Source organism: Streptomyces sp. NPDC096013 (assembly GCF_044763565.1).
GTDB lineage: Bacteria > Actinomycetota > Actinomycetes > Streptomycetales > Streptomycetaceae > Streptomyces.
Genome location: NZ_JBIWGK010000019.1, coordinates 115,343 through 157,006, shown reverse-complemented (window position 1 = coordinate 157,006; position 41,664 = coordinate 115,343). Strand labels below are relative to the sequence as shown.

At 70.5% G+C, this 41,664-nt stretch carries 40 protein-coding genes and 1 riboswitch (1 of these 41 running past the window's edge); of the genes, 35 read left to right on the top strand and 5 right to left on the bottom strand.

Features of this window, described 5'->3' with window-relative positions; all coding sequences use genetic code 11:
- A partial coding sequence (locus ACIRB1_RS40565) for an MFS transporter (RefSeq protein WP_403469030.1) occupies nt 1-402 on the top strand: 402 nt, incomplete at its 5' end.
- A 94-nt stretch (nt 403-496) separates the two neighbouring features.
- On the opposite strand, the gene ACIRB1_RS40560 is transcribed toward ACIRB1_RS40565, so the two are convergent.
- Nucleotides 497-856, bottom strand: a complete 360-nt coding sequence (locus ACIRB1_RS40560) for a hypothetical protein (RefSeq protein WP_403469029.1) — start codon at nt 854-856, stop codon at nt 497-499.
- 70 nt (nt 857-926) lie between these two features.
- Nucleotides 927-1,898 carry an LLM class flavin-dependent oxidoreductase gene (locus ACIRB1_RS40555; protein WP_403469028.1) on the bottom strand — a complete coding sequence of 324 codons (972 nt, stop codon included), beginning with the start codon at nt 1,896-1,898 and terminating at the stop codon, nt 927-929.
- Nucleotides 1,899-2,075: 177 nt separating this feature from the next.
- Between ACIRB1_RS40555 and ftsY the strand changes: the two genes are divergently transcribed.
- A complete protein-coding gene (ftsY, locus tag ACIRB1_RS40550; RefSeq protein WP_403469027.1) occupies nt 2,076-3,278 on the top strand; it encodes a signal recognition particle-docking protein FtsY in 1,203 nt (400 codons plus the stop codon).
- A gap of 162 nt (nt 3,279-3,440) precedes the next feature.
- On the opposite strand, the gene ACIRB1_RS40545 is transcribed toward ftsY, so the two are convergent.
- The gene (locus ACIRB1_RS40545; protein WP_403469026.1) at nt 3,441-4,106 is read right to left on the bottom strand and encodes a bifunctional DNA primase/polymerase; all 666 of its coding nucleotides are present in this window, start codon (nt 4,104-4,106) and stop codon (nt 3,441-3,443) included.
- Nucleotides 4,107-4,552: 446 nt separating this feature from the next.
- Here ACIRB1_RS40545 and ACIRB1_RS40540 point away from each other — a divergent pair, with 446 nt between their 5' ends.
- The 6 genes from ACIRB1_RS40540 to ftsH all read left to right on the top strand — a co-directional run bounded on the left by ACIRB1_RS40540 (nt 4,553) and on the right by ftsH (nt 14,443).
- Nucleotides 4,553-6,037: a hypothetical protein gene (locus ACIRB1_RS40540; RefSeq protein ID WP_352182271.1), complete on the top strand. Its 1,485-nt coding sequence runs from the start codon at nt 4,553-4,555 to the stop codon at nt 6,035-6,037.
- A gap of 528 nt (nt 6,038-6,565) precedes the next feature.
- Nucleotides 6,566-7,900, top strand: coding sequence for an ammonium transporter (locus ACIRB1_RS40535; RefSeq protein ID WP_403469025.1), 1,335 nt, complete (start codon nt 6,566-6,568; stop codon nt 7,898-7,900).
- Nucleotides 7,897-8,235, top strand: a complete 339-nt coding sequence (locus ACIRB1_RS40530) for a P-II family nitrogen regulator (protein ID WP_003997576.1) — start codon at nt 7,897-7,899, stop codon at nt 8,233-8,235. Before ACIRB1_RS40535 ends, ACIRB1_RS40530 begins: the two co-directional genes overlap by 4 nt.
- A 25-nt stretch (nt 8,236-8,260) precedes the next feature.
- A complete protein-coding gene (locus ACIRB1_RS40525; protein ID WP_403469024.1) occupies nt 8,261-10,711 on the top strand; it encodes a [protein-PII] uridylyltransferase in 2,451 nt (816 codons plus the stop codon).
- A gap of 105 nt (nt 10,712-10,816) precedes the next feature.
- Complete coding sequence (gene ffh, locus ACIRB1_RS40520; RefSeq protein WP_403469023.1) at nt 10,817-12,370, top strand: signal recognition particle protein; 1,554 nt, start codon at nt 10,817-10,819, stop codon at nt 12,368-12,370.
- A 135-nt stretch (nt 12,371-12,505) separates the two neighbouring features.
- Nucleotides 12,506-14,443 carry an ATP-dependent zinc metalloprotease FtsH gene (ftsH, locus tag ACIRB1_RS40515; RefSeq protein WP_403469022.1) on the top strand — a complete coding sequence of 646 codons (1,938 nt, stop codon included), beginning with the start codon at nt 12,506-12,508 and terminating at the stop codon, nt 14,441-14,443.
- Between the two features lie 33 nt (nt 14,444-14,476).
- On the opposite strand, the gene ACIRB1_RS40510 is transcribed toward ftsH, so the two are convergent.
- Complete coding sequence (locus ACIRB1_RS40510; RefSeq protein WP_403469021.1) at nt 14,477-15,334, bottom strand: class I SAM-dependent methyltransferase; 858 nt, start codon at nt 15,332-15,334, stop codon at nt 14,477-14,479.
- A 198-nt stretch (nt 15,335-15,532) separates the two neighbouring features.
- On the opposite strand from ACIRB1_RS40510, the gene proS reads away from it, so the two are divergent.
- The 18 genes from proS (at nt 15,533) to ACIRB1_RS40420 (ending at nt 30,771) form a co-directional block, all read left to right on the top strand.
- A complete protein-coding gene (gene proS / locus ACIRB1_RS40505) occupies nt 15,533-16,978 on the top strand; it encodes a proline--tRNA ligase (protein WP_352182265.1) in 1,446 nt (481 codons plus the stop codon).
- Between the two features lie 260 nt (nt 16,979-17,238).
- The gene (locus ACIRB1_RS40500; RefSeq protein ID WP_033282654.1) at nt 17,239-17,832 is read left to right on the top strand and encodes a hypothetical protein; all 594 of its coding nucleotides are present in this window, start codon (nt 17,239-17,241) and stop codon (nt 17,830-17,832) included.
- Between the two features lie 286 nt (nt 17,833-18,118).
- Nucleotides 18,119-18,538: a 30S ribosomal protein S16 gene (rpsP, locus tag ACIRB1_RS40495; protein ID WP_352182264.1), complete on the top strand. Its 420-nt coding sequence runs from the start codon at nt 18,119-18,121 to the stop codon at nt 18,536-18,538.
- 2 nt (nt 18,539-18,540) lie between these two features.
- Nucleotides 18,541-18,780 (top strand): RNA-binding protein, encoded by a 240-nt coding sequence (locus tag ACIRB1_RS40490; RefSeq protein WP_005479813.1) that lies wholly within the window; start codon nt 18,541-18,543, stop codon nt 18,778-18,780.
- A gap of 82 nt (nt 18,781-18,862) precedes the next feature.
- On the top strand, nt 18,863-19,408 hold the full coding sequence (rimM, locus tag ACIRB1_RS40485; protein WP_352182263.1) for a ribosome maturation factor RimM: 546 nt from the start codon (nt 18,863-18,865) through the stop codon (nt 19,406-19,408).
- Complete coding sequence (gene trmD, locus ACIRB1_RS40480; protein WP_403469020.1) at nt 19,405-20,238, top strand: tRNA (guanosine(37)-N1)-methyltransferase TrmD; 834 nt, start codon at nt 19,405-19,407, stop codon at nt 20,236-20,238. Before rimM ends, trmD begins: the two co-directional genes overlap by 4 nt.
- A 132-nt stretch (nt 20,239-20,370) precedes the next feature.
- Complete coding sequence (rplS, locus tag ACIRB1_RS40475; protein ID WP_352182438.1) at nt 20,371-20,721, top strand: 50S ribosomal protein L19; 351 nt, start codon at nt 20,371-20,373, stop codon at nt 20,719-20,721.
- Between the two features lie 45 nt (nt 20,722-20,766).
- Nucleotides 20,767-21,483 (top strand): signal peptidase I, encoded by a 717-nt coding sequence (lepB, locus tag ACIRB1_RS40470; RefSeq protein WP_403469019.1) that lies wholly within the window; start codon nt 20,767-20,769, stop codon nt 21,481-21,483.
- A complete protein-coding gene (lepB, locus tag ACIRB1_RS40465) occupies nt 21,476-22,594 on the top strand; it encodes a signal peptidase I (protein ID WP_352182260.1) in 1,119 nt (372 codons plus the stop codon). Before lepB (ACIRB1_RS40470) ends, lepB (ACIRB1_RS40465) begins: the two co-directional genes overlap by 8 nt.
- Complete coding sequence (gene lepB / locus ACIRB1_RS40460) at nt 22,482-23,456, top strand: signal peptidase I (RefSeq protein ID WP_352182259.1); 975 nt, start codon at nt 22,482-22,484, stop codon at nt 23,454-23,456. Before lepB (ACIRB1_RS40465) ends, lepB (ACIRB1_RS40460) begins: the two co-directional genes overlap by 113 nt.
- Nucleotides 23,457-23,534: 78 nt before the next feature.
- Nucleotides 23,535-24,314: a signal peptidase I gene (lepB, locus tag ACIRB1_RS40455; protein ID WP_403469018.1), complete on the top strand. Its 780-nt coding sequence runs from the start codon at nt 23,535-23,537 to the stop codon at nt 24,312-24,314.
- Complete coding sequence (locus ACIRB1_RS40450; protein ID WP_352182257.1) at nt 24,304-24,843, top strand: NUDIX hydrolase; 540 nt, start codon at nt 24,304-24,306, stop codon at nt 24,841-24,843. The genes lepB (ACIRB1_RS40455) and ACIRB1_RS40450 overlap by 11 nt, the downstream gene beginning before the upstream one ends.
- Nucleotides 24,844-24,899: 56 nt before the next feature.
- Nucleotides 24,900-25,208 carry a DUF2469 domain-containing protein gene (locus ACIRB1_RS40445; RefSeq protein WP_003965949.1) on the top strand — a complete coding sequence of 103 codons (309 nt, stop codon included), beginning with the start codon at nt 24,900-24,902 and terminating at the stop codon, nt 25,206-25,208.
- A gap of 128 nt (nt 25,209-25,336) precedes the next feature.
- Nucleotides 25,337-25,699, top strand: a complete 363-nt coding sequence (locus ACIRB1_RS40440; protein WP_352182256.1) for a YraN family protein — start codon at nt 25,337-25,339, stop codon at nt 25,697-25,699.
- A gap of 1 nt (nt 25,700) precedes the next feature.
- A complete protein-coding gene (locus tag ACIRB1_RS40435) occupies nt 25,701-27,326 on the top strand; it encodes a YifB family Mg chelatase-like AAA ATPase (protein WP_352182255.1) in 1,626 nt (541 codons plus the stop codon).
- Between the two features lie 493 nt (nt 27,327-27,819).
- On the top strand, nt 27,820-28,980 hold the full coding sequence (gene dprA / locus ACIRB1_RS40430) for a DNA-processing protein DprA (protein WP_403469017.1): 1,161 nt from the start codon (nt 27,820-27,822) through the stop codon (nt 28,978-28,980).
- A 272-nt stretch (nt 28,981-29,252) separates the two neighbouring features.
- Nucleotides 29,253-30,095: an RNA polymerase sigma factor WhiG gene (gene whiG, locus ACIRB1_RS40425; protein WP_043680536.1), complete on the top strand. Its 843-nt coding sequence runs from the start codon at nt 29,253-29,255 to the stop codon at nt 30,093-30,095.
- A 118-nt stretch (nt 30,096-30,213) separates the two neighbouring features.
- A complete protein-coding gene (locus ACIRB1_RS40420; RefSeq protein WP_403469032.1) occupies nt 30,214-30,771 on the top strand; it encodes a TetR/AcrR family transcriptional regulator in 558 nt (185 codons plus the stop codon).
- A gap of 49 nt (nt 30,772-30,820) precedes the next feature.
- Here the strand turns inward: ACIRB1_RS40420 and ACIRB1_RS40415 are convergent, their stop codons facing one another.
- Nucleotides 30,821-31,402 carry a murein hydrolase activator EnvC family protein gene (locus tag ACIRB1_RS40415; protein ID WP_403469016.1) on the bottom strand — a complete coding sequence of 194 codons (582 nt, stop codon included), beginning with the start codon at nt 31,400-31,402 and terminating at the stop codon, nt 30,821-30,823.
- Between the two features lie 280 nt (nt 31,403-31,682).
- Between ACIRB1_RS40415 and rpsB the strand changes: the two genes are divergently transcribed.
- The 9 genes from rpsB to ACIRB1_RS40370 form a co-directional block, all read left to right on the top strand.
- Nucleotides 31,683-32,630, top strand: coding sequence for a 30S ribosomal protein S2 (rpsB, locus tag ACIRB1_RS40410; RefSeq protein ID WP_352182252.1), 948 nt, complete (start codon nt 31,683-31,685; stop codon nt 32,628-32,630).
- Nucleotides 32,631-32,804: 174 nt separating this feature from the next.
- Complete coding sequence (gene tsf, locus ACIRB1_RS40405; RefSeq protein ID WP_352182251.1) at nt 32,805-33,641, top strand: translation elongation factor Ts; 837 nt, start codon at nt 32,805-32,807, stop codon at nt 33,639-33,641.
- 195 nt (nt 33,642-33,836) lie between these two features.
- Entirely contained in the window at nt 33,837-34,595 is a 759-nt protein-coding gene (pyrH, locus tag ACIRB1_RS40400; protein WP_266772967.1) for a UMP kinase, read from the top strand.
- Between the two features lie 124 nt (nt 34,596-34,719).
- Nucleotides 34,720-35,277, top strand: coding sequence for a ribosome recycling factor (gene frr / locus ACIRB1_RS40395; protein ID WP_266772968.1), 558 nt, complete (start codon nt 34,720-34,722; stop codon nt 35,275-35,277).
- Entirely contained in the window at nt 35,277-36,467 is a 1,191-nt protein-coding gene (locus tag ACIRB1_RS40390; protein ID WP_403469015.1) for a phosphatidate cytidylyltransferase, read from the top strand. Before frr ends, ACIRB1_RS40390 begins: the two co-directional genes overlap by 1 nt.
- 92 nt (nt 36,468-36,559) lie before the next feature.
- Nucleotides 36,560-37,666, top strand: coding sequence for a 23S rRNA (adenine(2503)-C(2))-methyltransferase RlmN (rlmN, locus tag ACIRB1_RS40385; RefSeq protein ID WP_352182249.1), 1,107 nt, complete (start codon nt 36,560-36,562; stop codon nt 37,664-37,666).
- Nucleotides 37,667-37,690: 24 nt separating this feature from the next.
- Nucleotides 37,691-37,796, top strand: a riboswitch (TPP riboswitch).
- 68 nt (nt 37,797-37,864) lie between these two features.
- The gene (locus ACIRB1_RS40380) at nt 37,865-38,941 is read left to right on the top strand and encodes a thiamine ABC transporter substrate binding subunit (RefSeq protein WP_403469014.1); all 1,077 of its coding nucleotides are present in this window, start codon (nt 37,865-37,867) and stop codon (nt 38,939-38,941) included.
- A gap of 53 nt (nt 38,942-38,994) precedes the next feature.
- A complete protein-coding gene (locus ACIRB1_RS40375; RefSeq protein WP_403469013.1) occupies nt 38,995-40,596 on the top strand; it encodes an ABC transporter permease in 1,602 nt (533 codons plus the stop codon).
- Nucleotides 40,597-41,664: the 5' portion of an ABC transporter ATP-binding protein gene (locus ACIRB1_RS40370; protein WP_403469012.1), read on the top strand. It continues 15 nt past the right edge of the window; only the first 1,068 of its 1,083 coding nucleotides appear in the window; it begins with the start codon at nt 40,597-40,599; its stop codon lies beyond the right edge, outside the window.

Genomic DNA, 41,664 nt, shown 5'->3' with positions numbered 1-41,664 from the left:
CTGGCCCTGATCGGCTCGGTCGGCATGGTCGTGGGTCTCGCGCTGGAGGCCTGGGCCTTCTCGTATCACCTGGTCGACGGGAAGCTGCCCTCCGCGCAGGGCTGGACCGCGCTGGTCGCCGCCCATGTGTTCGTCCTGTTCTTCGCCCTGTCCTGGGGTGTCGTGGTGTGGGTGTTCCTCGGCGAGATGTTCCCCAACCGGATCCGTGCCGCCGCCCTGGGGGTCGCCGCCTCCGCGCAGTGGATCGCCAACTGGGCCATCACCGCGAGCTTCCCCTCACTGGCCGACTGGAACCTCTCCGCGACCTACGTGATCTACACCGTCTTCGCCGCGCTCTCCATCCCCTTCGTCCTCAAGTTCGTCAAGGAGACCAAGGGCAAGAAACTCGAGGACATGGGCTGACGAAGCCCCAGGTACCGGGTCCCGTGCACCGGGGCCCATGAGCTCGGGGAGACGGGCTCCATCCCCCGCCGCCCGTCTCCCCGAAACCCCTCCCTCACCAGATGAGGACGCCGCCGCCGATCTCCCGGGCCCGGAGAGCGGCGGCCTCGATGTTGTCCAGCCGGCTCCCGATGACATCGGACTGCTTCCCGACCGCCGTGGCGACGGCTTCCAGATGCTCCCGGAGCAGCGCGGCCTCGCGCAGGAACTCCGGTACGTCCGACGCCTCGACGTACAGGTCGCCGGAGGCCAGCGCGGGGAGGTACGTGGCGCCCAGCGCACGTACGGGCGCCGAACCCCACACGGTCTCGCGCCAGTTCTCGAACCCGGCCGAGTCGTTGCACCCCTCCGGAACGTCGAGCACGTTCCACTGGCCGTCCGCGTCACGCAGGAACACATCCACAGCCAAGGTCATGACCGCAGTGGACCACCGGCGGCCCGGCCGGTCCACCGGTTCCGGGTAAAGGTCACTCTCCGGGTCGTCCTCACTCCCCGAGCCGCGGCAGCACCCCCTCCGCGAACAGCCGCAGGCTGCGCCACCCCTCGTCCACCGGCATCCCGCCCGCCAGCGGATGCAGCACGAGGTTGTCGAGCCCCAGCGCCACGCACTCGTCCGGCGTGAGGACGCGGTACACGCCCTCCGCGCGCAGCTCCGCCACCGTGGTCGCCCCCGACTTCACCGCCGAGCGGATCTCCCCGGACTGCCAGGAGGCGTACGTCCGTGCCTCGTGCAGGAAGTGCGCGCCGTACTCCGCCCAGGCCCGGTCCGGGTCCTCGGCGATGTGCAGCAACGGCGTCTCCGCCCCCGGCATCATCGTCCAGCCCTCGGTGCCGTACTCGACGAGCCGGTCCTTGTAGTACGCCTCCAGCTCGGGCAGGTGCGCGCTGGGGAAGAACGGCAGGCCCAGGCGGGCGGCCCGGCGGGCGGCGGCTTTCGAGGAACCGCCGACCAGCAGCAGGGGGTGCGGGTCGGAGAAGGGGCGCGGGGTGACCCGTACGGTACGGCCGCGGTACTCGAACTCCTCGCCGGACCACGCCTTCACCAGCGTCTCCAGCAGCTCGTCCTGGAGCCTGCCCCGGCGCTTCCAGTCCACGTCGAACTGGGCGTACTCCTCGGGCCGGTAGCCGATCCCGGCCACGGTCACCAGCCGGCCGCCGCTGAGCAGATCGAGTACGGCGATGTCCTCGGCCAGCCGCAGCGGGTCGTGCAGCGGGCCGATGACCGCCGACACGGTCACCGCGATCTGCCGGGTCGCGCCGAACACCGCGCCCGCGAAGGCGAAGGGCGAGGGCAGCCAGTTGTTGGCGACGCCGTGGTGCTCCTCCGTCTGCACGGTGGTGATCCCGTGCTCGTCGGCGTACGCGGCCATCTCCAGGGCGGCCCGGTAGCGGGCGCTCAGCGAGGCGGGGGTGGCACCGGGTTCGACGAGGTTGAAGCGTACGACCGAGACGGGCATGGGAGGTCCCCCTTCGAGTGCGGCGGGGTCGTGTGTGCGGGGGACGGTAGCTGACGGTGCGTCAGATGGCCATGGCCATGACTACGGCTTCCGGGTCCCGGGCTTCTCGGCGCGTGCCAGGTCCGGACGCGCCCGCGCTGGGCCCCGGCCAGGCCCATGGCTGATACTGGGTGGGTTATGGAAACCGTCATCCTTGCTGTAGTCATCGCCGTGGTCGTGCTCGGTGCGCTCGGCGGGCTCGTCGTCGGCAGCCGGCGCAAGAAGCCGCTGCCCCCGCCGCCCACCTCCGTGCCCGACATCACCGCCCCGCCGGCCGAGCCGCACGTCGGCGACGAGGCCGAGACCCCGCGCGACGAAGCGCGCCGGACCATAGAGGAGGTGGATCTCCCGGACGGTTCGGCCCCGGTCGCCGTCGAGGAACCCCCCGTACTGGATGTCCCCGTACTGGACGTCCCGGAGCCGACCGCCGGACGGCTCGTCCGGCTCCGCTCGCGGCTGTCCCGCTCGCAGAACGCGCTCGGCAAGGGGCTGCTCACGCTCCTGTCCCGCGAGCACCTCGACGAGGACACCTGGGAGGAGATCGAGGACACCCTCCTCACCGCCGACGTCGGCGTCGCCCCCACCCAGGAACTGGTCGACGGGCTGCGCGCCCGCGTGAAGGTGCTCGGCACCCGCACCCCGCAGGAACTGCGCACACTGCTCCGCGAGGAGCTGCTCAAGCTGGTCGGCACCGACATCGACCGGACCGTGAAGACCGAGCCCGAGGACCGCAAGCCCGGCATCGTGATGGTCGTCGGGGTCAACGGCACCGGCAAGACCACCACCACCGGCAAGCTCGCCCGCGTCCTGGTGGCCGACGGGCGGACCGTCGTGCTCGGCGCGGCCGACACCTTCCGGGCCGCCGCGGCCGATCAGCTCCAGACCTGGGGCGAGCGGGTCGGCGCCCACACCGTGCGCGGGCCCGAGGCCGGTGACCCCGCCTCCGTCGCGTTCGACGCGGTGAAGGAGGGCAAGGAGATGGGGGTCGACGTCGTCCTCATCGACACGGCGGGGCGGTTGCACACGAAGACCGGGCTCATGGACGAGCTGGGGAAGGTCAAGCGGGTCGTGGAGAAGCACGCGCCGCTCGACGAGGTGCTGCTGGTGCTCGACGCGACGACCGGGCAGAACGGGTTGGTCCAGGCCCGCGTCTTCGCCGAGGTCGTCGACATCACCGGGATCGTGCTGACGAAGCTCGACGGCACGGCCAAGGGGGGCATCGTGATCGCCGTCCAGCGGGAGCTGGGGGTGCCGGTGAAGCTGATCGGGCTCGGTGAAGGGGCGGATGACCTGGCGCCGTTCGAGCCGGAGGCGTTTGTCGACGCCCTTATCGGCGAATGACGCTCCGCGCTCCGCTGGCCGGGCCGGTTCTCGGCTGCCGGTCGGTGGGGGCTGCGCGCGCAGTTCCCCGCGCCCCTGCGGGGCGCGTTGCGGTCGGCCCCTGCCGACACCAGTGCCCGTCCTCAACTCGCCGTTGGGGACGGGCACTTCGTCGCCCTACGGCTATGCGCGCGACCTGTGTGCCACGTACGCCAGGGTGCCCAGGAGCAGGCGGGCCGCCGGTGGGCTCGTCGCCGAGTCGAGGGCGGGGGAGCGGAGCCAGGTGACCTGGCCCAGGCCGGACCGGTCCGAGGGCGGGGCGGTGATGTGGGTACCGGGGCCGAGGCCCCTGAGGTCGAGCGAGGTGGGGTCGTCCCAGCCCATGCGGTAGAGGAGGGTGGGGAGTTCGGCGGCCGCGCCCGGGGCGACGAAGAACTGGGCGCGATGGTCGGGGGTCGCCGTGACCGGGCCGAGCGGGAGGCCCATGCGCTCCAGGCGGGCCAGCGCGCGGCGTCCCGCGGGCTCGGCGACCTCGATCACGTCGAACGCGCGGCCCACCGGCAGCATCACCGCGGCGCCGGGCAACTCGGCCCAGGCGTCGGTCACTTCGTCGAGGGTGGCACCGGCACGTACCTCCGGCGCGAAGGTCAGCGGATGCGCGCCCGGAGCACGGCAGGTCGTGTCGCCGCAAGAGCACGCTCCGCCGGCGGCCCGCGCTCCCGCGACCACGTCCCAGCCCCAGAGGCCGGTGAACTCGGCCACGGCCGTGCACTCCGACGTGCGGCCGCGGCGGCGCGTGCCGGAGCGGATGTCGCGGATGGCCCGGCTGCTGCCGATCGTGAAGCCCATGCCCCCTCCAACGGGTCCAACGCACCGGTGGTTACGAGACGGATGCGTAACGTCACTCTGTGTTCACGCCTGCCCCGCACCGCGTGGTCCAGGCGGCGCCCAGGAGCACCCCGGGTGGTGCACTCGACGCCACGCGCCCCTGCGCGCACCGCTCCGCCCACTTCTGGTCGTCCTATGTCAAGTGAATCGTGCGCGGGCAACCGTAGGTTCATTCGAAGGGGTGGCGAATGGTGGCGTTTCCGCGATCGCCGTGGCTGGACGCGTGATCGTAGGATTACTTTGAGTACACAAGCCCTCGGGGCACATGCGCTCGTGGGTATGCCGGAGGCAACTCGTCATCTCGTTCGAAGGGTGACAAGTGCGGGACGGGAAGCGGTATTTACCGGCATTCTGATAGGGCTTGGCGCACAGCGGCGACAAGTGGTTCCAGGGATGGGGGCGTTCCAGTGGGCGGCAACGGCGGAAGCGGGACAACCGCGACCAGTACGGAGAAGCGCCCCAATGAGCTGCTCGGCTCGTGGTTCGTGCGCAGCGGCTGGTCCAAGGGCGAGCTCGCGCGGCAAGTGAACCGCCGGGCACGGCAGTTGGGGGCCAACCACATCTCCACGGACACCTCGCGGGTGCGCCGCTGGCTGGACGGCGAGAACCCCCGCGAGCCGATCCCGAGAATCCTCTCCGAGCTGTTCTCCGAGCGCTTCGGCTGTGTCGTCTCGGTCGAGGACCTCGGCCTGCGCGCGGCCCGCCAGGCACCCTCCGTGTCCGGTGTCGACCTGCCGTGGACGGCCCCGCAGACGGTGGCCCTGCTCGGCGAGTTCTCCCGCAGCGACCTCATGCTGGCCCGGCGCGGCTTCCTCGGCGCCTCGCTCGCCCTGTCGGCCGGGCCGTCCCTCATCGAGCCCATGCAGCGCTGGCTCGTCCCCGGCTCCTCGACCCAGCAGCCGGAACCCGAGCCCGCGAGCGCCTTCCGGCACCAAGGGCGGCTCTCCCGGCCCGAGTTGGAGCTGCTGGAGTCCACCACCGCGATGTTCCGCAAGTGGGACGCCCAGTGCGGCGGCGGCCTGCGCCGCAAGGCGGTCGTAGGACAGCTGCATGAGGTGACCGACCTGTTGCAGGAGCCCCAACCCGAGGCCACCACGCGGACGTTGTTCAAGGTCGCCGCCGAACTCGCCGAGCTGGCCGGGTGGATGTCGTACGACGTCGGGCTCCAGCCCACCGCGCAGAAGTACTTCGTGCTCGCGCTGCACGCCGCCAAGGAGGCGGGGGACAAGCCGCTCGGGTCGTACGTCCTGTCCAGCATGAGCCGGCAGATGATCCACCTCGGGCGGCCCGACGACGCGCTGGAGCTGATCCACCTCGCGCAGTACGGCAGCCGGGACTGCGCGAGCCCCCGGACCCAGGCGATGCTGTATGCGATGGAGGCCCGCGCCTACGCCAACATGGGCCAGCCGGGCAAGTGCAAGCGGGCCGTCCGGATGGCCGAGGACACCTTCGCGGACGTACACGACTGGGACGACCCGGACCCGGACTGGATCCGTTTCTTCTCCGAGGCCGAGCTGTACGGGGAGAACTCGCACTCCTATCGCGACCTCGCCTACGTCGCCGGCCGCAGCCCCGCCTACGCCTCGCTGGCCGAGCCCGTCATGCAGCGGGCGGTGGACCTCTTCGCCAAGGACGACGAGCACCAGCGGTCGTACGCGCTCAACCTCATCGGCATGGCCACCGTGCACCTGTTGCAGCGTGAACCCGAGCAGAGCGCGGTGCTGGCGACGGAGGCGATGACCGTCGCCAAGAAGGTGCGCTCCGAGCGCGTCAACACGCGTATCCGCAAGACCGTCGACACCGCGGTCCGTGACTTCGGCGAGCTGGCCGAGGTCGTCGACCTCACCGAACGGCTCGCCATCGAGCTGCCGGAGACCGCCGAAGCGGTCTGACACCCCCGAACCCCGGCCGCGGCCGGCCCTCCCGAACCGCCCGACTCGGCTCCCCCATGCCAGGTCATCGGAAGGCCGACCGCGGCCGGTCCTGTTCCGCCGCCGAACGGCCTCGGCGCGTCCCCACTCGTATTCGAAAGACCCGCCGCGCCATGGTCTGAGGCGGCGGTCGCCCGGCCGGAATCGCCGTACGCGCCGGGCGGCTCCCGGCCCCGCCCCGGCAGCGCGCCGAAGGGGCCCGGCCCCATGCCCCGGCGCCCCTGCGCCGAGCAGCCGGGAGGCGGACCGCGGCCGGTTTCCCGCCACGGGAAAAGGTTGCGCCACGATAACGATCGCGCGGCCGGAGATCCGGCGGTTCATCGACGCGTAACACGTACGGCGCCTTCGTCACCCCGGTGAAACATCGAGGGGCTTCGACCGAAACCGCGCTGCGCCAATCTCATGGCGCATAACCGGACCCCCCCGCCTTGACCGGACCGCATCCAGGCTTCGCCCGCACGGGGCCGTACAACCGACGAGGAGACGCCGATGGCATCAGCCGCCATCACGCTTGCCGCTGAGGCACCCAAACTGTCCTCCGCGAACACAGGCTTCATGCTGATCTGTTCTGCCCTGGTGCTGCTCATGACACCGGGACTCGCCTTCTTCTACGGAGGCATGGTCCGCGTCAAGAGCACCCTGAACATGCTGATGATGAGCTTCATCAGCATCGGGATCGTCACCATCCTGTGGGTGCTCTACGGCTTCTCCCTCGCCTTCGGTTCGAGTAACGGCTTCATCGGCTACAACTCCGACTGGCTGGGGATGAGCAACGTCGGACTGACGGAGCTCTGGGACGGCTACACCATCCCGATCTTCGTGTTCATGGTCTTCCAGATGATGTTCGCCGTCATCACCCCGGCCCTGATAAGCGGTGCCATCGCCGACCGCGTGAAGTTCTCGGCCTGGGCGCTCTTCGTCGCCCTGTGGCTGACGATCGTCTACGTCCCGGTCGCCCACTGGGTGTGGGGCGCCGACGGCTGGGCCTTCAAGCTCGGCGTGATCGACTTCGCCGGTGGTACGGCGGTCCACATCAACGCCGGTGCCGGCGCCCTCGGCGTCATCCTGGTCATCGGCAGGCGCGTCGGCTTCAAGCGTGACCCCATGCGCCCGCACAGCCTTCCGCTGGTCATGCTCGGTGCCGGTCTCCTGTGGTTCGGCTGGTTCGGCTTCAACGCCGGTTCCTGGCTCGGCAACGACGACGGCGTCGGCGCGCTGATGTTCGTCAACACCCAGGTCGCCACCGCCGCCGCCATGCTCGCCTGGCTCGCCTACGAGAAGATCCGGCACGGCGCGTTCACCACGCTGGGCGCGGCCTCGGGTGCCGTCGCCGGTCTGGTCGCGATCACCCCGTCCGGTGGCGCGGTCTCCCCGCTGGGCGCGATCGCCGTCGGTGCCATCGCCGGTGTCGGCTGCGCCGCGGCCGTCGGCCTGAAGTACAAGTTCAACATCGACGACTCCCTCGACGTCGTCGGCGTCCACATGGTCGGCGGTATCCTCGGCTCCCTGCTCATCGGCTTCTTCGCCACCGGCAAGGGCCAGTCCACCGCGACCGGCGTCTTCTACGGCGACCACTCCTTCACCCAGCTGTGGAAGCAGTTCGCCGGTGTCGGCGCGGTCCTGGGCTACTCCCTGGTCGCCTCCGCGGTCCTCGCTTTCCTCATCGACAAGACCATCGGCATGCGGGTCACCGAGGACGAAGAGGTCGCGGGCATCGACCAGGCGGAGCACGCCGAGACCGCGTACGACTTCAGCGGAGCCGGCGGCGGCCTCGGCAGCAGCTCCCTCGCCACGGCCACGGAGACGAAGAAGGTGGACGCATGAAGCTCATCACCGCCGTCGTGAAGCCCCACCGGCTCGACGAGATCAAGGAAGCCCTCCAGGCCTTCGGGGTCCACGGTCTGACGGTCACCGAGGCGAGCGGCTACGGTCGTCAGCGGGGACACACCGAGGTCTACCGGGGCGCCGAGTACACGGTCGACCTGGTCCCCAAGATCCGCATCGAGGTGCTGGCCGAGGACGACGACGCCGAGCAGCTGATCGACGTCATCGTGAAGGCCGCCCGTACGGGCAAGATCGGTGACGGCAAGGTCTGGTCCCTCCCGGTCGAGACGGCCGTCCGGGTCAGGACCGGCGAGCGCGGACCGGACGCGCTCTAAAAAGAAACAGAACAGGAGTCGCTGGGTGACGAGTACGGACGTGCGCAAGGATGCAGAGGACTCCGGACCCAGCGGCTACGCGGCGGCCCGGCTGCGCCTCCTCACTGAGGGGGCGCGGTCCGGGCCGCCGCGCCGTGCGGCCCTCGCCGAACTGACCGACGACTGGCTGACCGGCCTCTTCGCCGCCGGCAACGAAGCGGTCAAGGGCGTCTCCCTGGTCGCCGTCGGCGGCTACGGCCGCGGCGAACTCTCCCCGCGCAGCGACCTCGACCTGCTCCTCCTGCACGACGGCGGCGACTCCGGCGCGGTCGCCGCGCTGGCCGACCGCATCTGGTACCCGGTCTGGGACCTCGGCCTCGCCCTCGACCACTCCGTGCGCACCCCCGCCGAGGCCCGCAGGACCGCGGGCGAGGACCTCAAGGTCCAGCTCGGCCTCCTCGACGCCCGCCACATCGCCGGCGACCTCGGCCTGACCGCCTCCCTGCGTACCGCCGTCCTCGCCGACTGGCGCAACCAGGCGCCCAAGCGCCTCCCCGAACTCCAGGAACTCTGCGCCGAACGCGCCGAGCGCCAGGGCGAGTTGCAGTACCTCCTCGAACCCGACCTCAAGGAGGCCCGCGGCGGCCTGCGCGACGCCACCGCACTGCGCGCCGTAGCCGCTTCCTGGCTCGCCGACGCCCCGCGCGAGGGGCTCGCCGACGCCCGCCGCCGCCTCCTCGACGTGCGGGACGCCCTGCACCTCACCACCGGGCGCGCGACCGACCGGCTCGCGCTCCAGGAGCAGGACCAGGTCGCCGCCGAGCTGGGCCTCCTGGACGCGGACACCCTGCTGCGGCAGGTCTACGAAGCGGCGCGTGTCGTGTCGTACGCCAGTGATGTCACCTGGCGTGAGGTGGGGCGTGTGCTGCGCTCCCGGGCCGTGCGGCCGAGGCTGCGCGCCATGCTCGGCGGGGGCGCGAAACCCGCCACCGAGCGCTCCCCGCTGGCCGAAGGCGTGGTCGAGCAGGACGGCGAGGTGGTGCTCGCCCGCGCCGCGCGTCCCGAGCGCGACCCGGTCCTTCCGCTGCGCGCCGCCGCTGCCGCCGCCCAGGCCGGACTCCCGCTCTCGTTGCACGCCGTACGGCGCATGGCGGCCGGTGTGCGCCCCCTGCCCACGCCGTGGCCCGCCGAGGCACGCGAGCAGCTGGTGACGCTGCTCGGTTCCGGGCAGCCCACGGTGGACGTGTGGGAGGCGCTGGAGGCCGAGGGCCTGATCACCCGGCTGCTGCCGGACTGGGAGCGGGTGCGGTGCCGCCCGCAGCGCAACGCCGTGCACATCTGGACCGTAGACCGGCACCTCATCGAAACCGCCGTCCGAGCCTCGGAGTTCGCCCGCCGCGTCAGCCGCCCCGACCTTCTCCTGGTCGCCGCGCTGCTGCACGACATCGGCAAGGGCTGGCCCGGCGACCACTCCGTCGCCGGCGAGATCATCGCCAAGGACGTGGCCGCCCGCATCGGCTTCGACCGCGCCGAAGTCGCCGTCCTCGCGACGCTCGTACGTCATCACCTGCTGCTCATCGAGACCGCCACCCGGCGCGACCTGGAGGACCCGGCGACGGTCCGTTCGGTCGCCGAGGCGGTCGGTACGACCAGCACCCTGGAACTGCTGCACGCGCTGACCGAGGCGGACGCGCTGGCCACCGGACCGGCCGCCTGGTCGTCCTGGCGGGCCGGTCTCGTCACCGACCTGGTGAAGCGGGTCGCCGCCGTCCTCTCCGGGGACGCCCCCGAGGAGCCCGAGGCGGGCGCGGCCACCGCCGAACAGGAACGCCTCGCGATCGAGGCCGTCGCGACCGGCAAACCGGTACTGGCCCTGCGCGCCCAGACCGAACCCCCCTCCGAGGACGAGCCCGGAGGCGACCCCGAACCCCTCGGCGTGGAACTGCTGATCGCGGTACCGGACCAGCCAGGCGTCCTCCCGGCCGTGGCCGGCGTCCTGGCGATGCACCGCCTGACGGTCCGTACGGCGGAGCTGCGCGCGCTGGACCTGCCCGACGGCGTCGAGGGTTCGGTGCTCCTGCTCAACTGGCGGGTCGCCGCCGAGTACGGCTCCCTGCCCCAGGCCGCCCGGCTGCGCGCCGACCTCGTACGCGCCCTGGACGGCTCCCTGGACATCGCGGGCCGCCTCGCCGAACGCGACGCCGCGTACCCGCGCCGCCGGGGTGTCGTCGCCCCGCCGGCCCGCGTGACGGTCGCACCGGCCGCCTCCCGGCACGCCACGGTCATCGAGGTGCGCGCGCACGACGCCCCCGGCCTGCTGCACCGGATCGGCCGCGCCCTGGACGACGTGGGCGTACGGGTCCGCAGCATGCACGTCTCGACACTGGGCGCCAACGCGGTCGACGCCTTCTACGTGACGACCGCCGAGGGCGTCCCGCTGGTGGGCGACGAGGCGGCGTCGGTGGCGCGGAAGCTGGAGGAGACCTTGCGGGCCTGAGCCCGTCCCGGCTTTCCGACCCCGCGGGCGGGGACGATTCGCTTGCGCGGCCGGATACCCTGGAAGACGCTCACACTGCCCCCGACTCCGAGGACCGACGCCGCCGTGTTCGATACTCTCTCCGACCGCCTCTCAGCGACCTTCAAGAATCTGCGTGGCAAGGGGCGTCTGAGCGAGGCGGACATCGACGCCACCGCGCGCGAGATCCGTATCGCCCTCCTCGAAGCGGACGTGGCGCTGCCGGTCGTACGGACGTTCATCAAGAACGTCAAGGACCGCGCCCTCGGCGCCGACGTCAACAAGGCGCTGAACCCGGCCCAGCAGGTCCTGAAGATCGTCAACGACGAGCTCGTCACGATCCTCGGCGGCGAGACCCGGCGCCTGCGCTTCGCCAAGAACCCGCCGACCGTGATCATGCTCGCGGGTCTGCAGGGTGCAGGCAAGACCACTCTCGCGGGCAAGCTCGGCAAGTGGCTCAAGGACCAGGGACACTCGCCGCTGCTCGTCGCCGCCGACCTCCAGCGCCCGAACGCGGTGAACCAGCTGAGCGTCGTCGCCGAGCGCGCCGGCGTCGCGGTCTACGCCCCCGAGCCGGGCAACGGGGTGGGCAACCCGGTCAAGGTCGCCAAGGACTCCATCGAGTTCGCGAAGTCCAAGGTCCACGACATCGTGATCGTGGACACCGCGGGCCGCCTCGGCATCGACCAGGAGCTGATGCAGCAGGCCGCGGACATCCGTGACGCGGTCTCGCCGGACGAGATCCTCTTCGTCGTCGACGCGATGATCGGTCAGGACGCGGTCAACACCGCCGAGTCCTTCCGTGACGGCGTCGGCTTCGACGGCGTGGTGCTCTCCAAGCTCGACGGCGACGCCCGCGGTGGCGCGGCCCTGTCGATCGCCTCGGTCACCGGCAAGCCGATCATGTTCGCGTCGAACGGCGAGAAGCTCGACGACTTCGACGCCTTCCACCCGGACCGGATGGCCTCTCGCATCCTCGACATGGGTGACCTGCTCACCCTGATCGAGCAGGCGGAGAAGACGTTCAGCCAAGAAGAGGCCGAGAAGATGGCCTCCAAGCTGGCGTCCAAGAAGGGCCAGGACTTCACCCTCGACGACTTCCTGTCCCAGATGGAACAGGTCAGGAAGATGGGCAGCATCAGCAAGCTGCTCGGCATGCTCCCCGGCATGGGCCAGATCAAGGACCAGATCAACAACCTGGACGAGCGGGACGTCGACCGTACGGCCGCCATCATCAAGTCGATGACCCCGGCCGAGCGCGCCGAGCCGACCATCATCAACGGCTCGCGCCGCGCCCGTATCGCCAAGGGCTCCGGCGTCGAGGTCAGCGCCGTGAAGGGCCTGGTCGAGCGGTTCTTCGAGGCCCGCAAGATGATGTCCCGCATGGCCCAGGGCGGCGGGATGCCCGGCATGCCGGGGATGCCGGGCATGGGCGGCGGCCCCGGCCGCAGCAAGAAGCAGCCCAAGAAGGCCAAGGGCAAGCAGCGTTCCGGCAACCCGATGAAGCGCAAGCAGCAGGAGCTGGAGGAGGCGCAGCGCCGCGAGGCCGGCGCCGCCCCGGGCGGCAACGCGTTCGGACTGCCCGAGCAGGGCGGCCAGGACTTCGAGCTGCCGGACGAGTTCAAGAAGTTCATGGGCTGACGGTCCGCGGGCCGAGCTTCAGGAAGGTCCCGGGCCGACCGCCCGTATACGTCGCCGAGGGCGCCCCTCTTTGGAGGGGCGCCCTCGGCGCATGCTGGGCGTGCCGACGCCTGGCCCGTGTCGTAACTTGCCGATATGACCAACCCCGCGCCGCCGCGCAAGTCGCCCGACCAGCCCTGGCGCACCGAGGGCACCCCGGACGAGCCCCCGAAGCCGTCGCCGGGCGGGAAGAAGATGCGCGGCGGCTGGTGGAGCCTGATCCTCACCGCGCTGGTCGTGTACCTGATCGCGAACCTGATCCTGTCCTTCTTCAACGAGGGCGGCGAACCGACGATCTCGTACACGGAGTTCAGCAAGCAGGTCGACGCGGGCAACGTCACCAAGATCTACGCCAAGGGCAACGCGATCCAGGGCCAGCTCAAGAAGGAGCAGAAGAACCCGGGCGGCGACGGCAAGTACACCAAGTTCGACACCGAGCGGCCGACCTTCGCGGACGACAAGCTCTGGGAGGACCTGACCAAGCACGACGTCACCGTCACGGCGGAACCCGTCGTCCAGCACCGTAGTTTTCTGGCCAATCTGCTGATCTCGCTGGCCCCGATGCTGCTCCTGGTCGGCCTCTGGCTCTTCATCGCACGCCGGATGAGCTCCGGGATGGGCGGCGCGGGCGGCATGCTCGGCCGCAAGGCCCCGCCCAAGCCGGTCGAGCTGGAGCCCGGCAAGCAGCGCACGACCTTCGAGGACGTGGCCGGCATCGACGAGGTCGAGGGCGAGCTGAACGACGTCGTCGACTTCCTCAAGAACCCCGACGAATACCGCAAGATGGGCGCCAAGATGCCCCGGGGCGTCCTCCTCGCGGGCCCGCCCGGCACCGGCAAGACGCTGCTCGCGCGGGCGGTCGCGGGGGAGGCGGGGGTGCCGTTCTTCTCGGCGTCGGCCTCCGAGTTCATCGAGATGATCGTCGGTGTCGGTGCCTCACGCGTGCGGGAACTGTTCGCGGAGGCCCGCAAGGTGGCCCCCTCGATCATCTTCATCGACGAGATCGACACCATCGGCCGGGCCCGCGGCGGCGGCTCCGGGATGGGCGGTCACGACGAACGCGAACAGACCCTCAATCAGATCCTCACCGAGATGGACGGCTTCTCCGGCTCCGAGGGCGTCATCGTCATCGCGGCCACCAACCGCGCCGACGTCCTCGACCCGGCCCTCACCCGTCCCGGCCGCTTCGACCGGGTGGTCGTCGTCTCGCCGCCCGACCGGGGCGGTCGCGAGGCGATCCTGGAGATCCACACCCGCGAGATCCCGCTCGCGAAGGACGTGAACCTCGCCCAGGTCGCCCGCACCACCCCGGGCATGACCGGCGCCGAACTCGCCAACCTCGCCAACGAGGCCGCCCTCCTCGCCGTCAAGCGCAAGCAGCGCGAGGTCACCCAGGCCGACCTCTCGGAGGCCCTGGAGAAAGTCCAACTGGGCGCGGAACGCCCGCTGGTGATGCCCGAGGAGGAACGCCGCCGCACCGCCTACCACGAGAGCGGCCACGCCCTCCTCGGCATGCTCCAGCCCGGCGCCGACCCGGTCCGCAAGATCACCATCGTCCCGCGCGGAAGGGCCCTCGGCGTCACGCTCTCCACCCCGGACGCCGACAAGTACGCGTACACCGAGGAGTACCTGCGCGGCCGCATCATCGGCGCCCTCGGCGGCATGGCCGCGGAACAGGTCGTCTACGGCGTGATCACCACCGGCGCCGAGAACGACCTCGAACAGGTCACCAACATCGCGCGCGGGATGGTCGCCCGCTGGGGCATGAGCGAGCGCGTCGGCCGCCTCTCCGCCCTCCCCAGCGACGCCCAGCAGGCCTACGGCCTCGCCGCCGCGCCCCAGACCCTGGACGTGATCGACGACGAGATGCGCCGCATCGTCGACGAGTGCTACGACGAGGCCTGCCGCAAACTCCGCGACCACCGGAGCCAGTTGGACTCCCTCGCGGCGGCCCTCCTGGAGAACGAGACCCTGGAGGAGACGGACGCCTACCGCATCGCGGGCGTCACCCGCCTCTTCAAGGAAGAGCCGTAGTCGTCCTCAGGTCGTACGCGCGCCGAGTCGTCCTCAGGTCGTACGCGCGATCAGATACCGGAAGACGTTCGGCATCCACACCGTCCCGTCCTGCCGACGATACGGATGCAACGCCTCCGCCAACTCCTTGTCGACCTGCGCCTGATCCGTCGCGACGATCGCCGCGTCGAAGAGCCCTGTCGACAGCAGCCCTCGTACGGCACTCTCGACATCCGCGTACCCGAAGGGGCATGCCACCCGGCCCGAGCCGTCCGGCCTGAGGCCCGCGCGGTGGGCGACCACCTCCAGGTCGTCGCGCAGGACCGGGCGCGGGCTGCCCGTGCCGCGCAGCGGGTCCGCCAGCCGGGTCGCCACCCGCAGCACGGACGAGGTCGCGCAGCGCTCCGGCGGACCCCAGCCCACCAGCACCACGGGCGCCCCGCGCGCGGCGAGCGGCGTCGCGGCGGCGAGGGTGTCGCCGAGCCCCTCCGAGTCGCCCGCGAGACACCCGATGGGCTCGAAGGCGGTCACCAGGGTGTACGCGGGCGTCTCCGCGTCGGCCGCGTCCCTGGGGGAGCCGTAGACGAGCCGGGTGCGGGCACGCGCGCGTGGGGCGTGTGCGTCCGGGAGCAGGCGCTCCCGGGCCAGGGTCAGCCGTTCGGGTGAGAAGCTCTCGACCCCGGTGACCGTCGCGCCTCTGGAGGCCGCCATCAGCAGGGCGAGCCCGGAGCCGCAGCCGAGGCCGAACAGCCGGGTGCCGGACCCCACCTCCAGTCGCCGGTAGACGGCTTCGTAGAGCGGCACCAGCATCCGCTCCTGGATCTCGGACCAGTCACGCGCGCGTGCACCCAGGTCCACCCGGGGCACGGGCCCCGTATGTGGCAGGTACTGCCGCACGAGCGTAGGTGTCATCGAAAGCGCCCCAATCCGCCGAGAGTTGTGGCCGTGCCCGTTTCCGAGGCCCCCGTGATGTGCGCCCGCACTTCCCCCGTATGCCAGCAAACTCCGCACGCGCTACGGCGTCCAGGGGTTGTGGCCCCCGGCTTGTGGCCTGCCTGTGGGAGTGGCGAGAATTCACATGACGGCAACGTGGACCCGTACGATCTCGCCATGGCCAAGGCACCCGTACTCACGCCGCGGGCGGACGACTTCCCCCGCTGGTACCAGGATCTGATCAGCAAGGCCGAACTGGCCGACAACGGACCGGTGCGCGGCTCCATGGTCATCCGACCGTACGGGTACGGCATCTGGGAGCGCATGCAGGCCGAGATGGACGCCCGCATCAAGGACACGGGCACCGAGAACGCCTACTTCCCGCTGCTGATCCCGCAGTCCTACCTCGCCCGCGAGGCGGACCACGTCGAGGGCTTCGCACCCGAGCTGGCCGTGGTCACGCACGGCGGCGGCAAGGAGCTGGAGGAGCCCGCGGTCGTCCGGCCCACCTCTGAGATGATCATCAACGAGTACTTCGCGAAGTGGGTCCAGAGCTACCGCGACCTGCCCCTGCTGATCAACCAGTGGGCCAACGTGGTCCGTTGGGAGCTGCGCCCCCGCCTGTTCCTGCGCACCAGCGAGTTCCTCTGGCAGGAGGGCCACACGGCGCACGCGACCTACGAGGAGGCGCGCGACTTCGCCGCGCACATCCACCGCCAGGTGTACGAGGACTTCATGGTCAACGTCCTCGCGATGGACGTCGTACCGGGGCGCAAGACGGTCAAGGAGCGGTTCGCCGGAGCCATCAACACCCTCACCCTGGAAGGGATGATGGGCGACGGCAAGGCGTTGCAGATGGCGACCAGCCACGAGCTGGGCCAGAACTTCGCGAAGGCCTTCAACACGCAGTACCTGTCCAGGGAAGGCAAGCAGGAGCTGGTCTGGCAGACCTCCTGGGGCTCCACCACGCGCATGATCGGCGCCCTGGTGATGATGCACGGCGACGACGACGGACTCCGGGTGCCGCCGCGGCTGGCGCAGATCCAGGTCGTCGTCCTCGCGATCAAGGGCGACGAGGCGGTTCTCGCCAAGGTCCGCGAGATCGGCGCCCGGCTGAAGGCGGCGGGCGTGCGCGTCCGGGTCGACGACCGCACGGACATCCCCTTCGGGCGCCGGGCCGTCGACTGGGAGCTGAAGGGCGTGCCGGTACGGATCGAGGTCGGACCCCGTGACCTGGAGAACGGCACCGCGATGCTGGCCCGGCGGATCCGTGGGGGCACCTCCCAGGCTTTCGGCTCTGGGGGAGGCAAGGAGCCGGTGGCGATCGATGCCCTCGTAGAGCTGCTTCCCGTAGTCCTGGAGGAGGATCAGGCGCTGCTGCTGAAGCAGTCGCGTGAGCGGCGCGAGTCGCGGACCTCGGAGGTGTCGACGGTCGCCGAGGCCGTCGAGGCCGCGAGTGCCGGCGGCTGGGCGCGCATCCCGTGGGCGACGCTCGGCGAGGAGGGCGAGGCCGAGCTGGCCGAGCACGCGGTGACCGTGCGGTGTCTGGTCGCCGAGGACGGGTCGGTCCCGGACGCCGACGAGGCACCCGGTAACGTCGCGGTCGTCGCGCGCGCTTACTGAGGCGACGCCCTCCGGCGGGAGAGCGACCGAAACGCCTCTTGCGCAACGGCGGAGACCGGCTACCCCGGCGTGCGGACACCGTCTACGCGCCGGGTCGTACGGAGGACTACGCACCAGCTTGGGGTGAGCTGTGAGGCTTCTCCGCAGATCAGCGCACCCGCCCTCCTCCGGACGCATCAGCGGCAACTGACGGGTACGTGCAAATTATTTGGGATGCCCCGGAATCGGAACACAGGGGCACTCCGGCTCGTTGTCATTACGTGAGCACGACACAGACACCACCTGTTCTCGCCGCAGAGCTGGCAGAGGCGTGGGCCGACATTCAGCGGTACCACCCCGAACTGCCCGATCTGGCCGCGCCCGAGTCCCTGATCGGAGAGTCGTCGTCCGCCTGCGGACACGAGCTCTCCTTCGAGCGACTGCTGCATGAGGCAGTCCATGGCATCGCCGCTTCGCGCGGCGTGCGTGACACGTCCCGCGCCGGCCGCTACCACAACCGCAGATTCCTCGCGATCGCCGAGGAACTGGGCCTGGACCACCCCGACGAACCGCATCCCAGCAGCGGTTTCTCGCTGGTCCAGCTCAACCCCGAGGCCAAGCGGCGGTACCGGCCGACGATCGAGCGCCTCCAGCGCGCGCTCAAGGCCCACACCGTCGCCACCTCGGCCGACACCTCCCGCACGTTCCGCGGCCCGGCCGCCCGTCACGGCTCGTCCGGTGGCGGCGTCCGCGTCAAGGCGGTGTGCGACTGCGGTCGTAACGTGCGGGTCGTCCCGTCGGTACTGGCCCAGGCACCGATCGTGTGCGGGGGCTGCGGCAAGCCCTTCCGCATTCCGGAGGCCGTGGCGGCCTGAGGACGCGGCTGCTCGTGGCAGCCGCATCCCGCAGGCCGGGTTGCGCGCACCCGGCGCCGGTCACCTCCCGGCGCCGGGTGTCGCTTCCGCATGGGCGGGAGCAGGTGGGGGCCTGCTCCCGGTCGGGCGGACCGCCAGGGTGTGGCACAATGGCTAGCTGTACTCGACAGCCGCACAGGAACCCTCTCGCCTCCGGCTGACGCGTCCATCGGGCACTCGGGTACCGCAACCCCACGCGGCCATCTCGCCGTGCCCAACCACGTCAAAACCAGGAGAACCCACTCCCGTGGCAGTCAAGATCAAGCTGAAGCGTCTGGGCAAGATCCGTTCGCCTCACTACCGCATCGTCGTCGCCGACTCCCGTACCCGCCGTGACGGCCGGGCCATCGAGGAGATCGGTCTGTACCACCCGGTGCAGAACCCCTCGCGCATCGAGGTCGACACGGACCGCGCGCAGTACTGGCTGAGTGTCGGCGCCCAGCCGACCGAGCCCGTCCTCGCCATCCTGAAGCTCACCGGCGACTGGCAGAAGTTCAAGGGCCTGCCGGCCCCGGCTCCGCTGCTCGTGGCCGAGCCGAAGGCGGCGCGCCCGGTGTTCGACGCCCTCGGCGGCGACGACCAGGGCAAGGGTGAGGCCATCACCCAGAAGAAGAAGGCTGAGAAGAAGGACGAGGCTGCCGCCGAGTCCGAGTCGACCGAGGCCTGAGCATGCTCGAGGAGGCTCTCGAGCACCTCGTGAAGGGCATCGTCGACAACCCTGACGATGTGCAGGTCGCCTCGCGCGACCTGCGTCGCGGACGCGTGCTGGAGGTCCGGGTGCACCCCGACGACCTCGGCAAGGTGATCGGTCGCAACGGCCGCACCGCTCGCGCTCTGCGCACCGTCGTGGGCGCCATCGGCGGCCGAGGTGTCCGCGTCGACCTTGTCGACGTCGACCACGTCCGCTGACGCTTATCGCACACCGGCTCGGGCCGGGGAGGGCCACTGGCCGTCCCCGGCCCGATCTGTATGAAACAGGAGATGTGGACACGTGCAACTGGTAGTCGCACGGATCGGCCGTGCCCATGGCATCAAGGGCGAGGTCACCGTCGAGGTACGCACCGACGAGCCCGAGCTGAGGCTCGCGCCTGGCGCCGTCCTGTTCACGGACCCCGCCCCGACGGGACCGCTCACCATCGAGACGGGCCGCGTCCACAGCGGCCGCCTCATCCTCCGCTTCGAAGGCGTCAGCGACCGCACCGGCGCCGAGGCCCTGCGCAACACCCTCCTGATCGCCGAGGTCGACCCGGAGGAGCTGCCCGAGGAGGAGGACGAGTACTACGACCACCAGCTGATGGACCTCGACGTCGTCACCCGGGACGGCGAGGAGATCGGCCGGATCACCGAGATCTCGCACCTGCCCTCCCAGGACCTCTTCATCGTCGAGCGCCCCGACGGCAGCGAGGTGATGATCCCCTTCGTCGAGTCGATCGTCATCGAGATCGACCTGGAGGAGCAGCGCGCGGTCATCGACCCGCCGCCCGGGCTGATCGACGACCAGGCGGAGATCGTGTCTTCCAAGGACGACGACGCATGAGGCTCGACGTCGTCACGATCTTCCCCGAGTACCTCGACCCGCTGAAGGTCTCCCTCGTCGGCAAGGCACGCGCGCGTGGACAGCTGAACGTGCACGTGCATGATCTGCGTGCCTGGACGTACGACCGCCACAACACGGTCGACGACACCCCCTACGGCGGCGGCCCCGGCATGGTCATGAAGACCGAGCCCTGGGGCGATGCCCTGGACACCGTCCTGGCCGACGGCTACGAGACGGGCTCCGGCACACCCGCGCTCGTCGTGCCCACGCCCAGCGGGCGCCCCTTCACCCAGGAACTCGCCGTCGAGCTCTCCGAGCGGCCCTGGCTGGTCTTCACGCCCGCCCGCTACGAAGGCATCGACCGGCGCGTGATCGACGAGTACGCGACCCGGATGCCCGTCTACGAGGTGTCCATCGGCGACTACGTGCTCGCCGGCGGCGAGGCGGCCGTCCTGGTCGTCACGGAGGCCGTGGCACGCCTGCTCCCCGGTGTCCTGGGCAACGCCGAGTCCCACCGCGACGACTCCTTCGCGCCCGGCGTCATGGCCAACCTCCTGGAGGGGCCGGTGTACACCAAGCCGCCCCAGTGGCGCGGCCAGGGAATCCCGGACGTGCTGCTCAGCGGCCACCACGGCAAGATCGCCCGCTGGCGGCGCGACGAGGCGCTGAAGCGCACGGCCGCCCACCGCCCGGACCTGATCGAGCGCTGCGAGCCGAAGACCTTCGACAAGAAGGACCGCGAGATGCTCTCGATCCTCGGCTGGGCACCGGACCCCGAGGGCGCGTCCCACGGCCGATTTTGGCGCAGGCCGGACGGCATGGAAGAATAGGTCGCTGTTGTGCGTCGTCCGGCGTGCGTCCCTGCCACAGGGGGACATGACGCCCGCCCCGACACGGACAGCATCCTTCCTTCACCCAACTCCCGTCGGTGACCTGTGGCATCGATGAAGAAAGCAGACGACATGTCCCACCTGCTCGACATCGTCGACAGCGCCTCGCTGCGCACCGACGTCCCGGCCTTCCGCCCGGGTGACACCGTCAACGTCCACGTCCGCGTCATCGAGGGCAACCGCTCCCGTGTGCAGCAGTTCAAGGGCGTAGTCATCCGTCGCCAGGGCGCCGGTGTCCGCGAGACCTTCACGGTCCGCAAGGTCTCGTTCTCCGTCGGCGTCGAGCGCACCTTCCCGGTGCACACCCCGATCGTCGAGAAGATCGAGCTCGTGACCCGTGGTGACGTCCGTCGCGCGAAGCTGTACTACCTCCGTGACCTGCGCGGCAAGGCCGCGAAGATCAAGGAGAAGCGCGACAACTGAGGTCGCGACGGGGTTCTTGTCGGAGCCGGATAGCATCTGGCTCCGATGGACACCGAAGCACAGCCCGCGGAGCGCGACCGCTCCTCCCGCCCTTCCGACTCCGAGGACACCTCGGACCCGGCAGGACCGGAGGGACGGTCGCGTTTCGCGTTGGTGTCGCGTGCCGCCGACTGGCTGCCCGGGGGCCGGATCACCCTGACCGCCCTGGTCTGTCTGGTGTTTCTGCTGCTGCTCAACACCTTCCTGCTCCAGCCGTTCCAGATTCCCAGCGGATCAATGGAGTCCGGATTGAGGATCGGCGACCGCGTTCTCGTAAATAAGTTGGCGTACCGTTTCGGTGCTCATCCGCGGCGCGGCGACATCGTCGTGTTCGATGGCACCGGCTATTTCGGGGACGCCGACTACATCAAGCGCGTTGTGGGTGTGGGGGGAGACCACGTGGTCTGCTGCGACGAGGAGGGGAGGCTCCAGGTGAACGGGCGGTCGGTCGACGAGACGGCGTTCCTGTACCCCGGGGACGCCCCGTCCAGCGTGGCGTTCGACGTCGTGGTGCCGGACGGCACCCTCTTCGTCCTCGGCGACCATCGCGGCGACTCACGTGACTCCCGGGACCACCTGGGCGACCCGGGCGGAGGCATGATTCCTGTTGGTGACGTCATCGGACGAGCCGATTGGATCGTCTGGCCCGCCGGCCACTGGACCCACCTCGTCCGGCCCGGCGCCTACGCGCGCGTACCCGCCGCGGACGGCGCCCATGGGTAACCGCGGCAAACCGCGCGGCGCGGCACCGGGCGGCTCCTTCGGGAACGAGAACCTGCTGCCGACCGGCTCCCGGCGCGCGGGCGCGGGCGCGCTCGCGCGCGCCGGGGGAGGCGGCCGCAGCCGTGCCGAGCGGCGCAAGCTCCAGCGCAAGGTCAAGCGGCGCCGACGGCGGTCCGCGGTCCGGGAGATTCCTCTCCTGGTCGGTGTCGCGGTCCTCATAGCCCTCGTCCTGAAGACCTTCCTCCTCCAGGCGTTCGTGATCCCGTCGGGCTCCATGGAGCAGACGATCCGCATCGGGGACCGGGTCCTGGTCGACAAGTTCACCCCGTGGTTCGGCTCCGAGCCCAAGCGCGGTGACGTCGTAGTCTTCCACGACCCGGGCGGCTGGCTCGCGGACGAGCAGACCACCAAGAAGAACGACCCCGTCGTGGTCAAGCAGGTCAAGGAAGGCCTTCAGTTCATCGGCCTGCTGCCGTCGGACAACGAGAAGGACCTCATCAAGCGGGTCATCGGCGTCGGCGGCGACCACGTCAAGTGCTGTGACGCGCAGGGCCGGGTGACCGTCAACGGCGTACCGCTGACCGAGGGTGACTACCTGTATCCCGGGAACGCACCGTCCGAAACACCGTTCGACATCACCGTCCCCAAGGGCCGGCTGTGGGTGATGGGCGACCACCGGGGCAACTCGGCGGACTCCCGGGCCCACCAGAACACCAGTTACGGAGGCACGGTCCCGCTCAGCCTGGTGGTGGGACGGGCCAAGGTGATCGCCTGGCCCATGGGGCACTGGACCAGTCTGAACGAACCTAAAACCTTCGCATCGGTTTCCAACTCCGTGTCGGGGACGACCGCCGGTCCCGAACTGTCGCATAGGGTTGCCCCGGTCGATCCGAACGGATCGGTCCAACTCCCGAGCCCTGCGGAACTCCCGCTCGTTATGGGAGTGGTGGGCCTGCGCCGAGGATGGGGCAGGCGGCGGCACAGAGTAAGGAGTTGGCGTGGGGGATGTGGCGGTTGGCGCACGGTCCGGACACGACGGCGAGGAGCACCACGGACGTCCCGTGGAAGCACCCGCCCCGGCCGCGGACAGCGCCGTGACCTCCGGGAGTGACTCCGGAGCGGACGTGGACGGTACGACGCCGGGCGACGCGACCCGCACCGAGGAACAGGGGCCGGGCGACCAGCCCCCCCAGGCGAAGAAGCCGCGCTCCTTCTGGAAGGAGCTGCCGATCCTGGTCGTCATCGCGCTCGTCCTCGCGCTGCTGATCAAGACGTTCCTGGTGCAGGCGTTCTCCATCCCCTCGGACTCGATGCAGAACACCCTCCAGCAGGGCGACCGTGTCCTGGTCGACAAGCTCACCCCCTGGTTCGGCTCCAAGCCCGAGCGCGGCGAGGTCGTCGTCTTCCACGACCCGGACGACTGGCTGGCGGGCGAGCCCGCGGCGAACCCCAACGCCCTCCAGACGGTGCTCAGCTGGATCGGCCTGATGCCGTCCGCCCAGGAGAAGGACCTCATCAAGCGGGTCATCGGCGTCGGCGGCGACACCGTCTCGTGCAGCGGCACGGGCCCGCTGATGGTCAACGGCAAGGCGCTGAACGAGCCGTACGTCTACCCCGGCAACACCCCGTGCACCAACGACGACCAGGGCGGCCAGTTCACCGTCAAGGTCCCCAAGGGCGACATCTGGGTGATGGGCGACCACCGGCAGAACTCGCGGGACTCGCGCTACAACCAGTCCGACAAGCACCACGGCATGGTCCCGGTGAGCGAGGTCGTCGGCCGCGCGATCGTCAAGGCCTGGCCCGTCAACCGCTGGGGCACGCTGCCGATCCCGGACACCTTCGACCAGACGGGCATCAACACCCAGGCCTCCGCCTCCCGCCTGCTGACGGCCGCCCCGGAGGGCCTCGCCCTCATCGGCGTGCTGCCGCTGGTCCTGTGGCGCCGCAAGCGCTCGGGCAAGGACGAGTAAAGGCCTTGTAGAGCTTCTGACCATGGTCCCGGAGGAAGGGCTGACCACCCTCGGTACCGCCGGGTAGGGTGCGGACCCATGGGTGGCGAGAGCGCAACACGTACGGCCCCGCGTACCGGCGGTGGCACTGGCAAGGGCCCGGTGGGCAGCCGGACCGGACAGAGGCTGTCCGGACTGGCCGTCGCGCTGGGCCTTGTGCTGTTCCTCGGCGGATTCGGCTGGGGAGCGGTCGTCTACCGGCCGTACACGGTGCCCACCAGCTCGATGACGCCGACCATCGCCATGGGCGACAGGGTGATGGCGCAGCGGATCGACGGCGGTGAGGTGCGCCGGGGCGACGTCGTCGTCTTCACCGACAAGACCTGGGTGACGAACGCCCCCGTGGTCAAGCGCGTGGTCGCCGTCGGCGGGGACACCGTCTCCTGCTGCACGAACGGCAAGCTGGTCGTCAACGGCAAGCAGATCGCCGAGGGGTACCTCAAGGGCGGCGCGGTCGAGGACAAGACCATCCCCAAGGTGAAGGTCCCCAAGGGCCGCCTGTTCCTCCTCGGTGACGAACGCCAGGGGTCCCTGGACTCCAGCGCCCACCTCACGGACGTGGCGAGCGGCACCGTCGCGAGCAGCGCCGTGAGCGCCCGCGTGGACGCCGTCGTCTGGCCCATGAAGGGCATGCTGGAGCGCCCCACCGGCTTCGAGACCCTCGGCGGCCTCTCCCAGCCCGGCCCGCTGGGCACGATCATCGCGGTCATCGTCGCGGGCGCGGTCCTCGTCCTCGGCGGCGGCGCCTACGGTCCGATCGCCAAGCTCGCGGCCGGCCGCCGCGCCCGCACCCGGACGGAGCCCGCCGGTGCCCGCTGAGGCCACCGAGGAGGGCTCCCAGGACGACTCGTACACCGGCGGACTGCGCAGGGTCGCCCGGGTCGTCCTGCTCGACCCGCAGGACCGCGTCCTGCTGCTCCACGGCCATGAGCCGGACGACCCGGCCGACGACTGGTGGTTCACCCCCGGCGGCGGCCTGGAGGGCGACGAGACCCACGAGGAGGCCGCTCTGCGGGAACTCGCGGAGGAGACCGGCATCACCCAGGTCGAACTCGGCCCGGTGCTGTGGACGCGGACGTGTTCCTTCCCGTTCGCGGGCCGCCGCTGGGACCAGGAGGAGTGGTACTGCCTGGCCAGGACGGCCGCCACGGCCGACGGAGTGCCCGGCGCCACCGCCCTCACCGAGCTGGAGCGGCGCAGCGTCTCCGGAGCACGTTGGTGGACGTGCCGAGAACTGGACCTGGCGCATGAGACGGTGTATCCGACCAGACTCGCCGAGCTGCTCCACAGGCTGCTCGACGAAGGTCCCCCGGCCGGACCCGTGACCCTGGACACCGAAATCGTCTAGGGGCTGGCGGGACTGGCGCACAATGGTGGGATCGCACGGGTGAAGGGGAACATGCCATGAGCGCCGAGGACCTCGAAAAGTACGAGACCGAGATGGAGCTGAAGCTCTACCGGGAGTACCGCGATGTCGTCGGTCTGTTCAAATACGTGATCGAGACCGAACGGCGCTTCTACCTCACCAACGACTACGAGATGCAGGTGCACTCGGTCCAGGGCGAGGTGTTCTTCGAGGTGTCCATGGCGGACGCCTGGGTGTGGGACATGTATCGGCCGGCTCGCTTCGTGAAGCAGGTCCGCGTGCTCACGTTCAAGGACGTGAACATCGAGGAGCTGAACAAGAGCGATCTGGAGCTGCCGGGCGGCTGACGGCGGTGACCCGCCGAGAGGCTGTCGCTCGTGCGGGTGACGGAGTTTTCCACAAGCACTGAACGGTCCACCAAGATCCACTTGGTGGACCGTTCCGCGTGACGGTGGGTGCCGGAGGTGGTGCCGACATGAACGCACGCAGTGCACTCGGCAGGTTCGGCGAGACGGTCGCCGCACGACGGCTGACCGCGGCCGGCATGACGGTCCTGGAGCGCAACTGGCGCTGTGGCAGGACCGGAGAGATCGACATCGTGGCGCGGGACGGCGACGTCCTGGTGGTCTGCGAGGTCAAGACCCGGCGGACGGGCGCCTTCGAGCACCCGATGGCCGCCGTCACACCCGAGAAGGCGGAGCGCCTACGAGGCCTCGCCGAGCGATGGATCCACGCACACGGCGGAGCGCCGCCGGGAGGGGTCCGCATCGACCTGGTGGGTGTCGTCGTGCCCCGGCGCGGCAGGGCCGTGGTCGAGCACGCCCGGGGGGTGTTCTGAGATGGGGTTCGCTCGTACGTGTTCGGTGGCGCTGGTGGGCGTCGAGGGCGTGGTCGTCGAGGTACAGGCCGACCTCGAACCGGGCGTCGCCGCGTTCACCCTGGTGGGACTGCCCGACAAGAGCCTGACGGAGAGCAAGGACCGGGTGCGGGCCGCGGTCGTCAACTCGGGCTGCGCCTGGCCGCAGAAGAAGCTGACGGTGGGCCTGAGTCCGGCGTCGGTCCCGAAGAGCGGCAGCGGCTTCGACCTGGCGGTGGCCGCGGCCGTCCTGGGAGCGGCGGAACGGATCGATCCCCGGGTGCTCGCCGACATCGTGATGATCGGGGAACTCGGCCTCGACGGACGGGTGCGGCCGGTCCGGGGCATCCTGCCCGCCGTACTGGCCGCCGCGGACTCCGGATACGAGCAGGTCGTCGTCCCGGAATGCGCCGCCGCCGAGGCGTCCCTCGTGCCCGGGGTGTCCGTGCTCGGCGTGCGCACCCTGCGGCAGCTGATCGCCGTGCTCGCGGACGAACCCGTGCCCGACGAGGACCCGGACGACCTAGGACGCCCTGACCCACTGCTCGCCGGGCTGCGCCTGCCCGGCACGGGAGCGGCCACGGGGATGCACAGCGTGGGCGCGTCCCAGCACGACCCCGGGCACGATCTCGCCGATGTCGTCGGGCAGTTCTCGGCGCGGACCGCGGTGGAGGTCTCGGCGGCGGGTGGCCATCATCTCTTCCTCGAAGGCCCGCCGGGTGCCGGGAAGACGATGCTCGCGGAGCGGCTGCCCGCCGTCCTGCCCCGGCTCGGCCGGCAGGAGTCGCTGGAGGTCACCGCGGTCCACTCGGTGGCGGGCCTGCTGCCCCCAGGCAAGCCCCTGATCGACGTCGCCCCCTACTGCGCCCCGCACCACTCGGCCACGATGCAGGCCCTCGTCGGGGGCGGACAGGGGATCGCGCGGCCCGGCGCGGTGTCGCTGTCACATCGAGGGGTGCTTTTTCTGGACGAAACACCCGAATTCAGCGGTCAGGCCCTGGACGCGCTGCGGCAGCCGCTGGAGGCCGGGCATGTGGTGATCGCGCGCAGTGCGGGCGTCGTCCGGTTCCCGGCGAGGTTCCTGATGGTGCTGGCCGCCAACCCCTGTCCGTGCGGGCGTTTCTCGCAGACCGACGACCTGTGCGAGTGCGCGCCGATGTCGATCCGCCGGTACCAGGCCAGGCTCTCCGGGCCCCTGCTCGACCGGGTGGACCTGCGGGTCGAGGTGGACCGGGTCACCCGGGACCAGCTCACCGGGTGCGGTGCGCGGGGCGAGTCCACGGCGACGGTCGCGGACCGGGTGCGGGCGGCCCGGGAGCGGGCGGCGGCGCGGTTCGCGGACACACCCTGGCGCACCAACAGCGAGGTACCCGGCCGCGAACTGCGCAGCCGCTGGCACGCCGAGCGCGGGGCGATGGACGAGGCCGAGCGCAGCCTGGAGCGCGGTGTGCTCACCGCGCGCGGGCTCGACCGGGTGCTGCGCGTGGCCTGGACGGTCGCGGACCTGGTCGGCCACGACCGGCCCGGCGCGACCGATGTCGCCCTCGCCCTCCAACTGCGCACGGGCGTACCGCGAGGCGTGCCGATGGCTATCGGGGCACTGACGTGACTGCGGGCGATGGGTCGGGCGGGGGGTGCTTCGGCGGTGCGGGGAGAGGCCCGTATGGGGCTGGGGATGGTGGAGCGGATGTCGGGTTCTTCGGCGGTGCTGGGAGGGGGCGGCGCGTGGCTGGCGAGGTGGAGCGGAGTCGAGTTTCCTCGGCGGTGCTGGGAGTGCCCGGTATGCGGCTGCGGACGGTGGATCGGACGCCGGGTCCTGCGCCGGTGACGGGAGGGGCGGGAATGTGGTTGCGGATGGTGGGCCGGGTGCGGGGCTTCTCGGTGGTGCTGGGAGGGGCCGGTGTGCGGCTGGGGATGGTGGACCGGAGTCGGGTTTCCTCGGTGGTGCTGGGAGGGCCCGGTATGTGGCTGCGGACGGTGGATCGGATGCCGGGTTCCTCCCCGGTACTGAAGGTGACCGGGGTGCTGAAGGGGACCGGCACGGGACTGTGGACGGTGAGCCCGGTGTCGGCTTGCTCGGGTGTGCTGGAGAGGACGGGCCCGTGACCGTGGACGGCGACGCGGGCGGCGACTTCCACGCCCGTGTCTTCCTCGCCCGGGTCGTCGAACCCGGTGACGAGGTCGCCGGGCGGTGGATCCGGGAGTTGGGGGCCGTGGAAGTGGCCCGGCGGCTCAGGCGCGGAGGGCCGCAGCTCACCGGCGTGACCGACAAGCGGTGGGGCGGGCTGTGCGCGCGAGCCCGGCTGGTCGAGCCGGCGCGGGACCTGGCCGTCGCTGAGGACGCCGGGGTCCGGTTCGTGTGCCCCGGTGGTGTCGAGTGGCCCGCCCAGCTCGACGACCTCGGGGACGCGCGGCCCATCGGACTGTGGGTGCGCGGGGAGCCCAACCTCCGGGCGTGGGCGCTCGATTCGGTCGCCGTCGTCGGCGCCCGCGCCTGCACCGAGTACGGCGCGCACATGGCGGCCACCCTCGCCGCGGGACTCGCCGAGCGCGGCTGGGTGGTCGTGTCCGGCGGTGCCTACGGAGTCGACGGCGCCGCCCATCGCGGCGCCCTCGGCGCGGGCGGGGCCACCGCCGCCGTGCTCGCCTGCGGCGTCGACCGCCCCTACCCGCGCGGGCACGCCCAGTTGATCGGCAGGATCGCCGAACAGGGCCTGGTGATCGGGGAGTTGCCGCCCGGCGAGCATCCGACACCGACCAGGTTCATCCTCCGGAACAGGGTGATCGCCGCGCTCACGCGAGGCACCGTCGTGGTCGAGGCCGCGTACCGGAGCGGGTCACTCGTCACGGCGCGGGCCGCGCAGCGGTTGGGGCGCCACACGATAGGAGTGCCCGGCCCGGCCACGAGCGCGCTGTCGGCCGGGGTGCACGAACTCCTGCGCGGAGAAGCCGTGCTGGTCACCGACGCGGCGGAAGTCGTCGAACTGGTCGGCGGCATGGGCGAACTGGCCCCCGACCGCCGCGGACCGGTGCTCCCGCGCGACCTGTTGGAGCCGGCCGCCCGGCGTGTCCTCGCCGCACTGCCCGGCAACAGGGCGGCGGAACCGGGGGAGATCGCGCGCGGTGCACAGACCACACAGGACGACGCGATCGCGAGGCTGTACGAACTCCGAGCACTTGGTTACGTCGAACGACACGGCGACGGCTGGAAGTTGACACGCCAGGCGATGATCTCGGTCCGGGACACCGGCGGACGCCGCTGACCGAGCGTGTTCGGCCGTCCGGGGGAACCCCGACACCCTTGGGAATTCCCGCAGTTGGCGCATTCTGATGATCACGCAGAGCGATCAGGGTGACCCGTTCGGGCACCCCGTCGAACGCGTCCGTGCCCGGTCCACGCCCTGGTCTTCGCACACCGCGACACTCCAGTCACGCTACGCTCACGGGGATTCCGGCGCAGAACGGCAATCACGGCACCACTCCGACACCTCACCCAGGCAGCCCCACTTCACGGCAGAACGGCACAAGGCGACGAATGCCCCAGCACACCTCCGGGTCCGACCGGGCGGCGATCCCCCCAGCCGCCCGTGACGGTGGCAGCGTCCGACCGCCCGCTCCCTCGACGCTCGAGGAGCTGTGGCGGTCGTACAAGACGACGGGCGACGAGCGGCTGCGCGAGCAGCTGATCCTGCACTACTCGCCGCTGGTCAAGTACGTCGCGGGACGGGTGAGCGTCGGGCTGCCGCCCAATGTGGAACAGGCGGACTTCGTGTCGTCGGGGGTGTTCGGACTGATCGACGCGATCGAGAAGTTCGACATCGAGCGGGAGATCAAGTTCGAGACGTACGCGATCACCCGCATCCGGGGCGCGATGATCGACGAACTGCGCGCGCTGGACTGGATCCCGCGCTCGGTACGGCAGAAGGCGCGGAACGTGGAGCGGGCGTACGCCACGCTGGAGGCGCGGCTCAGGCGCACCCCCAGCGAGGGCGAGGTGGCCGCCGAGATGGGCATCGCGGTCGAGGAACTCCACGCCGTCTTCAGCCAGTTGTCGCTGGCCAACGTGGTCGCCCTGGAGGAGCTGCTGCACGCGGGCGGCGAGGGCGGCGACCGGCTCAGCCTGATGGACACCCTGGAGGACACCGCCGCCGACAACCCGGTGGAGGTGGCCGAGGGCCGGGAGCTGCGGCGGTTCCTGGCGCGGGCGATCAACACGCTGCCCGAGCGGGAGAAGACCGTCGTCACGCTCTACTACTACGAGGGCCTCACCCTCGCCGAGATCGGCAACGTGCTCGGGGTGACCGAGAGCCGGGTCAGCCAGATCCACACCAAGTCCGTGTTGCAGCTCCGCGCCAAGCTGGCGAGTTTTGGCCGCTGAGCGGAAGTCGTACGGCCTGGGCGACCTCGCAGAATCGTGCCTGCATGGCCTGGGTCACTCCCGCCGGGGGTGCGCCGTCCGTAGAGTGGTTGACGTGCCAAGGATTCGAGCGGCCTCCGTGGCCGAGCACCGGTCGATGCAGCGAGCCGCCCTGCTGGACGCGGCTCGCTCCCTGCTGTCCGAGGGTGGGACGGAGGCGCTGACGTTCCCGGCCCTGGCCGAGCGGACGGGGCTCGCGCGGTCGTCCGTGTACGAGTACTTCCGCTCCCGGGCCGCTGTCGTCGAGGAGCTGTGCGAGGTCGACTTTCCCGTGTGGGCGGCGGATGTGTCGGCGGCGATGGAGGGGGCGCCCTCTGCGGAGGGCAAGGTCGAGGCGTATGTGCGGCAGCAGCTGGCGCTGGTCGGGGACCGGCGGCACCGGGCTGTTGTCGCCATCTCCGCGAGCGAGCTGGAGGCGGGGGCTCGGGAGAAGATCCGGGCCGCGCACGGGGGACTTGTCGCGATGATCGTCTCCGCGCTGGGGGAGATGGGGCATGAGGAGCCCCGGCTGGCGGCGATGCTGCTTCAGGGGGTTGTCGACGCGGCTGTACGGCGGATTGAGCTCGGCGCCGCGGAGGACCCTTCGGTGATCACCGAGGCTGCGGTGAGCATGGCTCTGCGGGGGGTTCTGGGTTGAGCTTCGTCTGTCAGCTCGGTGAGGGCTGGGGGCGCGGTTTCCGGCGCGCCTAGAGAGGCGCTCCCAGTACCGGCAGCAGGCGGGACGGGCCCCGGTTCAGCAGCCATGGGGGCAGCAGTGCCAGTGGGTCCATGTACGTGGTCCCTCTCAGCAAGCCCCAGTGCACGCATGTCGTCGGGCAGTGGGAGCCGGTGAACTCCACCGTCCCGACCACACCGCCCGGCTCCACCTCGTCTCCCTTCTTCACCGTGGCGGTCACCGGCTCATAGGTCGTACGGAGATCCGTGCCCGTCAGCTCCACCGACACCACGCCTCTGCCCGCCACCCGGCCCGCGAAGGACACCCGGCCCGCTGCCACCGCCCGTACCTGAGCGCCGGCCGGGGTTGCCAGGTCCACGCCTCGGTGGCCCCGGGCGTAGACCGTCGCCGGGGGCTCCCAGCCTCGTAGGACCAGGGGGTGTGAGCCGACCGGCCAGGTGCGCGCGATCGCCGGTGCGGAGGGGGTGGAGACACCGGGGGCCGGGGGAGGGGCGCCGCTGGCCCGGGTCGCGCAGGTCAGGAGGGTCAGGAGGAGGGCCAGCAGGAGAGCCCGGCCAGTACCGGAAGTTCGGTCATGTCGTCGCATCCGCATGGGGCAAACCGTGCCGTATCCGAGGCGATCATGGCCGGGACCTGTGGGCCGGTGCGGGGTTGTGGACAACGGCGTCACCCGGTGCCTCGCGGGTCCCGTACACTTCCTTTGGCGATCCGGGTGACCGGGTCGACTTCGCACGCCCCGGCATCCGGTGCTCCGTCGCAAGACGAAAACCGATGTCAGCGCTCCTCGGTCCTCTGGGCAAGCGCACGTGGGCGTCAGGCGCGAGTGCCGTCCGGTGCTCGCGGCACAACCGAGAAAATCAAGGAGAACGGCCATGGCCGTCGTCACGATGCGGGAGCTGCTGGAAAGCGGCGTCCACTTCGGTCACCAGACCCGTCGCTGGAACCCGAAGATGAAGCGCTTCATCTTCACCGAGCGCAACGGCATCTACATCATCGACCTGCTCCAGTCGCTGTCGTACATCGACCGCGCCTACGAGTTCGTCAAGGAGACCGTCGCCCACGGCGGCACGGTCATGTTCGTCGGCACGAAGAAGCAGGCGCAGGAGGCCATCGCCGAGCAGGCCACCCGCGTCGGCATGCCCTACGTCAACCAGCGCTGGCTGGGCGGCATGCTCACCAACTTCTCCACCGTCTACAAGCGTCTGCAGCGCCTCAAGGAGCTCGAGCAGATCGACTTCGAGGACGTCGCCGCGTCCGGTCTCACCAAGAAGGAGCTTCTCGTGCTCTCGCGCGAGAAGGCCAAGCTGGAGAAGACCCTCGGTGGTATCCGCGAGATGTCCAAGGTTCCCAGCGCCGTCTGGATCGTGGACACCAAGAAGGAGCACATCGCGGTCGGTGAGGCCCGGAAGCTCAACATTCCGGTCGTCGCCATCCTCGACACGAACTGCGACCCCGACGAGGTCGACTACAAGATCCCGGGCAACGACGACGCGATCCGCTCCGTCACCCTGCTCACCCGCGTGATCGCCGACGCCGTCGCCGAGGGCCTCATCAGCCGCTCCGGTGTCGCCGCCGAGGCCAAGGGTGACAAGGCCGCCGGCGAGCCGCTCGCCGCGTGGGAGCGCGACCTGCTCGAGGGTGAGAAGAAGGCCGACGAGGCCCCCGCCGCCGAGGCCGAGGTGCAGACCTCCGCCGAGACGGAGAAGGTCGCCGACGCCGAGCAGGCCGACGAGGCCCCCGCCGCTGAGGCCGCCGCCGAGGTCGAGGCCCCCGCCGCCGAGGCTGAGGCCGCTCCGGCCGCCGAGGCCGAGCAGGCCTGACCCTTCCGGGCCAAAGGACTGACAGGAGGACGGCGGGTGGTGCGGACCGCGCCACCCGCCGTTCATCCACAGCCCCTAGATCTTCGTAGCCCGTAGATCCTTGGCGGAAGCCCGCGTCATCCGCGGCCGCCGCCGACTTCGAGACTTCGAACTCCGAGAAGAGATTCACAGATCATGGCGAACTACACCGCCGCCGACGTCAAGAAGCTCCGTGAGCTCACCGGCGCCGGCATGATGGACTGCAAGAAGGCGCTGGACGAGGCCGACGGGAACGTCGAGAAGGCCGTCGAGGCGCTCCGTATCAAGGGCCAGAAGGGCGTCGCCAAGCGCGAGGGCCGCTCCGCCGAGAACGGCGCCGTGGTCTCCGTCATCGCCGAGGACAACACCTCCGGTGTCCTGGTCGAGCTGAAGTGCGAGACGGACTTCGTCGCCAAGGGCGAGAAGTTCCAGGCCGTCGCCAACCAGATCGCCCAGCACGTCGCCGCCACCGCTCCGGCCGACATCGCGGCGCTCCTCGCGTCCGACATCGAGCCCGGCAAGACGGTCCAGGCGTTCGTCGACGAGGCCAACGCGAACCTGGGCGAGAAGATCGTCCTGGACCGCTTCGCCCAGTACGCCGACGGCTACGTCTCCGCGTACATGCACCGCACGATGCCCGACCTGCCCCCGCAGATCGGTGTCCTCGTCGAGCTGGACAAGGAGAACGCCGAGGTCGCCCGCGGCGTCGCCCAGCACATCGCCGCCTTCGCGCCGAAGTACCTGGCGAAGGAGGACGTGCCGGCCGAGGTCGTCGAGTCCGAGCGCCGTATCGCCGAGGAGACCACCCGCGCCGAGGGCAAGCCCGAGGCCGCGATCTCCAAGATCGTCGAGGGTCGCGTCAACGGCTTCTTCAAGGACGCGACGCTGCTCGGTCAGCCGTACGCGCTCGACCCCAAGAAGTCCGTCCAGAAGGTTCTGGACGAGGCGGGTGTCACCCTGAAGCGCTTCACGCGCATCAAGGTCGGCATCTGAGTCCGTACCGCGATCGACGCGCGGCGCCCGGCGGAATCCCGCTAGGGTCGTCAGCAGTCGGCCGGGTACGCCGTCGCGCACGCGCGTGTGGCGGACGACAGCAGATCTGACGAGGAGGCCATTGCCGAGCATGGGATGCGACAGACACCCCACCGGCAGTGGCCTTCTTCGTATGTGCACCATGAGGAGAACGCCATGACCACCAAGCCCCAGAAGACCGACGACGGCAAGGTACGCGGCCGGTTCATGTTGAAGCTCTCCGGAGAAGCCTTCTCCGGCGGCGGGGGCCTGGGTGTCGACCCCGACGTGGTGCACAAGATCGCCCGTGAGATCGCGGCCGTCGTGCGGGACGGCGCGGAGGTCGCCGTCGTCATCGGCGGCGGCAACTTCTTCCGCGGCGCCGAGCTCCAGCAGCGCGGCATGGACCGGGCCCGCTCCGACTACATGGGCATGCTCGGCACGGTGATGAACTGCCTCGCCCTCCAGGACTTCCTGGAGAAGGAGGGCATCGACAGCCGCGTCCAGACCGCCATCACCATGGGCCAGGTCGCCGAGCCGTACATCCCGCTGCGCGCCGTGCGCCACCTGGAGAAGGGCCGCGTGGTCATCTTCGGCGCCGGTATGGGCATGCCCTACTTCTCCACCGACACCACCGCCGCCCAGCGCGCCCTGGAGATCGACGCCGAGGCGCTGCTGATGGGCAAGAACGGCGTGGACGGGGTCTACGACTCCGACCCGAAGACGAACTCCGAAGCCGTCAAGTTCGACTCGCTCAGCTACGGCGAGGTCATCACCCAGGACCTCAAGGTCGCGGACATGACCGCCATCACGCTGTGCCGCGACAACAAGCTTCCGATCCTGGTCTTCGAGCTTCTGGCGGAGGGCAATATCGCCCGCGCCGTCAAGGGTGAGAAGATCGGCACGCTTGTGGGTGACCAAGGCAGCCAGGGCTGATGACCCTGACCGGGGGATGGACAATGTCCTGCCGGTCGGGAACCGTGCAGGAAGAAGACGCGACGCAGCCGGCCGCCGACACAGCACAGCAGCCGGGCCTACTCAAGACACGCAGGAGCAAGTGGTGATCGAAGAGACCCTCCTCGAGGCCGAGGAGAAGATGGAGAAGGCCGTCGTGGTCGCCAAGGAGGACTTCGCCGCGATCCGCACCGGTCGTGCGCACCCGGCGATGTTCAACAAGATCGTGGCCGACTACTACGGCGCGCTGACGCCGATCAACCAGCTGGCCTCGTTCTCCGTACCGGAGCCGCGGATGGCCGTGGTGACCCCGTTCGACAAGTCCGCGCTGCGGAACATCGAGCAGGCGATCCGCGACTCGGACCTGGGTGTCAATCCCAGCAACGACGGCAACATCATCCGGGTGACGTTCCCCGAGCTGACCGAGGAGCGCCGCAAGGACTACATCAAGGTGGCCCGGGCCAAGGCCGAGGACTCCAAGGTGTCCATCCGCGCCGTCCGTCGCAAGGCCAAGGACGCGCTGGACAAGCTCGTCAAGGACAAGGAGTCCGGCGAGGACGAGGTCCGTCGTGCGGAGAAGGAGCTCGACGACACCACGGCGAAGTACGTCGCCCAGGTGGACGAACTCCTCAAGCACAAGGAAGCGGAGCTGCTCGAGGTCTGATGAACGACTCTTCCTGGGGGGCGCCGCCACAAGCCGGGTACTGGGGGCCGTCCGACCAAGGGCCTGTCCAGGGGGCTGCCCCGGCGGGTCCCACGTACGATGCGCCTGAGGCGCAGCAGACTCGCCCCATGTCCATCGTGCCCGACGAGCCCGCATACGGCGGACACCAGGATGACGACCGGGGGGCCGCTCGGCTGAGCGGCCCCTTGTTCCGCGACGAGACGCAGCAGCCGCCGTACGACGTTCGGCAGCCGTTGCCGTACGACCCGCGGACGCAGCCCTCTGACACGCCGCAGGCGCAGCCCTACGGGGCGGTGCCGCAGAATCCGGAGCCCATGCCCGACGTCCCGCCACCGGCGCCCGCCCCGCAGAAGAAGAGCGCGGGCCGGGACCTGGGTGCGGCCATAGGGGTCGGGGTCGGACTCGGCGCGGTGATCATCGCGTCCCTGTTCGTCGTCAAGGCCGTGTTCGTCGGCGTCGTGGCGGTCGCCGTCGTCGTGGGCCTGTGGGAGCTGACCTCGCGGCTTCAGGAGCGCAAGGGCATCAAGGCGCCCCTCGTGCCCCTCGCGGTCGGCGGTGCGGCGATGGTCGTCGCCGGCTACGTCCGGGGTGCCGAGGGCGCCTGGGTCGCCATGGCGCTCACCGCGCTCGCGGTCCTCGTCTGGCGGATGACGGAACCGCCCGAGGGCTATCTGAGGGACGTCACGGCGGGCGTCTTCGCGGCGTTCTACGTGCCGTTCCTGGCCACGTTCGTCGCCCTGATGCTCACCGCCGACGACGGCGCCTGGCGCGTCATGACGTTCCTGCTGCTGACCGTGGTCAGCGACACGGGCGCCTACGCCGTCGGCTGGCGCTTCGGCACGCACAAGCTCGCCCCGCGCATCAGCCCCGGGAAGACCCGCGAGGGCCTGTTCGGGGCGGTGTCGTTCGCGATGGTGGCGGGCGCGCTGTGCATGCAGTTCCTGATCGACGACGGCAGCTGGTGGCAGGGCCTGATCCTGGGCTTCGCGGTCGCGGCCAGTGCCACCCTGGGCGACCTCGGCGAGTCCATGATCAAGCGAGACCTCGGCATCAAGGACATGGGCACGCTCCTGCCGGGCCACGGCGGCATCATGGACCGGCTGGACTCCTTGCTGCCCACGGCGCCGGTGGTGTGGCTGCTGCTGGTGCTGTTCGTCGGCTCCGGCTGAAACACGGTTTGACCTGCTGTTTTGTGCGTGAGGGGCTTGTTGTCCACAGGGCGGCGAGTCCCTCTTCGTATGTCTGCGACACTGGTAGGGCCATGCCTAAGCCCGGAGAACTCACATTCGTCGCCCCCCGCGGAGCCCAGAAGCCGCCGCGGCACCTCGCCGACCTTACGCCCGCCGAGCGCAAGGAAGCCGTCGCCGCGGTCGGGGAGAAGCCGTTTCGCGCCAAGCAGCTCTCGCAGCACTACTTCGCGCGGCTCGCGCACGACCCGGCGGAGTGGACCGACATCCCCGCCGCCTCGCGCGCCAAGCTGCGGGAGGCGCTGCTCCCTGAGCTGATGACCGTCGTGCGGCATCTTTCGACCGACCAGGACACCACCCGCAAGACGCTGTGGCGGCTGTTCGACGGGACGCTCGTCGAGTCCGTGCTGATGCGGTACCCGGACCGGGTCACCATGTGCATCAGCTCGCAGGCGGGGTGTGGCATGAACTGCCCGTTCTGCGCGACCGGTCAGGCCGGCCTGGACCGCAATCTGTCGACCGGCGAGATCGTGCACCAGATCGTGGACGGCATGCGGGCGCTGCGCGACGGCGAGATCCCCGGCGGGCCCGCGCGGCTCTCCAACATCGTCTTCATGGGCATGGGCGAGCCCCTCGCCAACTACAAGCGGGTCGTCCAGTCCATCCGCGCCCTCACCGACCCCGAGCCGGACGGCCTCGGCCTCTCGCAGCGCGGGATCACCGTCTCGACGGTCGGACTCGTCCCGGCGATCCACCGCTTCGCGGACGAGGGGTTCAAGTGCCGCCTCGCGATCTCGCTGCACGCGCCGGACGACGAGCTGCGCGACACCCTGGTCCCGGTGAACACCCGCTGGAAGGTCCGCGAGGTCCTCGACGCGGGCTGGGAGTACGCGGCGAAGTCGGGCCGCCGTCTGTCCATCGAGTACGCGCTGATCCGCGACATCAACGACCAGGCGTGGCGCGGTGACCGCCTCGGCCGCCTCCTCAAGGGCAAGCCGGTGCACGTCAACCTCATCCCGCTGAACCCGACGCCGGGCTCGAAGTGGACCGCCTCCCGCCCCGAGGACGAGAAGGCGTTCGTCGAGGCCATCGCGGCCCACGGGGTGCCGGTCACCGTCCGGGACACCCGCGGCCAGGAGATCGACGGAGCGTGCGGCCAGCTCGCCGCGACCGAGCGGTAGGCTGACCGGCGTAGGTACATCTTCATATTCCGACAGGGGAGCGCCACAGCGCTGAGAGTGCGGGATTGTCCGCAGACCCTCTGAACCTCGCCCAGGTCATTCTGGGTAGGAAGTTCGGTCATCACTCTTGCTGTTGCGCCCTGCCCACGTCCTGTGGGCGGGGCCGCGTCTCTTCCTGGACACCCCAGGAGGAATCCAGTGCACACCAGGACATTCATCGCCGCGGCCGTCGGGCTCGGCCTGCTCACGCTCTCCGCGTGCGGCTCGTCCGACAGCGGCAGCGGCGCCGACTCCAAGACCGTCACCCTCGTCAGCCACGACTCGTGGGCCGTCTCGAAGAGCGTCCTCAAGGATTTCGAGAAGCGGTCCGGCTACACCGTCAAGGTCCTCAAGGACGGCGACGCCGGCCAGGCCGTCAACAAGGCGATCCTCACCAAGGACAACCCCCAGGGCGACGTCTTCTTCGGCGTCGACAACACCCTGCTCTCCCGCGCCCTCGACAACGGCCTCTTCCAGTCCTACGACGCGAGGGGCTCCGCGCTCGTCAAGCCCGAGTACCGCGTCGACCAGGCCAAGCACCGGGTCACGCCCATCGACACCGGCGACATCTGCGTCAACTACGACAAGGCCTACTTCAGCAAGCACAAGCTGACCCCGCCGGCCTCCTTCGCCGATCTGGTCAAGCCGGAGTACAAGAACCTCCTTGTCACCGAGAACGCGGCCACCTCCTCGCCCGGCCTCGGCTTCCTGCTCGGCAGCGCGGCGCAGTACGGGGATGGGGGAGGCTGGCAGACGTACTGGAAGAAGCTCAAGGCCAACGGCGTGAAGGTCGTCGACGGCTGGGAGCAGGCCTACGACCAGGAGTTCTCCGGGTCCGCGGGCGGCAGGAAGGCGGGCGGTGACCGGCCCCTCGTCGTCTCGTACGCCTCGTCGCCGCCCGCCGAGGTCATCTACGCCGACCCGAAGCCGACCACCGCGCCCACCGGGGTCTCGTACGGCACCTGCTTCCGGCAGACCGAGTACGCGGGGCTGCTCAGCAACGCGAAGAACACCAAGGGCGGCAAGGCGTTCCTCGACTTCCTGCTCACCAAGGAGTTCCAGCAGGACATGCCGCTCAACATGTTCGTCTACCCGGTGATCCAGGGCGCCCAGGTACCGCGGGAGTTCGAGCAGTACGGCCGTCAGGCCCCGGACCCCGAGACCATGGCGCCCGCGAAGATCGCCGCCGACCGGGACCAGTGGGTCAAGTCGTGGACCTCGCTCGTACTGAAGTAGCCCCGCCGAAGACGCGGAGAGCCCGCGGGGGCGGCGCGGCGCGGCTCGGCCTGATGGCCCTGCCCGTCGCGTTCTTCGCGGTGTTCTTCGCCTACCCCGTCGCCGCGATCGTCGGACGCGGTCTGAAGGTCGACGGCGCCTGGCAGTTGGGCCGCGTCCGGGACGTGCTGGTCGAGTCCGACATCCGGCACGTGCTGTGGTTCACCACCTGGCAGGCGCTCGCGTCCACCGCGCTCACGCTCCTGATCGCGCTCCCCGGCGCGTATGTCTTCGCGCGCTTCGACTTCCCGGGCCGGCATGTCCTGCGGGCTGTCGTGACGGTTCCGTTCGTGCTGCCGACGGTCGTCGTCGGTACGGCCTTCCTCGCGCTCGTCGGCCGGGGCGGACTCCTCGACGACCTGTGGGGCGTACGGCTGGACACCACCGTGTGGGCCATCCTGCTCGCGCACGTCTTCTTCAACTACGCGGTCGTCGTACGGACGGTGGGCGGTCTCTGGGCGCAGCTCGACCCGCGTCAGGAGGAGGCCGCGCGGATGCTCGGCGCCTCCCGGTCGCGGGCCTGGCGGACGGTGACACTGCCCGCGCTCGGGCCCGCCGTGGCCGCCGCCGCGCTGATGGTCTTCCTCTTCACCTTCACCTCCTTCGGCGTGGTCCAGATCCTCGGCGGCCCGACCTTCTCCACCCTCGAAGTCGAGATCTACCGCCAGACCTCCGAGGTCTTCGACCTGTCCACGGCCGCCGTCCTGACGATCGTGCAGTTCGTCGCGGTCGGCGCGATCCTCGCCGTGCACGCCTGGACGGTACGGCGGCGGGAGAGCGCCCTGCGGCTCGTGGACCCGGCGGTGACCGCACGGCGCCCGCGCGGGGCAGGCCAGTGGACCCTGCTGGCCGGGGTCGTCGCGTCCATCGCCGTGCTGCTTCTGCTGCCGCTCGCCGTGCTCGTCCAACGCTCGCTGGACACAGCGGACTTCGGCTACTACCGCGCGCTGACCCACGACGACGGAGGCACCTTCCTGGTGCCGCCGATCGCCGCGATCGGCAATTCGCTGGAGTACGCCGTCGCCGCCACCGCCATCGCCGTGGTGATCGGCGGACTCGCCGCCGCCGCCCTCACCCGGCGGGATGCCGGGCGGCTGGTGCGGGGCTTCGACGCGCTGCTGATGCTGCCGCTCGGGGTGTCGGCGGTGACCGTCGGCTTCGGTTTCCTGATCTCGCTCGACAAACCTCCGCTGGATCTGCGGAGTTCATGGATTCTGGTGCCGCTCGCGCAGGCGCTGGTCGGCGTCCCCTTCGTCGTACGGACGATGCTGCCCGTGCTGCGGGCGGTGGACGGGCGGCTGCGGGAGGCCGCGGCCGTGCTCGGGGCGTCGCCGTGGCGGGTGTGGCGCGAGGTCGATCTGCCGCTGGTGCGAAGGGCGTTGCTGATCGCGGCCGGGTTCGCGTTCGCGGTGTCGCTGGGCGAGTTCGGGGCGACCGTGTTCATCGCTCGGCCCGACAACCCGACCCTGCCGGTCGCGGTGGCCCGGCTGCTGTCGCGCCCCGGCGATCTCAACTACGGCCAGGCGATGGCCCTTTCGACGATTCTGATGCTGGTGTGCGCGGTGGCCCTGCTGGTCCTCGAGCGGCTGCGCACCGACCGGACCGGGGAGTTCTAGATGCCGCCGAACGTGCCGCCGAACACGCCGCTGAACGTGTCGCCGAGCCTTCCGCCGACCATGCTGTTGAGCCTTGAGGACGCGACCGTACGGTTCGGTGGGCGCCCGGTGCTGGACGCCGTCGGCCTGGATGTCGCCGAGCACGAGATCGTGTGTGTGCTCGGGCCCAGCGGCAGCGGCAAGTCGACACTGCTGCGGGCGGTCGCCGGTCTCCAACCCCTTGACTCCGGGCGGGTGTTGCTCGACGGCAGGGACCAGTCCGGGGTGCCCGCGCACAAGCGGGGCGTGGGTCTGATGTTCCAGGACCATCAGCTGTTCCCGCAGCGGGACGTGGCCGGCAACGTGGCCTTCGGGCTGCGCATGCACGGGGCGTCCAAGCGGCAACAGGACGAGCGGGTGGGCGAGTTGCTCGACCTGGTCGGACTGCCGGGTGCGGCCCGCCGTGCCGTCACCGGGCTGTCCGGCGGTGAGCAGCAACGGGTGGCGCTCGCCCGGGCGTTGGCGCCCACGCCCCGGCTCCTCATGCTCGACGAACCGCTCGGCCAGCTCGACCGGTCCCTGCGGGAGCGGCTGGTCGTCGAACTCCGGGAACTCTTCGGCACGTTGGGCACGACCGTGCTCGCGGTCACGCACGACCAGGGCGAGGCGTTCGCGCTCGCCGACCGGGTCGTGGTCATGCGGGACGGGCAAATCGCCCAGTCCGGTACGCCGCTTGAGGTCTGGCAGCACCCCGCCGACGAGTTCGTGGCCCGCTTCCTCGGCTTCGACAACGTGGTGGAGGCCACGGTCGCGGGGGAGGCCGCCGACACCCCCTGGGGCAAGGTCCCGGTCCCCGAGAACGCCCCCCAGGGCACCCGCAGCCTCCTCGTACGCCCCGCGGGGGTACGGCTGTTGCCCGCCGACGAGGGCCTGCGCTGCACGGTCGCCGCCCGCACCTTCAAGGGCACCCATGTCTCCGTACAGCTCCAGCCGGAGGACGCGCCCCGTCTGGAGGCGGCCTGCGCGCTGCGGGCGGCGCCGGAGGTCGGGAGCGCGGTCGGGGTGGAGTTCGACGCGGCGGAGATCGTC

Coding starts and splice junctions, on each gene's coding strand:
- ACIRB1_RS40390 (WP_403469015.1), top strand. CDS start 35,277: ATGAACGACTCTTCCTGGGGGGCGCCGCCACAAGCCGGGTACTGGGGG.
- ACIRB1_RS40555 (WP_403469028.1), bottom strand. CDS start 1,898: ATGCCCGTCTCGGTCGTACGCTTCAACCTCGTCGAACCCGGTGCCACC.
- rlmN (WP_352182249.1), top strand. CDS start 36,560: ATGCCTAAGCCCGGAGAACTCACATTCGTCGCCCCCCGCGGAGCCCAG.
- ACIRB1_RS40535 (WP_403469025.1), top strand. CDS start 6,566: ATGGCATCAGCCGCCATCACGCTTGCCGCTGAGGCACCCAAACTGTCC.
- ACIRB1_RS40545 (WP_403469026.1), bottom strand. CDS start 4,106: ATGGGCTTCACGATCGGCAGCAGCCGGGCCATCCGCGACATCCGCTCC.
- ftsY (WP_403469027.1), top strand. CDS start 2,076: ATGGAAACCGTCATCCTTGCTGTAGTCATCGCCGTGGTCGTGCTCGGT.
- trmD (WP_403469020.1), top strand. CDS start 19,405: ATGAGGCTCGACGTCGTCACGATCTTCCCCGAGTACCTCGACCCGCTG.
- whiG (WP_043680536.1), top strand. CDS start 29,253: ATGCCCCAGCACACCTCCGGGTCCGACCGGGCGGCGATCCCCCCAGCC.
- tsf (WP_352182251.1), top strand. CDS start 32,805: ATGGCGAACTACACCGCCGCCGACGTCAAGAAGCTCCGTGAGCTCACC.
- ACIRB1_RS40435 (WP_352182255.1), top strand. CDS start 25,701: ATGGGGTTCGCTCGTACGTGTTCGGTGGCGCTGGTGGGCGTCGAGGGC.
- ACIRB1_RS40530 (WP_003997576.1), top strand. CDS start 7,897: ATGAAGCTCATCACCGCCGTCGTGAAGCCCCACCGGCTCGACGAGATC.
- rpsB (WP_352182252.1), top strand. CDS start 31,683: ATGGCCGTCGTCACGATGCGGGAGCTGCTGGAAAGCGGCGTCCACTTC.
- ACIRB1_RS40510 (WP_403469021.1), bottom strand. CDS start 15,334: ATGACACCTACGCTCGTGCGGCAGTACCTGCCACATACGGGGCCCGTG.
- pyrH (WP_266772967.1), top strand. CDS start 33,837: ATGACCACCAAGCCCCAGAAGACCGACGACGGCAAGGTACGCGGCCGG.
- ACIRB1_RS40375 (WP_403469013.1), top strand. CDS start 38,995: ATGGCCCTGCCCGTCGCGTTCTTCGCGGTGTTCTTCGCCTACCCCGTC.
- lepB (WP_403469019.1), top strand. CDS start 20,767: ATGGACACCGAAGCACAGCCCGCGGAGCGCGACCGCTCCTCCCGCCCT.
- lepB (WP_403469018.1), top strand. CDS start 23,535: ATGGGTGGCGAGAGCGCAACACGTACGGCCCCGCGTACCGGCGGTGGC.
- lepB (WP_352182260.1), top strand. CDS start 21,476: ATGGGTAACCGCGGCAAACCGCGCGGCGCGGCACCGGGCGGCTCCTTC.
- ACIRB1_RS40560 (WP_403469029.1), bottom strand. CDS start 856: ATGACCTTGGCTGTGGATGTGTTCCTGCGTGACGCGGACGGCCAGTGG.
- ACIRB1_RS40445 (WP_003965949.1), top strand. CDS start 24,900: ATGAGCGCCGAGGACCTCGAAAAGTACGAGACCGAGATGGAGCTGAAG.
- ACIRB1_RS40440 (WP_352182256.1), top strand. CDS start 25,337: ATGAACGCACGCAGTGCACTCGGCAGGTTCGGCGAGACGGTCGCCGCA.
- proS (WP_352182265.1), top strand. CDS start 15,533: ATGGCCAAGGCACCCGTACTCACGCCGCGGGCGGACGACTTCCCCCGC.
- ACIRB1_RS40415 (WP_403469016.1), bottom strand. CDS start 31,402: ATGCGGATGCGACGACATGACCGAACTTCCGGTACTGGCCGGGCTCTC.
- ftsH (WP_403469022.1), top strand. CDS start 12,506: ATGACCAACCCCGCGCCGCCGCGCAAGTCGCCCGACCAGCCCTGGCGC.
- rplS (WP_352182438.1), top strand. CDS start 20,371: ATGTCCCACCTGCTCGACATCGTCGACAGCGCCTCGCTGCGCACCGAC.
- ACIRB1_RS40490 (WP_005479813.1), top strand. CDS start 18,541: ATGCTCGAGGAGGCTCTCGAGCACCTCGTGAAGGGCATCGTCGACAAC.